The 44,571-nt window shown below is 71.0% G+C and carries 38 protein-coding genes; 25 read left to right on the top strand and 13 right to left on the bottom strand.

Annotation, left to right across the window (positions count from 1 at the left end):
• Window positions 1-100: 100 nt before the first annotated feature.
• The gene (locus FCN18_RS35260; RefSeq protein ID WP_206078064.1) at window positions 101-517 is read right to left on the bottom strand and encodes a helix-turn-helix domain-containing protein; all 417 of its coding nucleotides are present in this window, start codon (window positions 515-517) and stop codon (window positions 101-103) included.
• A 316-nt stretch (window positions 518-833) separates the two neighbouring features.
• Entirely contained in the window at window positions 834-2,897 is a 2,064-nt protein-coding gene (locus FCN18_RS35255) for a hypothetical protein (protein ID WP_137097254.1), read from the bottom strand.
• Between the two features lie 450 nt (window positions 2,898-3,347).
• Here FCN18_RS35255 and FCN18_RS35250 point away from each other — a divergent pair, with 450 nt between their 5' ends.
• The 5 genes from FCN18_RS35250 (at window position 3,348) to FCN18_RS35230 (ending at window position 9,640) form a co-directional block, all read left to right on the top strand.
• Window positions 3,348-3,872: a DinB family protein gene (locus tag FCN18_RS35250; RefSeq protein WP_206078063.1), complete on the top strand. Its 525-nt coding sequence runs from the start codon at window positions 3,348-3,350 to the stop codon at window positions 3,870-3,872.
• Window positions 3,873-4,010: 138 nt separating this feature from the next.
• The gene (locus FCN18_RS35245; RefSeq protein ID WP_137097246.1) at window positions 4,011-5,495 is read left to right on the top strand and encodes an MFS transporter; all 1,485 of its coding nucleotides are present in this window, start codon (window positions 4,011-4,013) and stop codon (window positions 5,493-5,495) included.
• A 76-nt stretch (window positions 5,496-5,571) separates the two neighbouring features.
• Window positions 5,572-6,627, top strand: coding sequence for a ketoacyl-ACP synthase III family protein (locus tag FCN18_RS35240; protein WP_158303253.1), 1,056 nt, complete (start codon window positions 5,572-5,574; stop codon window positions 6,625-6,627).
• Window positions 6,624-8,111 (top strand): class I adenylate-forming enzyme family protein, encoded by a 1,488-nt coding sequence (locus tag FCN18_RS35235; protein ID WP_206078062.1) that lies wholly within the window; start codon window positions 6,624-6,626, stop codon window positions 8,109-8,111. Before FCN18_RS35240 ends, FCN18_RS35235 begins: the two co-directional genes overlap by 4 nt.
• On the top strand, window positions 8,108-9,640 hold the full coding sequence (locus FCN18_RS35230; RefSeq protein ID WP_206078061.1) for a phosphopantetheine-binding protein: 1,533 nt from the start codon (window positions 8,108-8,110) through the stop codon (window positions 9,638-9,640). The genes FCN18_RS35235 and FCN18_RS35230 overlap by 4 nt, the downstream gene beginning before the upstream one ends.
• 70 nt (window positions 9,641-9,710) lie before the next feature.
• Here FCN18_RS35230 and FCN18_RS35225 read toward each other — a convergent pair whose 3' ends face one another.
• Window positions 9,711-10,586: an AfsR/SARP family transcriptional regulator gene (locus FCN18_RS35225; RefSeq protein WP_228714282.1), complete on the bottom strand. Its 876-nt coding sequence runs from the start codon at window positions 10,584-10,586 to the stop codon at window positions 9,711-9,713.
• A gap of 322 nt (window positions 10,587-10,908) precedes the next feature.
• Between FCN18_RS35225 and FCN18_RS35220 the strand changes: the two genes are divergently transcribed.
• The 15 genes from FCN18_RS35220 (at window position 10,909) to FCN18_RS35150 (ending at window position 28,334) form a co-directional block, all read left to right on the top strand.
• Window positions 10,909-12,588, top strand: coding sequence for a fatty acyl-AMP ligase (locus tag FCN18_RS35220; protein WP_158303251.1), 1,680 nt, complete (start codon window positions 10,909-10,911; stop codon window positions 12,586-12,588).
• Complete coding sequence (locus FCN18_RS35215) at window positions 12,585-14,339, top strand: acyl-CoA dehydrogenase family protein (RefSeq protein ID WP_206078060.1); 1,755 nt, start codon at window positions 12,585-12,587, stop codon at window positions 14,337-14,339. The genes FCN18_RS35220 and FCN18_RS35215 overlap by 4 nt, the downstream gene beginning before the upstream one ends.
• Window positions 14,336-15,949 (top strand): acyl-CoA dehydrogenase, encoded by a 1,614-nt coding sequence (locus FCN18_RS35210; protein ID WP_137097242.1) that lies wholly within the window; start codon window positions 14,336-14,338, stop codon window positions 15,947-15,949. The genes FCN18_RS35215 and FCN18_RS35210 overlap by 4 nt, the downstream gene beginning before the upstream one ends.
• A 28-nt stretch (window positions 15,950-15,977) precedes the next feature.
• Complete coding sequence (locus FCN18_RS35205) at window positions 15,978-16,250, top strand: acyl carrier protein (RefSeq protein WP_112274699.1); 273 nt, start codon at window positions 15,978-15,980, stop codon at window positions 16,248-16,250.
• The gene (locus tag FCN18_RS35200) at window positions 16,247-19,153 is read left to right on the top strand and encodes a type I polyketide synthase (protein WP_206078059.1); all 2,907 of its coding nucleotides are present in this window, start codon (window positions 16,247-16,249) and stop codon (window positions 19,151-19,153) included. The genes FCN18_RS35205 and FCN18_RS35200 overlap by 4 nt, the downstream gene beginning before the upstream one ends.
• Window positions 19,150-20,166 (top strand): 3-oxoacyl-ACP synthase III family protein, encoded by a 1,017-nt coding sequence (locus tag FCN18_RS35195; protein ID WP_137097241.1) that lies wholly within the window; start codon window positions 19,150-19,152, stop codon window positions 20,164-20,166. Before FCN18_RS35200 ends, FCN18_RS35195 begins: the two co-directional genes overlap by 4 nt.
• Window positions 20,163-22,040, top strand: a complete 1,878-nt coding sequence (locus tag FCN18_RS35190) for an HAD-IIIC family phosphatase (protein WP_158303250.1) — start codon at window positions 20,163-20,165, stop codon at window positions 22,038-22,040. Before FCN18_RS35195 ends, FCN18_RS35190 begins: the two co-directional genes overlap by 4 nt.
• Window positions 22,037-22,258, top strand: coding sequence for an acyl carrier protein (locus FCN18_RS35185; RefSeq protein WP_112274693.1), 222 nt, complete (start codon window positions 22,037-22,039; stop codon window positions 22,256-22,258). Before FCN18_RS35190 ends, FCN18_RS35185 begins: the two co-directional genes overlap by 4 nt.
• Window positions 22,255-23,022 carry a 2-oxo acid dehydrogenase subunit E2 gene (locus FCN18_RS35180; protein WP_137097239.1) on the top strand — a complete coding sequence of 256 codons (768 nt, stop codon included), beginning with the start codon at window positions 22,255-22,257 and terminating at the stop codon, window positions 23,020-23,022. Before FCN18_RS35185 ends, FCN18_RS35180 begins: the two co-directional genes overlap by 4 nt.
• Window positions 23,009-23,680 carry a 4'-phosphopantetheinyl transferase family protein gene (locus FCN18_RS35175; RefSeq protein ID WP_137097238.1) on the top strand — a complete coding sequence of 224 codons (672 nt, stop codon included), beginning with the start codon at window positions 23,009-23,011 and terminating at the stop codon, window positions 23,678-23,680. The genes FCN18_RS35180 and FCN18_RS35175 overlap by 14 nt, the downstream gene beginning before the upstream one ends.
• Window positions 23,677-24,738 (top strand): alpha/beta fold hydrolase, encoded by a 1,062-nt coding sequence (locus tag FCN18_RS35170; protein WP_137097237.1) that lies wholly within the window; start codon window positions 23,677-23,679, stop codon window positions 24,736-24,738. The genes FCN18_RS35175 and FCN18_RS35170 overlap by 4 nt, the downstream gene beginning before the upstream one ends.
• Window positions 24,735-25,475 carry a thioesterase II family protein gene (locus FCN18_RS35165; RefSeq protein ID WP_137097236.1) on the top strand — a complete coding sequence of 247 codons (741 nt, stop codon included), beginning with the start codon at window positions 24,735-24,737 and terminating at the stop codon, window positions 25,473-25,475. The genes FCN18_RS35170 and FCN18_RS35165 overlap by 4 nt, the downstream gene beginning before the upstream one ends.
• A gap of 10 nt (window positions 25,476-25,485) precedes the next feature.
• The gene (locus tag FCN18_RS35160) at window positions 25,486-26,709 is read left to right on the top strand and encodes an FAD-dependent oxidoreductase (protein ID WP_137097235.1); all 1,224 of its coding nucleotides are present in this window, start codon (window positions 25,486-25,488) and stop codon (window positions 26,707-26,709) included.
• Window positions 26,706-27,026 (top strand): hypothetical protein, encoded by a 321-nt coding sequence (locus tag FCN18_RS35155; RefSeq protein WP_228714281.1) that lies wholly within the window; start codon window positions 26,706-26,708, stop codon window positions 27,024-27,026. Before FCN18_RS35160 ends, FCN18_RS35155 begins: the two co-directional genes overlap by 4 nt.
• Before the next feature lie 84 nt (window positions 27,027-27,110).
• A complete protein-coding gene (locus FCN18_RS35150; protein WP_112274679.1) occupies window positions 27,111-28,334 on the top strand; it encodes a cytochrome P450 in 1,224 nt (407 codons plus the stop codon).
• Window positions 28,335-28,398: 64 nt separating this feature from the next.
• On the opposite strand, the gene FCN18_RS35145 is transcribed toward FCN18_RS35150, so the two are convergent.
• On the bottom strand, window positions 28,399-29,604 hold the full coding sequence (locus FCN18_RS35145) for an MFS transporter (protein ID WP_158303249.1): 1,206 nt from the start codon (window positions 29,602-29,604) through the stop codon (window positions 28,399-28,401).
• 150 nt (window positions 29,605-29,754) lie between these two features.
• On the opposite strand from FCN18_RS35145, the gene FCN18_RS35140 reads away from it, so the two are divergent.
• Window positions 29,755-30,441 carry a hypothetical protein gene (locus FCN18_RS35140; protein ID WP_137097233.1) on the top strand — a complete coding sequence of 229 codons (687 nt, stop codon included), beginning with the start codon at window positions 29,755-29,757 and terminating at the stop codon, window positions 30,439-30,441.
• Between the two features lie 84 nt (window positions 30,442-30,525).
• Here the strand turns inward: FCN18_RS35140 and FCN18_RS35135 are convergent, their stop codons facing one another.
• From FCN18_RS35135 to FCN18_RS35100, 8 genes are all read right to left on the bottom strand, one after another.
• Window positions 30,526-31,395, bottom strand: coding sequence for a sugar phosphate isomerase/epimerase family protein (locus FCN18_RS35135; protein ID WP_137097232.1), 870 nt, complete (start codon window positions 31,393-31,395; stop codon window positions 30,526-30,528).
• Window positions 31,392-32,216, bottom strand: coding sequence for an SDR family NAD(P)-dependent oxidoreductase (locus tag FCN18_RS35130; protein ID WP_158303248.1), 825 nt, complete (start codon window positions 32,214-32,216; stop codon window positions 31,392-31,394). The genes FCN18_RS35135 and FCN18_RS35130 overlap by 4 nt, the downstream gene beginning before the upstream one ends.
• Window positions 32,213-33,190 carry a zinc-dependent alcohol dehydrogenase gene (locus FCN18_RS35125; RefSeq protein WP_137097230.1) on the bottom strand — a complete coding sequence of 326 codons (978 nt, stop codon included), beginning with the start codon at window positions 33,188-33,190 and terminating at the stop codon, window positions 32,213-32,215. The genes FCN18_RS35130 and FCN18_RS35125 overlap by 4 nt, the downstream gene beginning before the upstream one ends.
• Window positions 33,190-35,109, bottom strand: coding sequence for a 5-dehydro-2-deoxygluconokinase (iolC, locus tag FCN18_RS35120; protein ID WP_137097229.1), 1,920 nt, complete (start codon window positions 35,107-35,109; stop codon window positions 33,190-33,192). Before iolC ends, FCN18_RS35125 begins: the two co-directional genes overlap by 1 nt.
• 55 nt (window positions 35,110-35,164) lie before the next feature.
• A complete protein-coding gene (locus tag FCN18_RS35115) occupies window positions 35,165-36,175 on the bottom strand; it encodes an ABC transporter substrate-binding protein (protein ID WP_158303247.1) in 1,011 nt (336 codons plus the stop codon).
• A 63-nt stretch (window positions 36,176-36,238) separates the two neighbouring features.
• Window positions 36,239-37,027 (bottom strand): ABC transporter ATP-binding protein, encoded by a 789-nt coding sequence (locus FCN18_RS35110; protein WP_112274900.1) that lies wholly within the window; start codon window positions 37,025-37,027, stop codon window positions 36,239-36,241.
• Window positions 37,028-37,070: 43 nt separating this feature from the next.
• Window positions 37,071-37,910 (bottom strand): ABC transporter permease, encoded by an 840-nt coding sequence (locus tag FCN18_RS35105; protein ID WP_137097228.1) that lies wholly within the window; start codon window positions 37,908-37,910, stop codon window positions 37,071-37,073.
• A complete protein-coding gene (locus tag FCN18_RS35100) occupies window positions 37,907-38,716 on the bottom strand; it encodes an ABC transporter permease (RefSeq protein ID WP_112274662.1) in 810 nt (269 codons plus the stop codon). The genes FCN18_RS35105 and FCN18_RS35100 overlap by 4 nt, the downstream gene beginning before the upstream one ends.
• A gap of 182 nt (window positions 38,717-38,898) precedes the next feature.
• Here FCN18_RS35100 and FCN18_RS35095 point away from each other — a divergent pair, with 182 nt between their 5' ends.
• On the top strand, window positions 38,899-39,687 hold the full coding sequence (locus FCN18_RS35095) for a GntR family transcriptional regulator (protein WP_112274660.1): 789 nt from the start codon (window positions 38,899-38,901) through the stop codon (window positions 39,685-39,687).
• Between the two features lie 341 nt (window positions 39,688-40,028).
• Here FCN18_RS35095 and FCN18_RS35090 read toward each other — a convergent pair whose 3' ends face one another.
• Window positions 40,029-41,615 carry an alkaline phosphatase D family protein gene (locus FCN18_RS35090; protein ID WP_137097227.1) on the bottom strand — a complete coding sequence of 529 codons (1,587 nt, stop codon included), beginning with the start codon at window positions 41,613-41,615 and terminating at the stop codon, window positions 40,029-40,031.
• 348 nt (window positions 41,616-41,963) lie between these two features.
• Between FCN18_RS35090 and FCN18_RS35085 the strand changes: the two genes are divergently transcribed.
• The 3 genes from FCN18_RS35085 (at window position 41,964) to FCN18_RS35075 (ending at window position 44,477) form a co-directional block, all read left to right on the top strand.
• Window positions 41,964-42,590 (top strand): HNH endonuclease family protein, encoded by a 627-nt coding sequence (locus FCN18_RS35085; RefSeq protein WP_228714280.1) that lies wholly within the window; start codon window positions 41,964-41,966, stop codon window positions 42,588-42,590.
• A 67-nt stretch (window positions 42,591-42,657) separates the two neighbouring features.
• On the top strand, window positions 42,658-42,903 hold the full coding sequence (locus tag FCN18_RS35080) for a hypothetical protein (protein WP_137097225.1): 246 nt from the start codon (window positions 42,658-42,660) through the stop codon (window positions 42,901-42,903).
• A gap of 779 nt (window positions 42,904-43,682) precedes the next feature.
• Window positions 43,683-44,477 (top strand): transposase family protein, encoded by a 795-nt coding sequence (locus FCN18_RS35075; protein ID WP_137097224.1) that lies wholly within the window; start codon window positions 43,683-43,685, stop codon window positions 44,475-44,477.
• The last annotated feature ends 94 nt before the right edge of the window (window positions 44,478-44,571 follow it).

Below are 44,571 nucleotides of genomic sequence, written 5' to 3'. Positions count from 1 at the left end.
AGAGGGCATCTGCCCGCCTACAACACGGCCAACAACCACCCCACCTTCAGCGGATCCAGGTTCAACGCAGGCATGGTGGCCTTCACTGCAGCTCGGGGGCCTATTCCAGGTGGTAGCGGCGGAGCCGCTGGTAGAGCGTGCCCCGGGAGATGCCGAGGCGGGCCGCCGCCTCGGACTTGTTGCCCCCGCACTCGGCGAGTGTGTCGGTGATGACCCGAACCTCGGCCTGCTCCAGCGGGCCGAGGTTGCCCGTGCCGCCGGGATCGAACTGGCCACCGCTCTGGACGGACCCGCGCGTGAGCACGAGCACCACACCGTCTTCGAGCCGGCCGGGAGTGACCGGGTACAGGCGTGCGCGCAGGCCGTCGGCCAGTGCGAGTTCGCTCGCGGACGGACCCGCTTCCAGCACCGCCGCCCACAACGTCGGCCGGTCAAGCCCCAGTTCGGCGGCGTCGTCCTCGACGATCATCGTCTGGCGGTCGAGCGTGACGACCGGACCGGCCGATGCCGACCGCATTGACAGGTGCGCGTCGAGCATCCGCCGCTGACGAGCGGTCGCGGCCTCGTGCAGGGCGGTGGTGACCCCGTCGACCAGCGCCCGGACGGCGACCAGCAGCAGGTGGTTGGCGTTAGGGCACTAGGAGGTCGTGAACAGAATGATCTCGGTCTGTGATTCGATGCAAGCGGTTGGACGATCGCCATGCGCTGTGCGGCATCCCCGTGCTGTGCACGGGGATGCCGTGGGAGTTCCTGCCGCGGACGCAGATGTTGGAACACGCCGGGCTGGATGAGCCGCTGTAGCGGTTCGCGGCGGCCGACGAGTGAAGCTGGGCTCAACGCCGCCGCTTCCGCCCCTTCCCCCGCGCATTCCGAGATGCCCGAGATGTCCCGGCAAGTGGATGGACGGTCGCGAGCCCAGGCCGCCGCGCGGCGAACAGCTCGCGTAGCTCCTCCAGCCCGGTCTCGTCCGGATGACCGGACGCCGAAAGGGCCGCCATCAAGCCGCGCGCCTCGTCCGGCGGGCTCTCGGCCAGCGCGTCGGCAACGGCGTCGGGCCCGCCGGCCTCCAGCAGGTGGATGAGCTGCTCGGCCATGCCGCGCAGGCCTTCCTCCTCGCCGAGCTCTTCCATCGCTAGTTCGCCGTCCTCGACCAGCAGGTGCGTCGCGATCGGGCCCAGATGCCGGTCTGAGCGCAGGTTCCGCAGGAGCGCGCATCGGTCGGGGACGGTGTGGGACAGCATGTCGAGCATCGCGGTTGCGCGCGTGCGGAACGGACAGCCGCGGATCGCGTCGAGCAGTTGCGGCAGTCCGCGGTCCCGGCCACCGTGGGCGGCCAGCCATCCGGCGACCTCGTCCGCTGCCGTCTCCGGGCTGTAGTGCTCGGAGAGCATGCCCAGCATGGGCCCGGGTTCGGCGCCGGCCAGCTCACCGACCAGCGGCGCGTGCCGGCCCTCTTCGACCAGCCGGGCGCGCACCGCCCGGGTGGCGAGTGGCGTGAGCGACACCAGTTCCATCGGGCCGGCGCCCGGCCGCAGTGCGGCCCGCAGCCGATCGAGCATGTCCGGCGGGAACGGCGCGACCTGGTCGGGTGCCACGCCCTGGTCGAAGCCCAGATCGGCGCGGAAAACCGGATCCGGCTCCGCGGTGGTCAGCTCCACCGCGCCGAAGTCGGCAAGCGTGGCCAACAGCCGGCGCAGGTCGGTCCCGACCCCCTTTCGCCACACCGTCTCGGACGCCGCATCGAGGTCATCCGGGTCGAAGGCTTCGTTCAAGGACAGCCAGACACCTGCCTCGAGCCGGACGACCGGCATCGGTTCGGGTAGCCCGTAGAGGGTGTTGAGCAGGTCGGCCAGCACCTCGTCGATGAGGACGCTGAGCAGAGTGGTGTGCTCGGGCGGCCAATGACCTCCTTGCGTGACGAGCTCGGGTGAGGGCAGTTCGCCGAACGCGGCCGTCCACAACGCAAGGCTGTCGCCAAGCAGCCGAGCGTTCTTGGCCACCCTCACCAGCTTGCCTCTCACCACCCGGACGACGCGGATCCTCTTGGCCAGCCCGACCAGAGAGGACAGGACGGGCAGGTCGGCGCTGCTCTGGGTTCGATAGACCCGGTCCCCGATCCGCGGATCGAACCGGTCGCCGGTGTCCAGCAGCGTCACCAGCTCGCGGGCATCGGCGAGCTTCAGGTTGCCGCTCGGGGTCAGCGCTCGACCCTCGCCGACCCATTCGACCAGCCCCCGCAACCGGGCGACGACCGGGGTCCGCTCGGCGGCTGCCGCGAGCTCCGCGTCCGGCGGAAGGGACACCGGCAGCTGGACCACCGCGCGTTCGGGCCGGCCACCGCCATCGAGGACATGTCGCGCGGCGATCTCAGCGAGAACGCCGTCGTCGTAGTCGACCCGGCCCATGCGGGCGTCGTCGAGGAACCCGGCCATGGCGGCACCGTCGGCGAGATCCGCCCCCCGTCGGAGGGCGTTCATCGCCCAGAACTTGGCCACGCCGAAGTTGCGTTCGTCGGCCATGGCGGCGGGGAACTCGTTGCCGGCCTTCGTGATGGCCGCGTCGAGATGGTCCTGCGGATCACCGGTGGGATCGGCCAGCCCGGTCGCGTGCAGGTAACGAACGAGCAGGCGCAAGTCCTCGGGTATGTGGGCCACGTCCCGCGCGTTGGCCGACAGGGTGCGCGGCGTGTGCGACAGCAGGAACTCCTCGACCAAGCCGGTGGTCCAGTACCCCAACCGCCCGTCGATGCTGTTGTGCCGGAAGTTCAGCATCGTGTCCAGCGCCATCGGATCGAGTTCCCGGCCCTGTCGCTTCGCCCAGACCATGCAGCGCCGGATCAAGAGGGCTTTGGCCGACTCGAACGCGTCGGTGTCCTCGGGCTCGAAGTAGGTGCGCATTGCCACCCTCACGGTCCTTGCTGTTCGAGGAGTTGCCCAGGGTAGTGCAGACGTGAGGACTGCTGAAACGCGGCCTTGTCACCTGTCCACCGCGCGGGCGGCCGGACAAGGTCGTCTCCGGCACTCGCTTCGAATGCATGGGCTCGCCGCCGAAGTCATGGGATGATCGGCGACAGACGGGCATACGCGTCAGCGATCGGTTCGGCTCCCGACCTGAACCGGCCTCGGCTCTGGTGTTCGACTCCGCCCGCATCGACCCGCGCCCTGCGCGTCACGCCGATGAGCGCCCCGAGACCGCTCCGGCTCATTCCGCAGCTCCGGATGTGACGTCCCGGCTTCTCCTGCCCTCGCCGAACGCAGCCTCACGACCAGCCACGCCGACCGAGGCGGGACCGGACGGATTCCGCCGCCGCGCAAGAGAATGGAGTGAAACCCTTGAGTACCAACCGAATGACCAACGGCGCCGAGCGCGCGATCATCGAGAACATGCTCGATCGCAACCGCGAAGCCCTGATCGAGACCGCACGCGGCCTCTCGGAAGCCGACGCCCGCCGCCGACTCGTCGCGTCGCTGACGACACCGATCTCCTTGATCAAACATGCCGCGGCCGCCGAACGGATCTGGTTTCAACGATTCTGGGCGGGCCTCGCCGAATCCGAATGCGACGGATACTCGAACCGAGACGAGGGCACCTTCGCCGTCGCAGACGACGAGCTCTTGGCCGACGTCATCGCGGAGTTCGAGCGGGCAAGCGAGCGATCACGGGCGATCGCCGCCCGCTTCGACCTCGACGACACCAAGGAGAACCCCCGCGAGGGAACCGTCAGCATGCGATGGACTCTCCTCGCCATGAGCGAAGAGTTCGCCCGGCACGCGGGCCACGGTGACATCCTGCGCGAACAGATCGATCAGCCCGTAACCGGACGGCCAGAGCCGTCAGTAGCTGCCGCAACGACGAAGCCCCACCGGCGATGACCACCGTTGGGGGTCTGACCCGGGAAAGCGGGCGGTGCGGATACCCGCGCGACCTCCGGGTAGCAGGGAGTAAGGCGGGCTTAAGCCGGTTGTGGGTGGATCGGAGGGCTGAGTTCGCCTGTTGACGAGGAGCCCGCAGTGACCGCCACACCCGGTGACACCGAGGCCGAGTCGCCCGCCGAGCCGGACAGCCGGCGCTGGGTGGTGCTGGTGTTGATGGGGCTCGCGTTGTGTGTGGTGGTGTTGAACAACTCCGCGCTCAACGTGGCGATTCCGGCGTTGATGCGCGACCTCCGCGCGGACCTGCCCGCCGTGCAGTGGATCGTGGACGGCTACTCGATCGTGTTCGCAGGACTGCTCATGGCGGCCGGTGTGTGGTCGGACCGATGGGGTCGCAAGCGGTTGACACTCGGCGGGCTCGTCGTGTTCGCGGGCGCGTCGATGCTCGCCGCACTCGCGCGGGAGCCCTGGCAGCTCATCGTCCTGCGGGGACTGCTGGGTGCCGCCGCCGCTTTCGTCATGCCGGGGACGCTGTCGATCCTGCTGCATGTCTTCGACCGCAAGGAGCGGGCCATGGCGATCGCCGTGTGGAGCGGCATCGCGGCGCTCGGCGTCGCGCTCGGGCCGATCCTGGGCGGCCTGGTGGTCGACGAGTTCGGCTGGGCCGCGGTGTTCCTGCTCAACGTGCCGATGGTCGCGGTGATCGTGTTGACGGGCGTGTTCTTCGTGCGTGAGTCGGCCGACCCGGCCTCGCGGCCGACCGACGCGGTCGGGGCCGTGCTGTCGGTGCTGGCAGTCGGTGGCCTGGTCTTCACGGTGATCGAGTTCGGCGCGTCCGGGCGGCTCGACGCGCTGGTGATCACGGGCGCGGTCGCCACGGTTCTGGCCGGGGTGGCGTTCGTGCGCAGGCTGCGCACGGCGAAGTACCCGCTCATGGAGCTGTCCCTGTTGGCCGACAGGCGATTCGGCGGGGCGGCGATCGGGAACATGTTGTTGTTCTTCGGTCTCGCTGGCGCGCTGTTCGTGCTGACCCAACGACTTCAGGTGCAGCTCGAGATGAGTCCGTTCTCGGCAGGTCTGGCCGTGGGGCCGGTCGCGGTGAGCGTGCTCGTCGGCACGGCGTTATCCCCGAGTCTTGGCAGGCTGGTCGGCGTCCGCGCGACGGTCGGGGCGGGCATGATGCTGTCCGCGCTCGGCATCGGCGGGCTCGGCCTTGCCCACAGCTATCCCGTCATCGTGGTCGCGCTGGTCGCCGCCGGTTTCGGCTTCGGTATCGCCACCCCGGTGGCCACCAGTGTCCTGGTGTCGAGCCTGTCCGATGACCGGGCCAGCTCCGGCTCCGCGGTCAACGACACCATGCAGGAACTCGGCTGGGCGCTCGGCGTCGCGGTGGTGGGGGCGCTGCTCAACCGGGTGTTCCAGGCCGGCGGCGGAGCGGAGACCTTGCAGCAGGCCGTCGACCTCGCCGTCGCCGCTCCGGACGGGGCAGCGATGGTCGCCCAGGCGAACGCCGCATTCGATCACGCGGCGGTCGTCTCCCTCGCTGTCGCCGGCGGCGTCAGTGCCGCGGGGGCCGTGCTTGCCGCCCGGCTGCTGCCCGCCCGTCTCCAAGGCGCGCCCTAAGAGCCGCATCAGACTCCCCGGGCACGCTGGGCAACGCATGCCGCCGCATGGCAGGGAACGAGCAGAGGAGCAGCACATGCAGTGGGACGACATCTACGTGGCGGGACTGGGTGCGTACCTTCCGCCGGCGGCGTCGGCGGAGGACGCCATCGCCGCCGGGGAGTACGACGCCGAGGAACTCGAGGCCAACGGCATCACGTCCGTGCTGGTCGAGCCCAAGCTGGCCGCGCCGGAGATGGCGGTGCTGGCCGCGCGGGACGCGATCACGCATTCGGCTGTCGACGTCGGCGACATCCGCCTGGTCTTCCACTCCAGTCTTTGGTACCAGGGTGTCGACATGTGGCCCGCCGCTTCGTACGTGGCGCGCTTCGCCGTGGGTGACTCGGTGGTCGCCTTCGACGTGCAGCAGCAGTGCAACGCCGCGGTCGGCGCGATGGACCTGGCCGCGTCGCGGCTGCTGTTCGAGCGCGGCCGGGGAATGGCGGGCGGCGCGGCGTTGCTGACCACCGGCGACCGCTTCGCCATGCCCGGTGTCGACCGCTGGCGTACCGAGCGCGGCCTGCCCTACGGCGACGGCGGCACCGCGATGCTGCTGTCCACCGAGAGCGGCTTCGCCCGGCTGCTGTCCACCTACACCGTGTCGGACAACGGCCTGGAGCAGGTGCTGCGCGGCGAGAAGTTCCACGACACCTATCAGCCGGGTCCGCTGGACATCACCAGCCGGATCGCCTACCACTTCGCCAACAACGGCGGCATGCGCGCCTCGACCGTGCGGCTGGCCGAGGCGGTCAAGGCGTCCGTCGCGGGCGCGCTGGCCGAGGCCAAGACCGAGTTCGGCGATCTGGGCGGCGTCGTCATCCCCGCCGCGGGCCGGGCGAAGCTGGACTGGCAGCTCAGCCAGCTCGTCGGTATCCACGAGGAGCAGACCTCGTGGACCTTCGCTCGCACACACGGACATCTCGGTGCCGGCGACCAGTTCGCCGGCCTGCGCCACCTGCTGCTGGAGGGTGTGGTCAAGCCGGGTGACCGGGTGCTGATGGTCGGCGGCGGCGCGGGCCTGACAGCGACCAGCGCCGTGTTCGAGATTCTCGGCGGCATGCCCGCGGCGACCGAGCGGACGTGGCCTCGGTGACGCTGTACGTCCCGTCCCGGACCGGCGGGGCCGCGATCCTCGACGACGCCGCGGGCCGCGCTCCGCAGGCCCCCGCCGTCCGCGACGCGGTGGGGGCGTGGACCTATGCCGAACTGCGCGCCGCCGCGCGTGCGGTCGCGAGGTCGCTGATCGAAGCGGGCGTGCGCAAGGGCGACCGGGTCGCGCTGTGCTCGCGCAACCGCCGCGAGCTGTCCGCGGTGGTGTTCGGCGTGCTGCGTGCGGGCGCGGTGCTGGTGCCGCTGAGCCCGCACCTGCCGCCCGCCGCGCTGTGCGCCGTCGTGGCCGACGCCGAGCCCGCCGCGCTGGTCGCCCCCGCCGACGGAAGGCCCGAGGTGCCGTGCCAGGTCCTGTCCATAGAGGACATAGTGACCGGGGAGGGCGAGGACGACCCGGTCGCCGTCGAACCGGACGACACCGCGATGCTGATCTACACGTCTGGCAGCACCTCGGCGCCCAAGGGGGTCGTCTGCCCGCACTCCGCGGTCGAGTTCGCCGCACGTGCGATCCATGCCCGATTGTCCTATCGGGACACCGACGTGGTGCTGGTCGGATCGCCCATGTCGTTCGACTACGGCCTCTATCAGGTGCTGCTGTCGGCGCTGGCCGGCGCCGAGCTGGTCCTCGCCGACGCCGACGACCCGATCGGCATGCTCAAACTCATGCGCGCCGTGCGCGCGACCGTGCTGCCGACCGTGCCGTCGACCGCTCGGATGCTGGCCAGGCTGGCCCGGCGCGGTGATGCCCCCGATCACGTGCGGATGTTCACGAACACCGGGGCGGCGCTGACCACGGCCGACATCGACGAGCTCCGCGCGGTGTTCCCCCGCGCGGCCATCGTCTCGATGTACGGCATCACCGAGTGCAAGCGGGTCACCATCGCCGCGCCCGATGTCGACCGGCGCAAGCCCGGCTCGGTCGGCACCGCGCTGCCCGGCACCGAGGTCCGCATCCTCGGCGAGGACGGCGAGCCGGTCCCGGTCGGCACGGTCGGAGAGATCGTGGTGCTGGGGCCCCACGTGATGGCCGGCTACCGGGGCGATCCGGAACTGACCGCGCAGCGTTACGACATCGACCCGGCGACCGGCTCGCGCAGGCTGCGCACCGGTGACTACGGCCACCTCGACGACGACGGCCACCTGTATTTCCACGGCCGCCGCGACGACCAGTTCAAACGCAGGGGCGTACGGGCCAGCCTGATCGAGATCGAGTCGGCCGCCGCGCGGGTCGACGGGGTCACCGCGAGTGCCGCGTTGCCCCCGGAGGACGACCACGACCTCGAGATCGTCGTCGTCTCCGAGCGCGACGGCGACGCCGTGCTCGCCGACCTCGCCGGCCTGCTGGAGCCCGCGAAGGTTCCGGCCTTCTGCCACGTCGTCGGCGTCCTTCCCTTGACCGCCAACGGAAAGACCGACAAGAAGCGGCTGCGCGAGCTGGTGCGGCCCGGCAGCGGGAGTGTCCAGTGACCGTGTTCGACGCAGGCCGCGCGGCCGAGTTGATCGCCGCGTACGGCAGTCCCATGTACGTCTACGACCTCGATCGGGTACGGGAGGCGAGGGCCGACCTCGTCGCCGCCGTGCCCGAGGGCGCGCAGTTGCTGTATTCGCTCAAGGCCAACCCGCACCCGGACCTGGTCGGCGAACTGCTCGCCGGGGGCTGCCACGCCGAGGTCTCCTCGACCGGCGAGCTGAGCACCGCTCTGGCCGCAGGCGCCGTGCCGGCCGAGGTGTTCTACACCGGCCCGGGCAAGACCGCCGAGGAACTGGAGATCGCGGTTCGCGCCGGGGTCGGGACGTTCAGCTGCGAGTCCCTTGTGGACCTGCAGCGGGTGGCGGCGGCGGCCCGCGAGTGCGACCGTGAGGTCGACGTCGTGCTGCGGGTCAACGGCGCTGAGGCGCCCGGCGGCGCGGGCATGCGGATGACCGGCGAGGCGTCGCAGTTCGGTACCGACGTCGAGATCCTGATGGGCCGGCGTGCCGAGCTGGCCGGTGTGAGGGGCGTGCGGCTCGCCGGCTTCCACTTCTTCCCGCTGACCAACGTCTACGACGAACAGAGCTTGCTCGACGAGATGACCGGCAGCGTCCGCACCGCCGCCGCGCTGGCCGGCGAGCTCGGCATCGAGGTCCGGGTGCTCGATCTCGGCGGCGGATTCGCGTGTCCGTTCGCCAAGGAGGGCGAGCGCCCTCGGTACCCAGGGCTGCGCGCGCCGTTGACCGCGGCCCTCGACGAGCACTTTCCTCGCTGGCGCGCCACGACCAGGGTGCTCTTCGAGAGCGGACGGCACCTGGTCGGCGACAGCGGCGTGCTGTTGTGCACGGTGTCCGACGTCAAGGACAGCCGCGGGACCCGGTTCGCGGTGCTCGACACCGGGATCAACCACCTGGGCGGGTTGTCGGGCATCGGCCGGCTGCTGCCCCTGGCCGCTGCCGTGCTGCCTGTCGGCTCCGGCGACGCGGAGGAGACCGCGCCGGGGAAGATCCGGTTGGTCGGGCCGCTGTGCACACCCGCCGACACCCTGGGCCGCGGCGCGGCCGACGTGTCGGCGCACGTGCGGGTCGGGCAGATCCTCGCCATTCCGAACGTCGGCGCCTACGGCCCGACCGCCAGCCTGATCGGCTTCCTTGGCCGGCCGGCCGCGGCGGAGATCGTGGTCAGCGACGGCGACGTCGTCACCGCCAGCAGGCTCGTCCTCGTGCGCGAGCCGGTCGCGCCACACACCACCTCCCGTCAGGAGAACACGATGGAAACCACCCCGTGGGATGCCCGTTACCCGAAGGTGCTGGCCGAGGTGCTTCCCCGTCTCGGCTCGTCGGTCGGCCCCGACGACAACCTCCGCGCGGCGGGTCTGGACTCGCTGGCGCTGGTGGACCTGCTGGTGCGCCTGGAGGAGGCGTACGACGTCACCATCCCCGACGACGACCTGGACCCGGAGGCCTTCGCGACGCCCGCGAGCCTGTGGCAGGTGGTGGAGGCCGCCCTCGCGCGCACGCGGTAGGGCCGGGAGCGCGAGCCGCGCTCGGCGAGGACGGGTGGGCGCCCGCACACCGTTGTGCGTGGCGCCTGGCTCAGGAGGCGGCGACGTCGGCCATGTGGCGGTCGAGGGCCGGATCGGCGCTGAGGACGGCCTGGTGCAACTGCTGGATCGGCCGGCACGGCTCGACACCCAGTTCCTCGCGCAGGCGCGTGCGCAACTGCACGAAGCAGTTCAGCGCGTCCGCCTGGCGTTCCGAGCGGTAGAACGCCAGCATGAGCTGCCGGTAGAACGTCTCCCGCAGCGGGTAGTCGTGCACCAGCCGGATCAGCTCGGCGATCACCGACCGATGCCTGCCCAGCAGCAGGTCGATCTCCAGCCGCAGCTCCAGTGCCGCGACGTACTCCTCGTCCAGGCAGGTGGCGAACACGCCGAGCATCGTGCCGTCGGTCAGGCCCGCGAGCGCGGGCCCCCGCCACAGGTCGAGGGCGCGGCGGACCGTGTCGGCCGCGTCGGCGAGCTGTCCCCTGTCCTGCAACGATCTGGCCCGGCCCATCAACGACTCGAACTCGTGCTGGTCGAAGCCAGCGCCTTCGAGACGCAGGAGATAGCCGGGCCCGTCGGTGATGATCGTCGCCTGGCGATCACCCCCGACGTTCTCGAAGAGCCCGTTGCGCAACTGGGCCATGTAGACATGCAACGCTCCCCGCGCCTTCGCGGGCGGCTGGTCGCCCCAGATCTCGGCGATCAGGCTCTCGGTGGACACGACCTCGTTGACCCTGGACAGCAACGAGGCGAGCAGGATCCTTTTCTTACTCGCGCTCGGTAACAGTGAACGTCCAGCTCCGTTGGCACAGTCCAGCACGGACAGCGGACCAAGGACCTCGAAGCGCACGCGGAACCCCCTAGGCTCTTCACTTGGTGTTGGCAATTGATCCTTACACGCGTTCGTGGCCCGATGAATGAACATTGGAAAGTTTCGATTGTTGTCACAGTGCTTTCCATCAGGGTTCGTGAACGTTGCTCTGAATGGCCGATCACGTGACATTCTCACGTGAATGTCGATCTTGTGGGGTGGGAATTCACCTTCCTGCTCTGTCAATGCTCTGAGCGTCTTCCTTCGTGCACTTCAGCGGTGGTTAAGGCGGACATCAGTCTCCGTCCAGGGCACGCGTCGGGTGCCGCTCCTAAGGTCTGACGTGGATGTTGGAGGCGGGGCCGTGACAGGTGAGCGTGAGATGATCGAAGAGAGCGACCATTTCATGAGTCGTTTCCGGAGTTGGGTCGACTTTGTGCCCGATGAACCTGCGATCGTTTTTGTCGACGAATTCGGCGAAGTTAACACGAAGGATATTCGGGGCGACGGGCTGACCTATCGGGAACTGGACGAGCGGGCTCGGTCGCTCGCCGCCGGGCTCGTAGGCCGGGGTCTGCGCGGCGCTCGTGTCCTGTTGTCGCATCCTCCTGGCCTCGAATTCACCGTCGCGCTACTCGGCTGTTTCCACGCCGGTGTGATCGCCGTTCCCGCACCCGTGCCGGAGTCCGGTGGACGCGGCGACACGCGACTGACCGGCATCGTCACCGACGCCGAAGTCGGCGTCGTGCTGACCACTCCGGCGACCGCGGGCACCGTGCGCGGCTGGCTGGGCCGCGCGGGCCTGGCTGAGCGGGTCGAGGTGCTGGTCGAGGCGGACCTGCGCGAAGGCCGGCACGAGCCACTGCCCGAACTCGATCCCGAGGCCATCGCCTTCTTGCAGTACACCTCCGGTTCCACCAGCGAGCCCAAGGGCGTCCTGGTGACACACCGGGCATTGGCCAGCAACGCCTCGGAGAGCCGGCGCGCACTCGGGGTCGGCTGGGGGGTCCGGAGCGTGAGCTGGTTGCCGCACTACCACGACATGGGGCTGGTCGGTCAGCTGCTCGGGCCGATGTACTGTGGCGGCACCGCGTACCTGATGGCCCCGATGAGCTTCCTCAAGCGGCCGCACCGCTGGATGCGGTTGATCACCGCGGTCAAGGCGCACGTCACCGTGGCGCCCGACTTCGGCTACGCGCTGGTCACCCGCCGCACCACCGACGAGCAGCTGGCTGAGCTCGACCTGAGCAGCCTCGACGTCGTGATGAACGGGTCGGAGCCGATTCACGCGGCCACATTGGACAAGTTCGCCGCCAGGTTCGCCCCCGCAGGGCTGCGCGCAGCCTCGATCATGCCCTGCTACGGCATGGCCGAGACGACGCTGTTCGTCACCGCGGCCCCGCGAGGCACCGGCTACGTGGCCCGCGACGTCGACGCCGCCGCGCTGGCGAGCAACCGGATCGCCGTCGCCGAGGACGGACGGCCGTCGCGGCGGCTGGTGAGCAGCGGCAGGCCGGTCGACTTCGACATTCGTATCGTCGACCCCGAGACCCGTGCGGAACTGCCGCCGGGTTCGGTCGGTGAGATCTGGCTCGCCGGACCGTCCGTGGCGGCCGGATACTGGGCGCGGCCGGACGTCAGCCAGGACACCTTCCGGGCGCGGTTGTCCGGGTCCGATGCGGACTACCTGCGTACCGGTGATCTCGGTGGCCTCTTCGACGGTGAGCTCTTCGTCACCGGCAGGCGCAAGGAGGTCCTCATCGTCAACGGCCGGAACCTGTACCCGCAGGACATCGAGCGCACGATCCGCGAGGCGCACCCCGTGACCGGCGCGGGGGCGACCGCCGTGTTCACGGTCGAGGCCCAGGCGCCCGCCGCCGTCGCGGTGCAGGAGGTCCGCCCGGCGGACCTGAGGACCGTCGACGTGGACGAGCTGGTCGCCGTTCTGCGCCGGGCCGTTCGCGCCGAGTTCGAGCTCCATCTGGCCGATGTCGTGTTCGTGCCGACGGGCGCTATCGAGAAGACCACCAGCGGCAAGGTCCGGCGTGGCGCGACGAGGGACGCGTTCCTCGTCGACGGACTGCGCACACTGCACACCACGGTGGCCGGGCGATGACCGCGACGGACACCACGTTCCGGCACGCCCCGATGGTCGCGCTGGAGCAGCTGGAGCACCACCTCGGCCCGGCAGGCCCGGCCGCGGAGCGCTCCGCCGACGACCTGGCCGAGGAGTTCCCGGTCGCCGACGTCGCCGCACTGGACGCCTGCGACCTGGCGCTGCACTACGTTCCCGAGGAGTACGGCGGACGGTTGCGCGACTTCGAACGCTCCGCCGCGCTGATCCGTGCGGTGGCCGGGCGCGACCTGACCGTCGCGATCGCCCACGGCAAGACCTTCCTCGGGTGCGTGTGCGTCTGGGTGGCCGGCTCGGCCGAGCAGGCCCGCCGGGTCGCCGCGCTGGTGGCGGCCAAGGTACCGGTGTCGTGGGGTCTCACCGAGCGCGAGCACGGCAGCGACCTGGTCAACGGTGAGCTGACCGCCGTGGTCGACGGTGATGTGGTCCGCCTGACCGGCGAGAAGTATCTGATCAACAACGCAACGCGCGGTGGGCTGGTCACCGTGCTGGCACGGGTGACGCCTGAGGGCGGGCCACGCGGGTTCGACGTGTACCTGGTGCAGCGCGACCGGCTGCCCGGCGGGGCGTACGAGCCACTGCCGAAGGTGCCGACGGTCGGCATCCGCGGTGCGGACATCAGCGGATTCGCCTTGCGGGAAGCCGAAGTCCACGCCGTGGACGACCGGGTCGGCGAGCCGGGCACCGGCCTGGAAACGGTGGTGCGGTCGCTCCAGCTCACCCGCACGTTGTGCTCGTCGCTCTCGCTGGGCGCCGCCGATCACGGGCTGGTCGAAGCGGTGCGTTTCGCCAGTGGGCGCGAGCTGTACGGCAAGGTTCTCGCAGACCTGCCCGCGGCGGCCCGGACGTTGACCGAGTGCTACGCCGACCACCTGCTCAACGAGGCGTTCGCCACCGTCGCGACGCGCTTGATCCACACCGTGCCCGGCGAGCTGGCGACGGTGTCGGCGGCGGTGAAGTACCTGGTTCCGGTACGCACCGAGGGTCTGCTGGCCCGGCTGCGTGGGCTGCTGGGGGCGAGGGCGTGGTTGCTCGACGTGCGCGGTGACGAGGTGGCGCAGGGCGTCGGCGAGTTCCAGAAGGTCGAGCGCGACCACCGGATCGTGTCGTTGTTCGACGGCAACACGGTCGTCAACCTGAGTTCCCTGGTCAGCCAGTTCCCGATGGTGGCGAGGGGGCACCGCGCCGGCCGCGAGCCGGAGCCGGGCCTTGCCGTCGCCGCCGACCTGACCGCCGAGCTGCCCCCAGCCGACTTCGCCGCGCTGCGGCTGGTGCCGATGAAGGGCGTGAGCGTGCTGCACAACCTCGCGCCCGCCGCCGCGGAGCTGGCGCGGCTCGCGGCGCGCGACCCGGACCTGACTCCGGTCGCCGGGGTCGTCGACGCGCTGCTGGCCGGGACCCGCGAGCTGCTGGGGGAGATCGCCGTGCAGCCCATCGTGCCACCGGACGTGCCGCCCTACGCGTTCGCGCTGGCGCGGCGGCTGGCCACGATGATCGCGGGCGCGTCGGCGGTCGCGCTGTGGCTGGGCAACCAGCAGGCCATGTCGGCCGATCCGTTGTGGCGCAAGGGACACTGGCTGCTTGCGGCGCTGGCCCGCCTCGGCGTCCCGGCCGACGACACCGCGCTGGACGCCAGCCACGCCGTCCTCGGCACGGTGCTGCGCGACCAGGTCTTCGGGTCCCGGCTGACCTCGTTGCTGCACGCGCGCCTCGTCCGGGAGCGAACGGCATGAACGGGGACGCCTTGGAGGAGCTGCTCGGCGACCCGTACGACGGGAGCAACCCGACCGGGCACGCCGCGATCGTCGCCGCCGACGACGCCGGCGAGCCGTGCGCCGCGGGCGAGGCCGTGCTCGACGCGTGGCAGGCCAACGCCGAGTACGTCCCCGCCGAGCTGGGAGGGAGGCTGACCGCGGTGGACGAACTGGTGCGCAGGCTGCGCCCGGTGTTCCGCCGCGACGCGGGCCTCGGCCTCGGCCACGGGCTGACCACGCTGATGGCCTCGCTCAACGTGTGGGCGGCAGGCACCGCTGAGCAGCGAAAGCACCTCGCCGGGAGGTTGCTGGCCGGCGAGCGGGTGTCGGTGGCCTATCACGAACTGGAGCACGGCAACGACCTCACCCGCAACGCGCTGCGCGCCGAGCGGCGTGGGAACGGCTTCGTGCTCGATGGCACCAAGCGGGTCATCAACAACGCGGGCCGCGCCCGCGCCGCCGTGGTGTTCGCCCGCACCGCCGACCCGGCCGCGGCGCCCGGTGGGCGGGACCACTCACTGCTTTTCGTCGACGACCTCGACCGCGTTCCCGGCCTGACCAGGCTGCCCCGGCTGCGCACCTCCGGACTGGCCGGTTGCCTTCTGGCCGGGTTCGGCTTCGATGGGGCCGTCGTGGGGGAGGACGCGCTGGTCGGTGCGGTCGGCACCGGCGCGGAGACCGCGCTGCGGTCGTTCCAGGTCAGCCGGTGCGTCACGGCGGGCGTGGGCACGTCGCTGCTGGAGGGCGCGCTGTTCGGCGTGTACCGGTTCGCCACCGAGCGGGTGCTGTACGGCCGTCCGGTCACGGCGATCCCGCATGCGCGGTCGGTCCTGGCGGGGGCGTTCATCGACCTGCAGGTCGCCCAGGCGCTGGCCCGGGTCGCCGCCCGCGCGCTGCACCTGTACCCCTCGGTCGCGGGCCGGTACGCGGCGGCGGCGAAGTACCTCGCGCCGAAGATCACCGAGAACGCGCTTGCCGACCTCGCGGTCGTCCTCGGCGCGCGCGGCTACCTGCGCGAGGGCGAGTACGCGTTCGTCGGCAAGCACCTGCGCGACATCGCGGGCCTGAGCATCGGCCATGCGGGCGGCGTGAGCTGCCAGCTGACCGTGCTGCCGGACCTGCCGGGCGTGCGGCCCACCGGGGCCGAGGGCGCGCTCTTCGACGACTCGCCGCTGCCGGAGCTGGATCTCGGCGAGTTGCGGGTGCGGGCCGGCCGGGCCGATCCGCTGCTCGGCGCGCTGGAGGGCGTCGCCGATGACGAACTGCGGGCCGAACTCGCTAGCGTGCGCGCCGACGCCGCCGCGCTGCCGGTGACCGAGCGCGGAGTCACCGCGTCACACCGGTCGCTGGCGCTGACCGAGCGGTACGCGTGGTTGCTGGCCGCGTCCGCCTGCCTCAACTCGCCGCGCGCTGCGGATCCACAGTGGACGGATGCGGTGCTGGAGCGGATCGGCCTGCGTTCCGGCCGCACCACCGAGCGGACCTCCACAGCCGCTCTGGACGCCGCCTACCAGGACATGGCCGACCGCGCCGCGACCGGCCGCAGCTTCGACCTCGACCCCGAGCCGGTGCTTCGCGCCCTCGCCTGACCAGACAGCAGTCCCGAAAGAGGAGACCATGAACAGTCCGGACAGCACCACCGTCGACGTGACGCCGGCCGACGTGGCGGCGTGGCTCGTCGAACGGATCGCCGAGTACCGTGAGGCGCCGGCAGCCGAGATCGACACCACCGTGCCGCTCGCCGAACTGGGCCTTGACTCGGTCTACGTGCTCAGCCTGTGCGGCGACGTCGAGGACAAGTGGGGTCTGGTGGTGGAGCCCACCGTCGCCTGGGACCACCCCACCATCGACGCCCTCGCCGTCCACCTGCACGGGGAAATCGCGTCGTGACCGCCCCACGCGGCGCCATCGCCGTGGTGGGCATCGACTGCCGGTTCCCCGGTTCCCCCACGGTCGAGGACTTCTGGCGGCTGCTCCTGGACGGCCGCGTGGCAGCGGGCCCCGTTCCCGGCGACCGCTGGGACCCGGCGACGCTGACCGATGTCAAGTCCGGTGTGGACACTCCCGCGGCGTTCATCGACGACGCGGCGGCGTTCGACCACCGCTTCTTCGGCATCTCGCCCATCGAGGCCGCCGCCATGGACCCGCAGCAGCGGCTCCTGTTGCAGGCGGCCTGGCGGGCGTGCGAGGACGCGGGTTACGCGCCGAGGTCGCTGGCCGGCACCGCGACCAGCGTGCACGTGGGCATCATGTCCAGCGAGTGGGGCAACATCCACCTCACCGACTACCGCGGCATGACCCCGCAGCGCGGATCGGGCAACGGCTACTGCATGGCGGCCAACCGCATCTCCTACCATCTCGACCTCAAGGGTCCGAGCATGGCCGTGGACACCGCGTGCTCGTCCTCGCTCGTCGCCGCTGCGCTCGCGGCGACGACGCTGCGGGCGGGCGAAGCGAACATGGCCATCGTGGCCGGAGTCAACCTGATCCTGACGCCGGCACTGTCGATCTTCTACGACCAGGCCGGACTTGCCGCGCCGGACGGCCGCTGCAAGCCGTTCGCGGCGGACGCCGACGGGATCGGCCGGGGCGAGGGCGTCGGCGTGGTGATCCTGCGCAGGCTGGCCGACGCGGTCGCCGACGGACAGCGGATCTACGCGGTGATCGAGGGCGGCGCGGTCGGCTCGGACGGGCGCAGCAACGGCCTGACCGCGCCGAACCGGTTCGCCCAGGCCGACGTGATCCGGAACGCGCACGAGCGGGCCGGGGTCGACCCGCACGACGTGACGTTCGTCGAGGGGCACGGCACGGGCACGCGGCTCGGCGACATGATCGAGGTCCGCGCACTCGGCGACGTCCACAAGGGACGAACCAGGCCAGTGCTGCTCGGCTCGGTCAAAGCGAACCTGGGACACCTGGAAGGCGCGGCGGGCATCGCCGGCCTGATCAAGGCGTGTCTGTCGCTGGAGCGGCGCACCCTGCCCGGCACACCCGCGGGCGCGGAGAACCCCGACCTGAAGCTGGCGGACAACGGCTTCCGGCTGGCCGCAGGCACCACCCGGCTGCCCTCCGGGACCGTGCACGCGGGGGTGAGCAGTTTCGGCCTCGGCGGCACCAACGCGCACCTGGTCCTCTCGTCGCCGCCGCGCACACCCACGCCGGCGATGAGGGACGAGCAGGCGGCCGTCCTGACCGTCACCGCCGCGACGCGGGAGGCGCTGGCCGCCAACGTGGCCGCGCTGCGGGACGCGCTGGCCGCCGAGGTACGCGGCCGGGTCGCGCAGTTCGCGTGGACGTCCACCCGGGTCAAGACCGGCCTCCGGCACCGGGCCGCGGTCGGCGGTATCGGCCGCGACGCCCTGGTCGCCGCGTGCGACACGCTGACCCGCACGCTGCCGGGCGACGGCAGGCCGGCCGCGCCGCGCGTGGCGCTGGCGTTCACCGGGCAGGGCAGTCAGTACGCGGGGATGGCCGCACCGCTCTACCGGCACTGCGCGGCGTTCCGCCATCATCTCGACGAGGCTTCCGCGGCGCTGGGCGAGCTGCCCGGCGGCACCCTGGTCGAGTTGCTGCTGGCCGGTGCCGACCTGGAACCGACCGGGCTGGCCCAGCCCGCGCTCTTCGGCGTCGAGTACGCGATGGGCCGGACCCTGGTGGAGCTGGGCGTCCGCCCGGTCGCACTGCTCGGGCACAGCGTCGGCGAGTTCGCCGCCGTGTGTGTGGCGGACGGGATCACGCTGGCCGACGCCGCGAGGCTGGTCGTCGCGCGCGGCACGCTCATGCAGGCCCTGCCCGGGGGCGGTGCGATGCTGGCCGCCGCGGTTTCGAGCGCCGAACTGGCCGAACTCGTCACCGTTGAACCGGGAGAGGTGCTCGACGTCGCCGCGGTCAACGGGCCGCGCGCGGTCACGCTCAGCGGCACCGAGGCCGCCGTCGAGCGGGCGGCCGACGCGATTCGCGCGGCGGGCCGCACCGCCACCCGGCTGCGCGTGTCCCACGCGTTCCACTCGGCACTGATGCGGCCGATGCTGGCCGAGTTCACGGAGCTGGCCGAGCGGGTCGGGCCGGGATCGCCGCGGTATCCGTTGTACTCCACCGTGCGGCCGGGCGTTGCCGGCAGCGTGGACGGGGCGTACTGGGCCGAGCAGGTGTGCGGTCCGGTTCGCTTCGCGGAGGCGGCCGGCCTGCTCGCCGAGGCCGAGCCCACCCACGTGGTCGAGGTCGGCCCCCGGCCCGTCCTGCTCGGCTTGCTGCGCGACGTCCTCCCCGCGCACACGTCTCTGGCCTGCTCACCCGGCCCCACGGCCACCGGAGGCGAGTTGGCGTCGGTGGTTGCCGCGCTCTACCGCGACGGCGTCGACCTCGACTTCGACCACTGGTTCCCGCCATCGGCCAGGGTCCGCCGCACCCTGCCGGGCTACGTCTTCGACCGTGACACCCGGTTCTGGTTCAGCGCCGACGACGGCCGTTCCGTCGCGGCGCCGCAGCGGAGCGAGCCCGCGGAGCAGGCCGCACCGGGCGCCGGCACGGGCACACCGGCGGCGGGCATCACCACGCTGGTCCTGGCGGCGATCGCCGCGGTCACCGGGCACGCGGAGGCCGCATTGCACCCGCACGCACAGCTCGATGAGCTGGGCTTCGACTCGATCATGGCGATGCGGTTCGTGGACGAACTCGAACCGGCCATCGGCCCGCTAGACCTGGAAGCCCTGCTGCCCAACCTCACCACCGTCGGCACGCTCATCGACCACTTCGAGCGCACACACCAGATCGCGGAAGGAGCGTCGGTGTGAACCACCTGCTGCTGGGCAGCGGCATCGCCCTGCCAGGGGAGCCGATCGACAACGTGCGGCTCGGAGAGAAGTTCGGCACCGACCCGCGCTGGGTGGAGCGGTTCATCGGCACCAGAACCCGTCACCTCGGCGTCGACCTCGACACCGGCAAGCCGACCCACACGCTGGTCGACCTGGCCGCGGAGGCGGGCGCGGCGGCGATAGCCGACGCCGGGCTCGAGCCCGCCGACATCGACCTCGTGGTGCTGGCCACCGCGTCGCCCGACCACCTGATGCCGGCGTCGGTCAACCTCGTCGCCGACCGGCTCGTGATGCAGTCCGTGCCGACCTACCAACTCCAGTCGGGCTGCGCGGGCGCGGTGCAGGCGCTCGCACTGGCGCGCCGGATGCTCGACGACGAGCACGCGACGGCCCTGGTCATCGGCGGGGACAGCTGCGCCAAGCACCTGGTCCTCGACCACGACTTCCCGGCACTGCCGCCGAGCGAGCTGGTCAACTACGTGATCTTCGGCGACGGTGCGGGCGCGGTCGTGCTGGCCCGCTCCGAGGAGGAGTCCGGCACCCGGCTCGGCCCGGTGTGCAACACGTTCGTCGGCCTCGGCCGCGACCCCGGCCAGGTCATCCGCTGGTTCGGCGCGGCCGACAGGGACAGCGGCGAGCAGCCGGTGGACGAGAACTACAAGGCGATCGAGGCGGACGTGCCGACGCTGGCCGGCGAGATGCTGACCGAACTGCTGGACCGCACGGGGTGGCCGGCCGAGTCGATCACGCACCTGATGCCGCCGCAGCTCGGCGGCCGGATGACCGAGCACATCACCGCGGGCCTGCTCGACCGGTTCGGCCTGACCGCGCGGGAGATCAGCTGCGTCGCCGACACCGGCAACAACGGCAACGCGCTGCCGTTTCTGCAACTGCACCACACGCTGCCGCTGGCTCCCGGCGACCGGGCGCTGGCCGTGGCGATCGAGTCGAGCAAGTGGATCCGCACCGGGTTCGCGCTGGAGGGACTGTGAACACAGACCGGATTCGCGCGCTGCGCGACGAGGGGGCGCTCGCCGAGCGCTATCTGGAACTCGGGCCGCTGCTGGCCGCCGCGGACACCGCCACGGTGCGACGCGCGGGCGCGTTGCTCGGCGGACTGTCCTGTCAGGACGTCGTGGCGGCCAACCCCGGCATCCCCACCATCGCCATCTCCGTCACCGGCAGCGGCACGATCGCGCCGCTGCTGCCCGCGCTGACCGGCGAGCTGGCCCGGCACGGTCTCGCCGGGCAGGTGTCGGCGGGCGACCCCGGCGCGTACGCGTTGCACCTCGCCCGGCCCGCAGCGGCCGACCTGACGCTGTGCCTGCTCGACGCGTCGGCCGTGTTCGACCGGATCGTTTCTCCCGTGTGGACGGTCGACGACGTCGGCACCGCCGCCGCCGAGCTGCTCGGGCTGCTGCGCGGGTTCGCGGCGTCGCACACCGAGCGGGGCCGGGGCGCGCTGGTCCTCACCACCGCACCGCTGTGGTCGTCGTGGACGAACCAGGTGCTCGACCTTCGCGAACGTGCCAGGCTCGGCGCGGTGTGGCGCCGGTTCACCGCCGACCTGCTGGAGCTGGGCACGTCTGCGGACACGGTCTACGTCATCGACCTCGACCCGCTGCTCGGCGACCTCGGCCCGGCCCGCGACGCGCGGCTGGAGGGCTACGCGCACGTCGCCTACACCGACGCGTTGCTCGGCGCGCTGGCGCGCCAGGTCGGCCACCTCGCCCGCGGGCTGTGCGGCCGGCCTCGCAAGTGCCTTGTGCTCGACCTCGACGGCACGCTGTGGGGCGGCACGCTGGCCGAGTCCGGCGGTGACGGCCTGGACATGGCGGAGGGCTTCCGCGGCGAGGCCCACCGCCGGTTCCAGCGGGCCGTCGCACAACTCGGCAGCCAGGGCGTGCTGCTGGCCGTGTGCAGCAAGAACGACGCCGCCGAGGTGGACCAGGTGTTGCGTACCCACCCCGACCTGCTGGTCCGTCGCGACGACTTCGTCACCGTGCTCGCCGGCTGGGAGCCCAAGGTCGCCACCGTGCCGCGGGTGGCCGAGCGCATCGGCATCGGCGTCGACAGCCTGGTCTTCGTGGACGACTCGACCACCGAGACGGGCCTGATCCGGGCCAACCGGCCGGAGATCGCCGTCGTCGACGTCGACGCGGACGAGCCCGCCACGCACGTCGACCGGCTGCTCGCCGAAGGCTGGTTCGACGCCACCACGATCACCGCCGAGGACCGCGAACGCGCCGAGGCGTACCGCACGGAGGCCCGCCGCGCGGACTTCCGCACCGGGTTCTCCTCGCTCACCGACTACCTCGCCGAACTGGACACCCGGCTGGACATCTTCGCCCCCGGCCCCGCCGACGTGGCCCGGCTCGCCCAGCTCACCCAGCGCACCAACCAGTTCAACCTGATGACGCTGCGGCTCGACGAGTCCGCGGTGCGCGCGGCTCTGTCCGATGCGGACAGTGTGGTCGCACCGATCCGGGTCCGCGACCGTTTCGGCGACCACGGCGTCGTCGGGGTGGTGTTCGCCCGGCGCGACGGTGGCACGGTGCTGATCGACAACCTGGTCATGTCGTGCCGGGTGCTCGGCCGCGGCATCGAGTCGGCCTGGATCGGCGAGCTGCTGCGCTGGGCTGCCGCGCAGGGCGCCTCCGCCGTGATCGGCGGCTACAAGCCGACCCCGCGCAACGGCCGGGTGGAGAACCTGCTGCCGGAGCACGGTTTCGCCCCGATCGACACCCCGGCTGGCTTCGACCCGGCCGCCCGCTGGTTCCGCCACGACCTCGCCGAGCTGCCCGGCCCTGTTGCCAACCTGACCGTCGAATCCGCACTTCCCGCGCCGACCGGAGGAACCCGATGAGCCCCGACGCCTTCCTCGAGCTCGTCCGCGACGAGGTCGGCCTCGAACTCGCCGAGCCCGATCTGGACACCGCGTTCGACGACCTGGAGGGCTGGGACTCGGTGATGATGCTCAAGCTGCTCGGCGCGGTCGAGCAGGCGACCGGGCGGCCGGCGCCGATGATGGCCTTCCTGGAGGCCACCAGCCTGCGGGGCGTCCACGCGGTGATCGGGCCGTGAGCCCGGCCATCACCGCGCTGCCCCGGCAGCGCAGGCACACCCTGCACTTCCTGGCCTCCGTCCGCGCCGCCAGCCCGGTGCACCTCGACGCCGAGGTCGACGTCACCGAGCTGATGGCGCACCGGGCGTCCGCCGAGCGCCCGGCGTCGGTGCTGACGTACGTCGTCCACGCGGCAGGCCGGGTCATGGCCCGGCACCCGGACGCGAACTCCGGCATCGGCGGGCTGATCCGGCACAGGGTCGCGCGTTACCCGTTCGTCGACGTGAAGCTCACCCTCGACCGCGAGCTCGGGGGCACGCGGGTGGTGCTCTCGGCGGTGCTGCAGGACGCCGACCGGGCGTCGCGGTCGTTCCTGCAGCACCGCATCACCCGGCTGGCCGGTGCGAACCCGGCCAGGCTGCCCGACTTCGCGGGTGCCCGCGCGCTGCAGCGTGTGCCGTTTCCGCTGGGGCGACTGGTGTTCCTCGCCGCGGGCCGCCTGTCCGGCCGACACCGGCACCTGGGCACCGTCGCGGTCACCTCGCTGGGGCACCGTCGCGTCGGCCGGTTCTTCTCCAGCGGCGGCACCGCGATCACCATCGGCGTCGGCCGGGTCGAGCAGCGGGCCGTGGTGCGGGACGGCGGGATCGTCGCGCGCCCGGTCCTGCCGCTGAGCCTGACGTTCGACCACCGCGTGCTCGACGGCGCGCTCGCGGCCGACGTACTCGACGACCTCGTCGAGACCCTGCGGAACACCCCGGAGCCCAGCGATGCCGCTCGTTGACCCGCCGGTCGCCCTGCGACCCGGTCTCGGCGCACAGCGGTGGGCGCGGGTGCGGGCGCATTGGTCGAGACGCGGCGTCCTCGTCGGCCACGGCACGTCGCACGAGTGGGGCGCTGGCCGTGAGGGCTCGCGATCGATGATCACCACCACGCTGTCGCGGCTGCTGGAGACCGATCCCGACCACGTGAGGATCGACCGCGATGCCCGGCGGCGTCCCTACCCGGTGGACATCCGTACCGGGGAGCGGATTCCGGTCGACATCAACCTCAGCCACACCGAGGACCTGCTCGTGCTCGGCGTCAGCCGGGTGGGCCGCATCGGCGTCGACGTCGAGCGGACCGACCGCGAGATCGCGGCCGAGCCGTCGATGCTGGCCCGGGTCTGCCATCCCGACGAGCACGCCGTGCTCGCCGGCCTGCCGCGGCGTGTCCGCACCGAGGCCATCGCACGGATGTGGGTCCGTAAGGAGGCCGTGGCGAAAGCCGACGGGCGAGGGCTGGCCATCGACCTGGCCAAGCTGCGTGCGGACGTGCCGCCACCCGGCTACCGCCTCGCGGCCACCCGGCTGTCCGAGGGCTACTGGCTCGGGGTCGCCCTGCACGAGGGCGCGCCGACGACCCAACCGCCGAGAAGGTTGTTAGAGGGGGTGAATCGGTGACCGAGCCGACGCTCGCGGAGCTCGCCGACTTCGCGGGACTGCACGCGCGCGCCCAGGGGCTCGACCCGGGGTCCGTCGCCTCGGCGCTCGCCAGGATCAAGGCCGGCGGCGATCCCACGGCGTGGCCGAGAACCTGGTCGGAGCTGGGCGAGAGACAGCTCGCAGAGGGAAGGCCGCTGCAGGCGTGCCGATACTTCGTCCTGGCCCGTTTCCCGTACCCGGCCGACGATGTGCGCGCCGCGGCGGGCAGGTCCGCGGTGGCGGCGTTCGACACGTGGCGGCGCCGGCAGGGCGGGATCGAGCGCCGCGAGTTCGCCCTGCCCAGCGGTGACGTGGCGGCGTGGACGGCCAACCTGCACGAGGGCAACCCGGTCCTGCTGGTCATGGGCGGCATCATCAGCGTCAAGGAGCAGTGGGCGCCGTTCCTCACCTCCGCCCGCCGGCTCCGTGCCGGCGTGCTCGTCACCGAGATGCCGTCGGTGGGGGAGAACACCGCCCCCTACGGCAAAGGCAGTGACGAGTTGATCCCGGAGATCCTCGACGCGCTCGGCGCACGCGTCTGTGCCGCGGGCGTGCACGTCGTGGGCCTGAGCTTCGCAGGGCACCTGGCGCTGTCGTCGGCCCGCCACGACCCTCGCATCTCCAGCATTCACACCGTGGGCGCGCCCGTGTCCGGCGTGTTCGGTGACCCGGCGGCCCTGCCGGCCACCACCACGTCGACGCTGGCACACCTGAGCGGCGGGGCGGACCTGTCCGGAATGGCGCTCACTCGCGACGACCTGGCCAGGGTGCGTGTGCCCGTGCGATACGTGGCGAGCAGACGCGACGAGATCATCCCGCGTCGCGAGTGGGAGCTGCTCGCCGAGCACGTCGCCGACTTCGAGTGGGTCGAGTTCGATGACGTCCACGGCTCACCCGGCCACCTCGCCGACACCCGCCTGTGGTTGCTGCGCAACGTGCTGGCCCGGCTCGGTGACCGCAGGGCCACGGTGCTCGGGCTGTTGCTGGCGCTGCGCGGACGCACCGGCCGCGGCGGTCTGACCCGGGTGGCGCCATGACCGTCAACCTGTTCTGCTTCCACCACGCCGGTGGCACAGCGTCGGTGTTTCGCGCCTGGGAGCACGGCCTGCCCGACGGCTTCACCCTGCGTCCCGTTCAGCTACCCGGCAGGGACAACCCGGCGACCGCCGTCCGGTACCACGACCTGCGCCCGTTGGTCGAGGATCTCGACGAGCTGCTCGACGCCGACCTGGCGGAGCCGTACGCGACCTTCGGCCACAGCATGGGCGCGCTGATCGCGTACTGGCTGGTGCAGCGCCGCATGGCCAGGGGCGCGACCCTGCCGCTGGCCTACCTCGTCGCCGCGTACGCCGCACCGCATCTGACCAGACCTCGGCTGGTCGGCGAGAACGTTCAGGACCTGGACGACGTCACGCTCGCCCACCGGCTGCGCGCCGTCGGCGGGATGCCGGAGGAGCTGCTGAGCCGGCCGGAATGGCTCAGGCTGTTGCTCGGCACCGTGCGCGACGACCTCATCCTGTGCGCCAGCCACCGCTACATCGCCGCCCCCAAGCTGCCGATGCCCGTATACGTGTTCGGAGGCAGGCGAGATCCGCTCGTCGACATCGGTCAGCTGGGCGGCTGGCGCGATCACGCCGCGGACGTCTTCGGCATCGACCTGCTCGACGGCGGCCACTTCCTGGTACAGGACCGCAACAGCGGGCTGTTGCCCGCCGTCCGCGCGCGCCTGGTCGAGGCCGTGCCCACCGTCCGTTCCCATCCGCTGTCGCAGTAGGAGCACAACAATGAACAGCCACACGACCGACGTCTGCGTCGCCGGGGGAGGCCCCGCCGGGCTGTGCCTCGCGCTGTGCCTGGCACGCGCGGGCCACCAGGTCACCGTGCTGGAACAGAGCCCGCGCTTCGACCGCACGTTCCGCGGCGAGTCGATGTCGCCGGACGGCGTCTGGCTGCTCGACCAGCTCGGCGTGCTCGACACCATCGTCGAGCGTGGCGCCCTGAAGATCGAGCGGCTGGAGATCGCCGAGGGCGGCAAGGTCGTCATGCACTCGGAGTTCTCCGAATGGGACTACGCCCAGCGCTACCCGATGGAGATCCCGCAGCCCACCCTGCTGTCCGTGCTGGCCGAGTCCTCCGCCGAGCACAGCGGATTCGACCTGCGCACCGGGGCGAAAGTGACCGAGTTGATCGACGAGGACGGCACGGTCGCCGGCGTGCGCTACCGCGGAGCCGACGGCGAACCACACGAGGTCCGAGCCGCACTCGTCGTCGGCTCGGACGGCCGGTACAGCAAGATCCGTGACCTGTCCGGCCTCGAGTTCGAGAAGACCATGCTCGACCGCGACGTCGTGTGGCTGCGCGTGCCCCGGCCCGAGGGCTGGGAGCGGGGCATCTACCGCATCCGCCTGTCCGGCTCCCGGCACGGGCTGTTCATCCCGACCTACCCCGACGACATCCGCGTCGGCTTCAACATCCCCAAGGGCGGTCTCAAAGAGCTTCGCGCGGGCGGCATCGAGGCGCTGCACGCCCGGATGGACGAGATCGCGCCGGAGCTGACGCCGACGCTGCGGCAACACGTGACGAGCTGGTCGGGCACCACCGTGCTGGACATCTTCACCGTGCTGACCCCGCGGTGGTCCCGCCCCGGCCTGGTGCTGATCGGCGACGCCGCGCACACCCTGACCCCGATACTGGGCCAGGGAGTCAACCACGCCCTGATCGACGGCCACACCCTCGCCGGCCTGCTCGATCCCGCGCTCGACGCGACCGGTGCTCGCCGGGCCGAACTGGTCCAGACGGCGGTGCTGCGATTCCAGGCCGAGCGGGAGAGCCGGATCCGGATCTCCCGCCAGCTCCAGCTGCGGCAGGAGCGCGCGTTCACGTTCGAGCACACGTTGGCCGTGGCCGCCCGGTCCACCCTCTATCGTGTGCTGGGCAGCAGTCGTTTCCTGCAGAAGAAGATGCTCGCCACCGCCTACTTCCAACTACAGCCGGAGCTCGCCACGTGAGTAAGTCCCCTCAGCGATGGAATCCCGGCTGGCTCGTGCTTGCCGGTGCGTGCGCCGCCTTCGCGGCGTTCGAGATCGTCAAGCATCAGGGCTGGACCATTCCGGCGGGCATCGTGGGGGCGGCCCTGCCGTTGGCCGGGCGCCTCGGCAAGCCGGTGCGGGTCGTCGCCGGGCACTGGGCGCCGCCGGTGGTGGTGCTGGCCGCGTTCACGTTCCTGCCCGACACCAACGAGCAGGCCGCACCAGGCTTCACCCTGGGCCTGACCTGGCTGACGCACGTCGCCATCGCCCGCGCCGCAAGGAAAAGCGCCGCCTAAGCCGGGGCTCAGGCCGCCCCGCGACCGTGGGAGCCGACAGGGACTCGTGCCTGTCGTGCCAACCACTGCGATTGGGGAACCAGCATGGACGCCGAGACCGCGGCCGGCCCTTCGACGAGCGGCTGCCCGAGGCACTATCCGTTCCACCGGCCGTCGGCGATCGAACTGCCGCCGGTCTACGCCGAACTGCGCGAGGACGAGCCGGTCGCGCAGGTCACCCTTCCCAGCGGGGACACCGGTTACATCGTCAGCCGCTACGACGACGCGAAGCTCGTGCTGTCGGATCCGAGGTTCAGCCGGGCGGCGATGATAGCCGAGGGCGCCCCGAAGCTGACGGCGGCGCCGATGCCACCGAACAGCCTGTTCTCCACCGACCCGCCGCAACACAGCCGGCTGCGCAAGCTGGTCACCGCGGAGTTCACCGCCAGGCGCGTCCGCAACCTGGAGCCCCGGATCCAGGAGCTGACCGACGCCCTGCTCGACGAGATGGAAGGCCACCGGGGCGGTCCGGTGGACCTCAACCAGGTGCTGGCGTTCCCGCTGCCCGTGCAGGTGATCTGCGAGCTGCTCGGCGTCCCGTTCGAGGACCGGGAGAAGTTCCGCGACTGGTCCAACGCGATCGTGTCGCTGACCACGCACACGGCCGAGGAGATGATGCAGCAGCGCCTGGAGATGGCGGGCTACATCTACGAGCTGGTCGGCCGTCGCCGCGACAACCCCGGCGACGACCTGCTCAGCGCACTCATCAAGGCCCACGACGAGAAGGACGCGCTGGACCAGGCCGAGCTGGTCGTCATGGCGATGACCATCCTGGTGGCCGGGCACGAGACCACGGTGTCCATGATCGGCGCCTGCGTCCTCACCCTGCTGCGCCATCCCGAGTACCTGTCTCGCGTGGTCGCCGACCCCGACGCGGTCGGCGCCATGGTGCCCGAGCTGCTCCGCGTCAACCCCATCGGCGACGGCGGCCCGATGCGGATCACCACCGAGGACGTCGAGATCGCGGGCACCGTCATTCCCGCGGGCAGCGCCGTCCTGGCCGCGGTGTGCTCGGCGAACCGCGATCCCCGCGTGTTCGAATGCGGCGACGAGTTCGACCCCGACCGCGAGACCAATCCCCATCTGGCCTTCGGCCACGGCATTCACTACTGCCTGGGCGCGCCCCTCGCGGTCGCCGAGCTGCGGATCACCATCTCCAGTCTGTTCCGCCGGTTCCCGACGCTCCGCCTGGCCACCGATGTCGGCAACCTGGCCATGAAGCAGGGCATGCTCGTCCACGGCCTCAAGGAGCTGCCTGTCGCCTGGTGACGTGCGCACGCTTTCGCGGAAGCCGGGTTGCCGGCTCCCGCGAAAGCGGTTGTGCGTGTCCGGCCTAGCTCACGCTGCGGACCCGCATGACCGCGGCGCCGCCGAGGATCGTGACCGCACCCGTCAGCACGTACAGGCCCGGGTAGCCGGCGACGGCGATGACCGGCACGGCCAGCGCCGGCGCAAGGATCTGCGGTGCTGCCGCCGCCACGGCGAAGAAGCCCAGGTCGCGGCCCGTGTCGGCGGCCGAGGGCAGGACCGACGCGATCACCGCGAGGTCGACGGCGAGGAACGTGCCGAAGCCCAGGCCGACGAGCGCGGCCGCGCCCAGCGCCACCGGCCACATGGGTGCGCTGGCCATCGCCAGCGCACCCATGCCCATCAGCAGGGCTCCGGCCGCGACGAACACGCGGCGGCGCCCGGCGCGATCGGACCAGCGGCCGGTGACCAGGGCGGCGAGCATCGAGCACACGACGGTCACCGCGGTCACCGTCAGCACCGACTCCTGGACGTCTTCCACCCGGAGTTCGTCCTGCAGGTAATAGAGGAGGTATTGCGTGATCAGCGCGAATCCGAGCATGACGAGGAAACGGCTGAGCCACGCCCACGCCAGGTCCGGCGAGAACGCGACCCGCTGCCGCCTGGCCGCCACCACGGCGACGGTTCTGGTTTCCTTGTGCGCAAACAGGAAGGGCACCATCGAGGCAACTGCGAGTGCCGCACACGCCACGTACCCGGCGGCCAGGTCGACGACGATCCGGTTCACCAGCACGGTACCGAGGAGTGCCCCGAGCATCTGTGTCATGCCCGCCCACCCGGTGACCGCACCCAGCCGAGGGCGCGGCACCCGGTCCGGGATCGTCGACATCAGCGCGGCCTGCACACCCGCCAGGCCCAGCTGAGCCACCAGCCAACCGGCCACCATCGCCGGTGCGGTGGACGCCGTCGCCAGCCACAGCAGGCCCGCGGCGGCCACCAGCGCGCCACCGAGCACCCACGGCCTGCGCCTGCCGTAACGCGAGCGGGTGCGGTCGCTGAGCGCGCCGAGCACCGGCACCGCCACGGCCGTCACCGCCGCGCCAAGGCCGGTCGCGAGGCCGAGCAGCGCTGTCTTGCCGCCAGGCGCCAGCACCTCGGACTGGCGGGCCAGCTGCACCTGCGCGGGGGTGAGAACCGCCAGCCACATGCCCGTGCTGGCCACGGCGTACCCTGCGATCCAGCCTCGGCCGAGCGGGGGCCGGACGTCCGGCTCCTGAGTCGTCGTCTGCACCCGACCAGACTTGCGCGTCCCGATGGACATGCCCTTGCGCGCGGCATAGGCGGCGCTGAAGGGTGCCCGGCGATCCTCAGTTTTCTCAGCAAACGTCGGCCATGATTGCCCCGCCGCGCCGTCCCGGCGCGGTCACACCGGATGTCCACCATGACCTGGTTCGGGGGAATAGAAGCCGTGGAACAGATCACGCAAGCCGACAGGACGTTCTCCACCATCAACACCACGATGGCGCTGGCCGTCGCGGGATTGCTGTTCGCGGTCTATCCCGCGCTGCGGCCCTACTCCGACGAGACCACGCTCGAGGGAGCCACCGCGATGGCCTCCTCGGCGTGGACCGCCGCGCACGTCGCCGCCATGATCGGGTTCGTTCTGTTGCCACCCGCGATGCTCGGCCTCCGTGCCGCGGTCTCGGGGACGGCGGGCAGGGGCCCGGCCTCCGCCGCCGTCGTCACCGCGTACCTCGGCGCCGGCCTGACCCTGCCCTACTACGGCGGCGAGACGTTCGGTATCAACGCGCTCAGCGTCGAAGCCCTCGAGCGCCGGGACGCGAGCGTGCTGACCGGGGCCGAGAACATCAGGCTCGATCTGGTCCCCGCGACGTTCTTCGGGGCCGGCATGCTGCTGCTCGCCGCGACCGGCGTGCTGACCGCCATCGCCGTGCGCCGCTCCGGCCGGTTCGCCGCCTGGGCCGGTGTGCCGTTCGCCGTGGCCATGGTGCTGTTCCTGCCGCAGTTCTTCGGCCCGTCGGCCGGACGTATCGGGCATGGCCTGCTGATGGCCGCCGGGTTCGGCGTTCTGGCTTGGGCGCTGCGGCCCAGGTCCGCCACGGCCTGACCGCGGTGCAGGATCGGCGGGTTGCCAAACCCGGTCGACCGCGGCGAACCCGGCCGACTGGAAACGGTGCGCGCGCGGGCCCGGTCAGTTCGGGGCGACGTGGTCCGCGAGCGTGTCGTGAACCAGCCGGGCCGCCTCGGCGGCGAGCGTGTCGCCGTCGTCGAACACGTCGCGCCAGATCGCCAGTGAGGTGGCGACCTGGGTGGTCATCAGTCGCCGGGTGAAGGCCTCGACGCCGATCATGCCCCGGTAGCCCGCGGCCAGGGCGGTGGCGAGCACCTCACGGACCGGAATGTGGCCCCGTGTGAGGTCACCGCGGTGGTTCTGGCCCAGTTCCAGGTAGGCGAGATGGGGGAGTGCCAGCCGCACTGCTGCGCCGAGGTCGGGTTCCTCGATGTTCATGTGGTAGGTGTCCAGGTGCAGGAACAGGTTGTCCGAACCCGCCTCCTCGACGAAGGACACCCCGGCGGCCGCGTGCGTGAGCAGGTTGGTCTCGTAGCGGTTGACGATCTCCAGCACCAGCCGTACGCCCAAGGTCTTCGCCTCCTCGGCGACGATCGCGAGGGACTCGGCCGCGATCCGGCGCGTCTCGCCGGACGGCTGCACCGGTGCGTGGCGTAGCGGTCCGTACAGCACGCCTCCCACATGGTCGGAACCCATGTCGCGGGCCAGTCGCACGGCGAGGCGTAACCGGTTCCGGCCGCGCTCCCGGACTTCCTCGTCCACGCTGGACAGATCCGCATCCGGCAGCTGACCCGCTGTGTTGACCGGCCGGATTCCGGTGTCGCGCAACGCCTTCTCGAACGCGCCCGCGTCGATGGTCTCCGGTGTGCGTAGCGGGACGATCATGCGGTGGAAGCCGTGCCCGGCCGCGCGCCGCGCGATCGCCGTCGCGTTGTCCGGCGTCAGCTCGGCCGCCCACGCCGCCGGGTGGATGGCGATCTGGTTGTTCATCCCACTTCCTGTCTGTCGTGGACCGGTCCGATGTCCTCGTCGGCGTCGCCGCGCACGCAGTAGCCGCCGTCCACCGGGAACACGCCACCGGTGAGGAAACCCGACGCGGGGAGCGCGAGGAAGGTGATCATGCGGGCGACGTCGGCCGGGTCGCCCCACCGGCCGACGGGTGTTCGTTCCGCGTACCGGTCGTGGTCGAGTGTGCCCGCGGCGAGCCGCGCCCGCAGGCGGCCGGTGAGGATCCAGCCCGGCAGCACGGCGTTCGCGGTGATCCCGTACCGGCCGCCCTCGACGGCGAGCGAGCGCGTGAGCCCGATGACGCCGGTCTTCGCGACCGCGTAGGCTGACCGGCCGGGCAGCCCGAGCGTGCCGAGTACCGATGTCAGGTTCACGATCCGGCCGAAAGCGCCGCGGCGCATCAGCGGCACCGCGAGCCGCGCGCACACGAACGCGCCGCGCAGGTGGACTCGCAGCATCGCGTCGAAGTCGGGCAGCGCGACCTCGTGCACCGGCACCAGGTGCGGCGTCATGATTCCCGCGTTGTTGACCAGCACGTCGACCCGGCCGAACTCGGCGTCCACGCGCGCGAACCCGTCCGCCATCGCGGTGTCGTCGGCGACGTCCGCGGTGATCGGTAGCACCGCCCGCGCGTGCCGGTCCGCGAGCGTGGTCGCGATGTCGGGCAGTGCCGGGTCGACGTCGACGAGGACGAGCGTGGCGCCTGCGGCGGCCAGTCGCTCCGCGGTGGCGAGGCCGATGCCGTCGGCTCCGCCGGTCACCACGGCCACCCGCCCTGCCAGAGGTTCGGGAGCGTCGATCACGACCGGTCTCCGTTCGGATCGAACAGTACCTTCAGCAGTTTCCCTGCCGCGAGGTCGGCGAACACGCCGCCCGCCTCGTCGATGCCGACCACGGTCGCGAGGTCCGCCGTCTCGACCGCGCCGGACGCGATCAGCCGCAACGCCACCCGCACGTCGGCGGGCCGGTACACGCAGGTGCCGACGATCCGCAGTTCGCGCCGCATCAGCTCCGGCAGGTCCACCTGGGCGGGCGCGGCGTACATGCCGACGTCGACCAGCGTGCCGCCGGTTTCCACGAGATCGAGGACCTTCGGTGCCACCGACGGGTGCCCGGTGCAGTCGTAGACCACCTCGTACCGTTCTGCCCCGTCGCCGGGCACGACGTCGAACCCCGCCTCCCGCGCCCACTCCGCGCGCACCTGCGCCGGTTCGCTGATCGTCACCGACGCGGCCCCGCGGGCGCGGGCGCAGCGCGCGACCAGCACCCCGATCGGTCCGGCCCCCACCACGTGTACCCGCGCGCCGAGCCGCTGCCCGCTCCGGCGGACCGCCCGCACGCACACCGACATCGGCTCGATGAGCGCGGCTGCCTTCAGGTCCATCCCGCCGGGCAGGGGCACGATCGCGCGTTCCGGCACCGCGACCTGCTCGGCCGCGCCGCCAGGCCGGTCGATGCCCACGAGGCGCAGCACGTCGCACACCCGATCCTCGCCGTCGGTGCACGCGGGGCACCGGCCGCACGGCAGCAGCGGGTTGACGAACACCGGCGAGCCTGCGGCGAGGCCGCCGGCCGGGTCGGCGAGGGTGCCGACGAACTCGTGCCCGATCACCAGGCCGGTCTTCGCGCGGGCGTGGTGCCCGGACCAGATGTGCAGGTCCGTGCCGCAGATGCCGGTGTAGGCGACGTCGACGACCACCTCGCCCTGCGCGGCGGTCGGCGCGGGCACGTCCACGACCCGGATGTCCCGCGGTCCTTCGTAACGCAGTGCCCGCATCAGCGGCTCTCCCGGTGCGCGTCCCGCCAGCGGTCCAGCACGGCCCGGTAGTTGGCCGCGATCCCGGCGACAAGGTCGTCGTCGGAGACCTCACCGGCGAGCCAGCGCACCGAAAGGTCGTGGAAGATCGGGCGGCCGACCGCGAAACCGATCACCAGCGGTTCGGCGGCCGCGGCGGCGAAGCCCGCCTCGATCAGATCCGGCGACGTGGATCCGCCGAGCACGAGAATGCCCCTGCAGTGCGGGTCCTCGTGACGAATCACGTCGGCGACCGCGTGCCACGCGGCGGCGTCCGGCTGGGGCGGCAGCTTCCACCACGCGGGCACGATGTCCTCCGCGTAGAGGTCGCGCACGAGCGTGGGCACCTCACCGGGCGCGTACTGCCTGCCCGGCGACGGCAGGATCTCGACCAGCAGGTCCCGTTGCAGTGACCGGCAGATCCGCGACAGGCCGCGCAGCCGGTCCCGCTGCACCGACGCGACCGCCTCCTCGTCGTCGGCCGAAATGCGCACGAGGACCTTCACGACGGTGTCGACCGGCCAGGTGCGGATCAGCGCGGCCGGGTCGCCGTCGCCGAGGAAGTCCAGCGGTATCCGGCCGTTGATCTCCACGGCCCGCGCGAGCCAGTAGCCACCGTCGGTGAGCCGCTCCAGCTGGGTCTGGCCGACGAACCTGTCATCGACAAGGACGCCGGTGCCGGGTCGCTCGGCGCTGACGGTGGTGAACGCGCTCAGCAGCAGGTTCTTCAGGGTGCTGATCGACTCCGGTGCGCGGCCCGCGTCGGCGGCGAGCTTCGCGAAGTAGCCGCGGTGGTCCATTGCGAGCACCCCGACGCCCGTTCGGGCGCGGTATCGGGTCACCGTGGCCACCTGTTCGCGATCGAGCAGCGGGGACACCTCCCGGACGCCCTCGGTGCGATCGGCCGCCGCGAGGAACGTCACCAGCTCCGCCATGCTCGGGGTGGCGTCGGAGCAGGCGAGCCGGCTCACCACGATCGCCCCGCACGCGCATCCCCATCGCAGGCAGGTCTCGACCGGTTCGCCACGCAGGTAGCCGCGCAGGAACCCGGCCATGAACGCGTCGCCGGCGCCCACGGAGTTGAGCACCCGCACCGGGAAACCAGGCATGACGACTGGCGCGTCGAGGTCGCCGGGGTAGGCCCGGCAGCCCTCGGCGCCGTCCTTCACCACGAGCAGCGCGCCGGTGCGCCCGCGCACGTCACGCACCGCCTCGTCGAGGTCCCGGGATCCGCCGAGCGCGCGGAATTCCGCGACGGTGCCGACGACCACGTCGCTGTCGGCGAGCACGGCCCGCAGCCCCTCGGTCACCTCGGGCCGGACGCTGTCCTCGTCCTCACCCTTGCTGCGGGACACCACGCCCCAGAACGCGGGCCGGTAGTCGATGTCGAACACGACCTTCGTGCCCGCCTCGCGGGCGGCGGCGACCGCGGCGACCGTCGTCTCGCGCAGGTGTGGCCTGCTCAGGTACGTGCCGCCGACGAGCAGGCCGGTCGCCCCGCGCACCAGATCGACGTCCAGCCGCGCGGGCGTCATGGCGAACTCGGCCGGGTCTTCCACCAGGAAGATGCGGGGGAAGCCGCGCCCGGTGTGCGGGGCGAGCGCGATCGTGCCGGTGCCGCGTTCGGGGTCGCGGCGCAGCGCCGAGGTCACCACACCCTCCCGGATCAGCTGCGACTCGACGTAGTCACCGAACGCGTCAGAGCCGACCTGGCTCGCGAGCGCCGCCCGCAGCCCCAGCCGGGCCGCGCCGACGACCGTGTTGCCCGCACTGCCCCCGATGTAGCGGCGGAAGGACTGCGCGGCGGCGAGGTCGGCGCCGACCTGTTCGGAGTACAGGTCGACGCTGACCCGACCAAGGCACACCAGCTCGACCGGATCCTGCTCGCTTCCCGTTGGCATGCCGCTACCCCTCGTCTGCTGTGGTTGGAAATCCGTTGTGGTGAAGGAAAGGCCGTCAGCTTGCGGACTCGCCCACGGCCTGTTCGAGAATCTCGCGGCCGGTGTCGACGGCCTTCGTCACATCCGGCTCGGTGTCGAACGCGCCGAGATCGACGAACACCTTCGTCAGGTCCTCGAGGTCGCTGGACAGCTCACCCTTGGACAGGGCCAGCGCCTCGGCCGCGGATGGCCAGGTGCGGCCGGTCAGCTCCCGCTGCGCCGCCTCCTTGGTGGCGGTGACGCCGTTCTCCTTGTAGTACTGGACGAGCAGATCGGCGGCCTCGTCCGGGTTCGCGGTGATGAACTCGTTGGCCTGGTAGGCGGACTTCACGTACGCGACGGCCTGCTCGGTGCGGTTGTTGGCGAAGGCGGGCGTCAGCGCCAGCATGTTGAAGATCTTCTTCCCGGCCTGCTTGCCGTCGCAGACGTGGACGTACTCAGGGTTGTCGACGAACTCGGCGTCGAACGGCGGCCACGTCATCGCGCCGACGCCCTGGCCTCCGGTGAACGCACCCGCGACCGCGTTCGCCTCGACCGGCAGTGGCTTGGTCTCACCCGCCACGCCGTACTTCTGCATACAGCCGAGGAACGCGTAGTGCTGGGTGGAGTTGACCTTCACCAGCACCTCGCCGCCGCCGAGGACGGTCGCGGGATCCTTGCCCTTGAAGTCGTTCGTCCGGCCCCACAGGATCTGGATCGCGCCCTCCTCCGAGTTCGGCCCGGGCACGACCATGTCCCACTTCTGCGAGCTGGTGAGAGCGGGGGGCGAGCCCATGTTGCCGCCGTCCCAGGCGCCGGTGAGCCCGGCCTCGGACATCGCGGCGCCGCTCGGGTAGTACTTGAGCTCGACCTCGATCCCGTTCTCCTGGAAGTATCCCTTCTGCTCGGCGAGCCAGATGGGGAAGCTCGTCGCGGTGGGCTGCAGGCCGATGGTGACCTTGCTACCCGTGTTCCCGGTCTCTCCCACCTCCTGAGCGCCCGCGCAGGCCGTGACCAGTAGCAGTGCGGAGAGCACGGCCACCGTCATGCGAAAACGAGACTTCATCGGCTTCATTTCGACAACGCCTTTCACAGCAAGGAAGAAGGAGGGTTACTGGACGGAGGTGATCTCCTCGCGCACCGCGTTCCACACGGTGCGCTGGAGGCTGCCGAAGCCTGGTTGGGCCATGGCCTCGTCGACACTGTGGTGAGACCAGTCGTCGTCGACGGTGAACTCGTGCTTGATCGCGCCCGGTCGGGCGGTCAGCACGATGATGCGGTTGCAGAGGTAGACGGCCTCCTCGACGCTGTGGGTCACCAGCAGCACCGTGAGTCCGAGGTCGCGGGCGATGCGCGCGATCTCCTCCTGCATGATGATCCGGGTCTGGGCGTCCAGCGCCCCGAACGGCTCGTCCATGAGCAGCACGTCAGGGCGCATGACGATCGAGCGGGCGAGCGCGGCGCGCTGTTGCATGCCTCCGGACAGCTCGTGCGGGTAGGCGTCGGCGAACGCGCTGAGCCCGACCATGCCGAGGGTCTCGCGCACCCGTTCCCTGCGCTCCGCCTTCGGCACGCCGGTCATGCGCAGGCCGTACTCGACGTTGCCGGTGACGGTTTTCGTCGGGAACAGCGCGAACCGTTGGAAGACCACGCAGCGGTCCGGTCCCGGCTCTCGCATCGGGGCGCCGTCGGCGAGCACCGTCCCGCCGCTGGCCGCTTCGAGGCCCGCGGCGATCATCAACAGCGTCGACTTGCCGCAGCCGGACGGGCCGACCAGCGCGATGAAGTCGCCCTGGTACACCGTGAGGTCGATGGGGGACAAGGCGGTCACCTCGCCGCGGCGGGTGTGGAAGCTCTTGTGCACACCCTCGAACCGCAACTTGGCCTGCCGGTCAGTCATGCCAGTACCTTCGTCGTGTGCGGTCGGGACGGCGGTCTTCTCGTCAAGCGGCACCGGTCTCGACCCCCTTTCGCCATCGGATGAACGGGTTGGCCATGAAGCGGACGCCGCGGTCCATCAGCGCGCCGAGCACGCCGATGGCGACCATGCCGGCGAGGACGGTTGCCGGATCGTTGCTCTGTTGGCCCGAGAGGATCACGTAGCCGAGGCCGGAGCGGCCGACGATGAGCTCCGCGCCCATCAGGGCCATCCAGCCGTTGCCAACGCCGATGCGCAGTCCGGTGAGCGCGGTCGGCAGGCTTGCGGGCACGACCGTGGTGACCAATGTGGACATCCGGCTGGCGCCGAGCACCCTGCTGGCCTTGACCACGTAGTCGTCGACCGAGCGCACACCGAGTTCGGCGTTGAGCACGCACGGCGGCAGCACCGCGATGAACACCACGAACGCCTGTGCGGTGAACCCGGGCCCGAACCAGAGGATGGCGAGCGGGATCCAGGCGAACGGCGGGATGTAGCGGAGCACCTCGAACGCGGGCAACAGCGCGGACCGGAAGCCCGGCCACCACGCGAACGCGAATCCGAGTAGCAGCCCGAGCGCCGCGGCGACGGCGAACCCCGCGCCCCAGCGTTCGAAGGAGGCGAGCGCGTGGCCCGGCAGGGTGAGCCCGGCGAGCGGGTCGTAGGTGAGGGTGACGAGCCGTTCGAGGACCGCGAGAGGCGAGGCGAGGACGCCGTTCTCGGAGAGGTCGAACACGTCGGCCGCGATCCACCAGGTCGCGACGAGGGTGACGATGCCGCTGGACGCGAGCCCGAGCGTGCCGATAGCGGGCCAGGTCCGGCGCCGTGCCGTGGCTGGCACGGGGCGCCGCGTGGTCGTGGTCATGCCGCGCTCTCCTTCCAACCGGAGAGCCGCTTCTCGACCAGCCGCAGGCCCTCGGAGAACACGACGCCGAGCAGCCCGATCAACAGCATCGCGACGAGCATGATGTCCGGATCCAATGTGGACCGTGCGTTGAGCGCGACGAATCCGAGCCCGGCGGTGGCACCGAGGAGTTCGGCGGCGACCACGGTCATCCACGCGTTGCCGAGCGCGATGCGCGCGCCCCCGACCAGCGTGGGCACCGCGGCAGGCAGTACCACCTCGACCAGGGTGCGCCTGCTCGGCGCGCCCAGCGAGCGGCTCGCCTTGGCCAGTAGTTTGTCCACCCCGGCGACGGCCTCGTAGGAGTTCAGCACCCAGGGCACGACCGCCGAGATCGTGACCACGAACACGCGCGCCTCGGTGCCCAGCCCGAACCAGAGGATGGCCAGCGGGATCCACGCGATCGGCGGGATGGGCCGGATCAGCTCGAAGACCGGGGAGACGACCGTGCGCACCCGCCGCGACCACCCCATGGCCACGCCGAGCGGCAATCCGATCACTCCGGCTACGAACCACCCGATGGCGACGATCCGCAGGCTCGCGAACAGGTGGCCGATGAGCGTCGCACCTTGATAGTCACGCTGGGTGAACTCGATGAGTCGTTCGAAGACGGCCACGGGGGAGGGGAGAAACAGCGGGGAGACGAGCCCGAGTCCGTCCGTGCTGAGGTACCAGAGCCCGGCCAGCGCGATCGTACTGGCCGCTCCGACCGAGGTGGCACGTACCCGGCGCCTCCGGCGAGCTCGGCGCCACTCGACGTTGGTCATGCCGCTCCTTCCACTACATCGTGGGTTCCCTGCGCATGGCCGTTCTGCGGTAGCGGTTTCGCAGCGTAACCGCGGGGGTGGTGGAAGCCTCACCTTTGTGCTGACAATAGTCAAGCCTTTATGCTTACAAAGCCAGCTCGACGCGGAACGATGCGCGGGCGGCGTAGTCACTGGAGAGGCGTGTGGCCGAACCGACGGAACTCCTGGTCGCCCTGGACCGCGACGCCAGGGAGCCGCTGTATGCCCAGATCGCGAACCAGATCGAGGTCCGCATCCGCAACGGTGAGCTCCGGGCGGGCGAGCAGCTGGAGAACGAGCTCGACCTAAGCCGGCGGCTAGGGGTCTCCCGCCCGACGCTGCGCCGCGCGTTCGCCGAACTGGTGTCGCGCGGACTCGTGACCCGCAGGCCGAGTATCGGCACGGTGATCCTGCCGACCCCGATCGACCGCCCGCTCACGATCGAAAGCCTCTACGACGACCTGTCGCGGGAGGGCCGGGACCCGACCACCCGCGTGCTGACGCTCGAGCGGGGCCCGTGCCCACCGGAACTGGCAGCCCGGCTCGGCCGCGACCTCGGCACAATGGTGCGGATCGAGCGAGTGCGCAGTGCCGACGGACGCCCGCTCGCCGTGCTGCGCAACTGGTTGCCCCTCGGTGGCCCTCAGCTGACGGCGGAGCGGCTCCAGCGCGAGGGGCTCTATCGGATCCTGCGCGGCCAGGGCGTGCACCCACACCTGGTGGACCAGGTGATCACCTGCCGGTCAGCGGAGCCCCTCGAGGCCGAGCTGCTGGAGGTGGCCCGCCGCAGTCCCGTGCCGATGGTGCGACGCACCGTGTTCGACCGGTCGGGCAACTTCGTCGAGTACGGCGCGCACGTCTACCGGGCCGACCGCTACTCGTTCCACGTCATGCTCGTGGAACGCCCGACCTCGGCGCGCGGTCGTCCGGACCTGGCGGTGCGCCGGGGCTGACCTGCCAACCCTGCGAAACCGAGAGTGGTGCACGGCGCCTCCGGGGTCTGTCGGGCGCTGATCTTGTGGAGTGCTGCCTGGTTTCCGGCCAGAGGCACAATGATGTGGTGACTGTTCAGTGTGGACAGTCAGAACTCGTGGTCGGCGTGACACAACTGCTCAAGGAAAGCAAAGCCCTGGCACAACGACCCCGACCGCCAGCAGATCTTGCGTGGGCTGCGCTGTCCTGGCCACGGCCAGTGCGGGCTCGACGATGGCCAGGTGCACTGGATGCCGGTATCGGCGGCTCGCTGGTTGGCCGGGGCGCAGTGCGGGAACCAGGTTCGACCGCCGTTGTCCAGTCAGGTGCGGTGGGCTCCCGCCTTGCCGCTGTCGACTGCGAACGATGCGAGGGTGTGGATCGGTGATGTCGGGGCTTCGACGGTGTCGACGACGCGGTAGTCGGCCACCCACTGGTCGTGCTTGAGTGTGCAGCGGACGTAGCCGTGGTGGTTGTCGCGGAAGAGCAGGTGTGGGTTGTTCGGGTCGATGTCGTAGCGGATGTTGAGGGTGCGGTCTCCGCCGGAGGTGACCGAGGTGCCGATGAACTCGGTGGCCACCGGTGCGGCGTCGAAGTCGGTGAAGTTCGGGGGGACGTTGCAGACCCGGTTGACATGCACGTCGCCGGTGATCACCACGGGGTTGTCGACCTGGCGCTGGGCGATGAGGTCGAGGATGCGCTGCCGGTCCGCCACATAGCCGTCCCATTTGTCGCCGCCGAACGAGCGCTCGGCGAGGTCGGCGTCCTGGTCCATGGGCGCGAACGGCACTTGCTGGGCCAGTACCTTCCACCGGGCCGGCGAGTTCGCCAGCCCGTCGAGCAGCCACTGCCGCTGCCGGGCACCCAACATGGTGCGGCCCTCGTCGAGGGCCTCGGCGCAGTACCCGCTGGGGTCCCGGGTTTCCGGTGCGCACGCGCGCGGCTGGTCGGAGCGGTACTGGCGGGTGTCGAGCACGTTGAAGTCGACCAGCTCGCCGTAGGAGATGCGCCGGTACAAGGTCATGTCCGGTCCGGTGGGCATCGAGCTGCGCCGCAGCGGCATGTGCTCGTAGTAGGCCTGATAGGCGACCGCGCGGCGAGCGAGGAACTGCGCCGGGGGAGTGTCCGGATCGGATTCCTCGTCGGCGTAGTTGTTCTCGACCTCGTGGTCGTCCCACGTGACCAGCCAGGGGAATGCGGCGTGGGCGGCCTGCAGGTCGGCGTCTGTCTTGTACTGCGCGTGGCGGATGCGATAGTCGGCCAGGCTCCGCACTTCGACCTCCGGCAGGTGTCCCCGGCCGAGGGTGCCCTGCGACGGGCCTTCGTAGATGTAGTCTCCGAGGTGGATCACGAGGTCGAGGTCCTCGTCAACCATGTTGCGGTATGCGGTGTAGTAGCCGGCCGGGAAGTTCTGGCAGGACAGGAAACTGAAGGTCACCGCGTCGATCGGCGCGCCCAACGCGGGCGCCGTTTTCGTCCGCCCCACCGGGCTCAGTTCCGATTCGGCGCGGAACCGGTAGAAGTACTCGCGCCGTGGCTGCAGGCCACTCACCTCGATGTGCACCGAGTGTGCGCTCTCCGGGTGCGCGAGAACCGTGCCTTCGCGCACGATCGTGGCGAACCGCTCGTCGGTGGCGACCTGCCACTGCACCGGCACCGGCCGCGTCGGCATGCCGCCGCCGTTGAGTGGGTCGGGCGCCAGCCTGGTCCACAGCACCACGCCGTCGGGCAGCGGATCGCCGGAGGCCACTCCCAGCGTGAATGGGTCGACGACCTTCGGCGGCGAAGAACTCGCCCGCGCCGCGGCGAGTCCGGAGCCACCCAGCGCGGTGACGCCCAGCGCCGCGGCACCGGTCACCCCGCCCAGCAACGTACGGCGCGAGAAATGCGAAGACGAACGATCGGACACGACGGAACCTCCATGCGAACCGGACGGAAGCCCGCCAACTTTGACCGATCAAACCCTCGATCAGGTGAACGCCCATAGCCTGTCCCGCGAACTCAGTGCGTCCGTTCGACGGCTCTCCGGGTAGCTCGGCGCCGCCACGCCGGCGTGCGCGTCGCGCCGCGACACGGGGAACCGCGCCTCGCTTCGGGCGTGAGGCTGAGGACACGCGAACCGTTCGCAAACCGGCCAGCACCGCGTCATGGAGGCAGAACGTTCATTTCACCGAGCCCGCACATCGTGTGAGCGCCGGTATCTTCTGCCTGAAGGGTTCACAAAGTGGTGCTCTCGCCGAGAAATTCGCTGAGTGGCTTGCTCACCGTCGCTGTCGCGGTGCTGTCGTTCGCTGCCGGATCGATCGTTTGTGTCCCGTCCGCTGTGGCGCTACCGCCGGGGACGCCGTCCAAGGCGACCGCACAGTCGCAGCTGAACTCGCTGTCCGTCCGGTCACAGGAGTCGATGACGGGCTACTCTCGTGACAGATTCCCGCATTGGATCACCATCTCCGGAACCTGCAACACCCGCGAAACCGTGCTCAAGCGCGACGCCGATTCGGTCACGGTTGGGTCCGACTGCTATCCCACGTCCGGCCGTTGGTACAGCTATTACGATGGGGCCGTCTGGTACCAGGCGTCCGATTTGGACATCGACCACATCGTGCCGCTGGCCGAGGCGTGGCGGTCCGGGGCTAGTCACTGGACGACGTCCAAGCGCCAGTCGTTCGCCAACGACCTCAATGGCCCGCAGCTGATCGCGGTGACCGACAATGTGAACCAGGCCAAGGGTGACCAGGACCCGTCCACGTGGCAGCCGCCGCGTTCCGGTGCCCGCTGCGCGTATGCGAAGTGGTGGATTCACACCAAGTACCGTTGGGGGCTGCACCTGCAGTCGTCGGAGAAGTCCGCCTTGCAGAGCATGCTCAACAGCTGCTCGTACTGAGTCCTCTCGCCGCGGCGTCGTGGGCGCGCGTATGACGCCGCGGCGTTGCGGCATAGGGAGTCCTGGGATGACAGAAGAACAGTCCTCGGTCTTCACGGCAAGCCACGGCGTGATGACCGCCGAGGTGGGCGTGATCAGCGGCGAGCTCGAGTTGCGCACCACCTGTGACGACGACGGTGTGCTCGCGCTGGCGATCACGTACCAGGGGGCCGACGAGTGGTATACCTTGCCCGGCGAGGATTACCGCTTGCACGATCCGCGCGATCATGAAGTCGTGCACCGCATTCTCGTCACCGTGCTAGCGCGCCCCTGACCCGTCGGACAGCCGTAGGTCGGCGTGTGGCCGGAATCGCCCTGTGGTGCCTCGAGCCCGGCCACTGGTTGTGCCGCCCGGCTCAGCGGGTGGTGCATGAACGGCCGGGCTCCCGCGTCGGGCGGGTCTGCCGTGACGCAGCCGCGAACCGTCCTGGGACAGGTCGAGCGGAGCCTGAGAAGCCGCCACGCAACGCGGGAGGCGTTCGCGGGCCGTTGGTGTGTCGGGGCGGTTCGATTACAGCCGGCCGGCGTCTCCTATTCGGGAGGGAAGGACCTGTCCGCGATGTTGTGGGTGGTTCGCGGCGGCGCGGCCTCGCCGATGGGCACATTGCAGTCAGAGGGTGCCCGTAGCTGGTGCGTTCAGTGGTGAACACAGACGGGATGAACACAGCAAGGCAAGATCAACGCCTCCAGCAACGACGAAACCCCCACCGGTGATGATCACCGTTGGGGGTCTGACCTGGGAAAACAGGTGGTGCGCGATACTGGGATCGAACCAGTGACCTCTACCGTGTCAAGGTAGCTACCGACAGCCCTTTGACCTGCGGAAATGGAGATCCGGCAGGTCGGCGCGGTGGTGCTGGGAGCCGTTCATGGCCGTTCGACGCGGTTCAGCGCGGGTCACTCCTCCCAATTTCCTCCCAGTCCTGTGGCTCCCACTGAGCCTTTTCCATCTTGATCTTTGTGTGGTTTGGCGTGTTGGTGTGCCGAACGTAGTGAAGCTCCTGGTAGATGGATCGTCGACCAAGATCAACCCAGGACCACCAGGAGCTTCGCGTGTTGTTGTATCCCGGCACGATCGATCTGTCCACCACCCATCTGCGGCATGTCGCCACCGTGGTCCGCGTCCACCGCCGCCGGATCGGCAGCCGCTGGCGTCGGCTCTCGGCCGGCCGGCAGGCCCTGCTGGTGCTGGCCCACCTGCGCAACGGCGACCCCTACGCGCGGCTGGCCGCCGGATTCGGCATCGGGACCGCCACCGTGTACCGCTACATCCGCGAAACGGTCCACCTGCTCGCCGCCCGCGCACCCACCCTCACCGACGCACTCCGGCGCCTGTCCCGCCACGGCGACAACTACGCCATCCTCGACGGCAGCGTCATCCGCACCGACCGGCTCGCCGCCGACCGACCGTTCTACTCCGGCAAACACCGCCACCACGGCATCAACCTGCAAGCACTCACCGACCCGCGCGGCAGGCTGCTCTGGGTCTCCGACGGCCTGCGCGGCGCGGTCAACGACACCGCCGCAGCCCGCCACCACAACATCCCCGACGCCTGCCGCCAAGCCGGCATCACCGTGCTGGCCGACAGCGGCTACCACCACATCGCCAACGGGGTGATCACCCCCTACAAGCGCGTGGGCGGCGGCCATATCACCACCCGCGAACTCAACCCCGGCCAACGCGTGGCCAACACCGCCCTCGCCCGCGTCCGCGCCCCCGGTGAACGCGGCTTCGCCACCCTCAAAGCTTGGCGCATCCTCACCCGCGTCCGCTGCAGCCCCCACCACGTCACCGCACTCGCCAAAGCCATCCACACCCTCGAACACCACCCCCACCACCAAGGATGAAAAAGGCTCACTGAGAGCGTCGCCGGGACTGTGTCGTGAGCGGTGTTTCTGGCCCGACACGCCGGGGTGAAATCCGGCGGGATGGGTACGGGCA

Origin of the sequence: Prauserella endophytica, assembly GCF_005146945.1 — a bacterium.
Classification (GTDB): Bacteria; Actinomycetota; Actinomycetes; order Mycobacteriales; family Pseudonocardiaceae; genus Prauserella_A; species Prauserella_A endophytica.
Note: the sequence above shows the minus strand (reverse complement) of the source record. Positions and strands in the feature narration are given on the sequence as shown.

Excerpts from the sequence above, each read along its gene's own strand:
- FCN18_RS35260 (WP_206078064.1), bottom strand. The coding sequence starts at position 517 with ATGCGGTCGGCATCGGCCGGTCCGGTCGTCACGCTCGACCGCCAGACG.
- FCN18_RS35255 (WP_137097254.1), bottom strand. The coding sequence starts at position 2,897 with ATGCGCACCTACTTCGAGCCCGAGGACACCGACGCGTTCGAGTCGGCC.
- FCN18_RS35250 (WP_206078063.1), top strand. The coding sequence starts at position 3,348 with ATGACCAACGGCGCCGAGCGCGCGATCATCGAGAACATGCTCGATCGC.
- FCN18_RS35240 (WP_158303253.1), top strand. The coding sequence starts at position 5,572 with ATGCAGTGGGACGACATCTACGTGGCGGGACTGGGTGCGTACCTTCCG.
- FCN18_RS35225 (WP_228714282.1), bottom strand. The coding sequence starts at position 10,586 with ATGTTCATTCATCGGGCCACGAACGCGTGTAAGGATCAATTGCCAACA.
- FCN18_RS35215 (WP_206078060.1), top strand. The coding sequence starts at position 12,585 with ATGACCGCGACGGACACCACGTTCCGGCACGCCCCGATGGTCGCGCTG.
- FCN18_RS35210 (WP_137097242.1), top strand. The coding sequence starts at position 14,336 with ATGAACGGGGACGCCTTGGAGGAGCTGCTCGGCGACCCGTACGACGGG.
- FCN18_RS35205 (WP_112274699.1), top strand. The coding sequence starts at position 15,978 with ATGAACAGTCCGGACAGCACCACCGTCGACGTGACGCCGGCCGACGTG.
- FCN18_RS35185 (WP_112274693.1), top strand. The coding sequence starts at position 22,037 with ATGAGCCCCGACGCCTTCCTCGAGCTCGTCCGCGACGAGGTCGGCCTC.
- FCN18_RS35175 (WP_137097238.1), top strand. The coding sequence starts at position 23,009 with ATGCCGCTCGTTGACCCGCCGGTCGCCCTGCGACCCGGTCTCGGCGCA.
- FCN18_RS35165 (WP_137097236.1), top strand. The coding sequence starts at position 24,735 with ATGACCGTCAACCTGTTCTGCTTCCACCACGCCGGTGGCACAGCGTCG.
- FCN18_RS35160 (WP_137097235.1), top strand. The coding sequence starts at position 25,486 with ATGAACAGCCACACGACCGACGTCTGCGTCGCCGGGGGAGGCCCCGCC.
- FCN18_RS35150 (WP_112274679.1), top strand. The coding sequence starts at position 27,111 with ATGGACGCCGAGACCGCGGCCGGCCCTTCGACGAGCGGCTGCCCGAGG.
- FCN18_RS35140 (WP_137097233.1), top strand. The coding sequence starts at position 29,755 with ATGACCTGGTTCGGGGGAATAGAAGCCGTGGAACAGATCACGCAAGCC.
- FCN18_RS35135 (WP_137097232.1), bottom strand. The coding sequence starts at position 31,395 with ATGAACAACCAGATCGCCATCCACCCGGCGGCGTGGGCGGCCGAGCTG.
- FCN18_RS35125 (WP_137097230.1), bottom strand. The coding sequence starts at position 33,190 with ATGCGGGCACTGCGTTACGAAGGACCGCGGGACATCCGGGTCGTGGAC.
- iolC (WP_137097229.1), bottom strand. The coding sequence starts at position 35,109 with ATGCCAACGGGAAGCGAGCAGGATCCGGTCGAGCTGGTGTGCCTTGGT.
- FCN18_RS35115 (WP_158303247.1), bottom strand. The coding sequence starts at position 36,175 with ATGACGGTGGCCGTGCTCTCCGCACTGCTACTGGTCACGGCCTGCGCG.
- FCN18_RS35110 (WP_112274900.1), bottom strand. The coding sequence starts at position 37,027 with ATGACTGACCGGCAGGCCAAGTTGCGGTTCGAGGGTGTGCACAAGAGC.
- FCN18_RS35105 (WP_137097228.1), bottom strand. The coding sequence starts at position 37,910 with ATGACCACGACCACGCGGCGCCCCGTGCCAGCCACGGCACGGCGCCGG.
- FCN18_RS35100 (WP_112274662.1), bottom strand. The coding sequence starts at position 38,716 with ATGACCAACGTCGAGTGGCGCCGAGCTCGCCGGAGGCGCCGGGTACGT.
- FCN18_RS35080 (WP_137097225.1), top strand. The coding sequence starts at position 42,658 with ATGACAGAAGAACAGTCCTCGGTCTTCACGGCAAGCCACGGCGTGATG.